Annotated in this window: 52 protein-coding genes (2 of these 52 running past the window's edge); 31 read left to right on the forward strand and 21 right to left on the reverse strand. The window is 38.6% G+C overall.

Going from position 1 to position 57,671, the window contains the following annotated elements; genetic code table 11:
* The 16 genes from uppS to AC27JP_RS13070 form a co-directional block, all read left to right on the forward strand.
* Positions 1 to 296: the 3' end of a polyprenyl diphosphate synthase gene (gene uppS / locus AC27JP_RS12995; protein ID WP_487115974.1), read on the forward strand. 442 nt of this gene lie to the left of the window's left edge; only the last 296 of its 738 coding nucleotides appear in the window; its start codon lies beyond the left edge, outside the window; the stop codon is at positions 294 to 296.
* A 32-nt stretch (positions 297 to 328) separates the two neighbouring features.
* Positions 329 to 1,195, forward strand: coding sequence for a phosphatidate cytidylyltransferase (locus AC27JP_RS13000; protein WP_487115735.1), 867 nt, complete (start codon positions 329 to 331; stop codon positions 1,193 to 1,195).
* Between the two features lie 5 nt (positions 1,196 to 1,200).
* Positions 1,201 to 2,418: a 1-deoxy-D-xylulose-5-phosphate reductoisomerase gene (ispC, locus tag AC27JP_RS13005; protein ID WP_487115737.1), complete on the forward strand. Its 1,218-nt coding sequence runs from the start codon at positions 1,201 to 1,203 to the stop codon at positions 2,416 to 2,418.
* A 9-nt stretch (positions 2,419 to 2,427) separates the two neighbouring features.
* Positions 2,428 to 3,783, forward strand: a complete 1,356-nt coding sequence (rseP, locus tag AC27JP_RS13010) for a sigma E protease regulator RseP (RefSeq protein ID WP_487115739.1) — start codon at positions 2,428 to 2,430, stop codon at positions 3,781 to 3,783.
* A 29-nt stretch (positions 3,784 to 3,812) separates the two neighbouring features.
* Positions 3,813 to 6,287, forward strand: coding sequence for an outer membrane protein assembly factor BamA (gene bamA, locus AC27JP_RS13015; RefSeq protein ID WP_487115741.1), 2,475 nt, complete (start codon positions 3,813 to 3,815; stop codon positions 6,285 to 6,287).
* A 143-nt stretch (positions 6,288 to 6,430) separates the two neighbouring features.
* Positions 6,431 to 6,949 (forward strand): OmpH/Skp family outer membrane protein, encoded by a 519-nt coding sequence (locus AC27JP_RS13020; RefSeq protein ID WP_487115743.1) that lies wholly within the window; start codon positions 6,431 to 6,433, stop codon positions 6,947 to 6,949.
* A gap of 170 nt (positions 6,950 to 7,119) precedes the next feature.
* Positions 7,120 to 8,145 carry a UDP-3-O-(3-hydroxymyristoyl)glucosamine N-acyltransferase gene (gene lpxD / locus AC27JP_RS13025; RefSeq protein WP_487115745.1) on the forward strand — a complete coding sequence of 342 codons (1,026 nt, stop codon included), beginning with the start codon at positions 7,120 to 7,122 and terminating at the stop codon, positions 8,143 to 8,145.
* 38 nt (positions 8,146 to 8,183) lie between these two features.
* Entirely contained in the window at positions 8,184 to 8,636 is a 453-nt protein-coding gene (fabZ, locus tag AC27JP_RS13030) for a 3-hydroxyacyl-ACP dehydratase FabZ (protein ID WP_487115747.1), read from the forward strand.
* A gap of 1 nt (position 8,637) precedes the next feature.
* Entirely contained in the window at positions 8,638 to 9,420 is a 783-nt protein-coding gene (lpxA, locus tag AC27JP_RS13035) for an acyl-ACP--UDP-N-acetylglucosamine O-acyltransferase (RefSeq protein ID WP_487115749.1), read from the forward strand.
* A gap of 4 nt (positions 9,421 to 9,424) precedes the next feature.
* Positions 9,425 to 10,621: a lipid-A-disaccharide synthase gene (gene lpxB, locus AC27JP_RS13040; RefSeq protein WP_487115751.1), complete on the forward strand. Its 1,197-nt coding sequence runs from the start codon at positions 9,425 to 9,427 to the stop codon at positions 10,619 to 10,621.
* Positions 10,622 to 10,639: 18 nt separating this feature from the next.
* Positions 10,640 to 11,290, forward strand: a complete 651-nt coding sequence (gene rnhB, locus AC27JP_RS13045) for a ribonuclease HII (protein ID WP_487115753.1) — start codon at positions 10,640 to 10,642, stop codon at positions 11,288 to 11,290.
* 8 nt (positions 11,291 to 11,298) lie between these two features.
* Entirely contained in the window at positions 11,299 to 14,847 is a 3,549-nt protein-coding gene (gene dnaE / locus AC27JP_RS13050; protein ID WP_487115755.1) for a DNA polymerase III subunit alpha, read from the forward strand.
* A gap of 52 nt (positions 14,848 to 14,899) precedes the next feature.
* Entirely contained in the window at positions 14,900 to 15,856 is a 957-nt protein-coding gene (accA, locus tag AC27JP_RS13055) for an acetyl-CoA carboxylase carboxyl transferase subunit alpha (protein ID WP_487115757.1), read from the forward strand.
* Positions 15,857 to 15,929: 73 nt separating this feature from the next.
* Positions 15,930 to 17,300, forward strand: coding sequence for a tRNA lysidine(34) synthetase TilS (gene tilS, locus AC27JP_RS13060; RefSeq protein ID WP_487115759.1), 1,371 nt, complete (start codon positions 15,930 to 15,932; stop codon positions 17,298 to 17,300).
* Positions 17,301 to 17,373: 73 nt separating this feature from the next.
* Complete coding sequence (locus AC27JP_RS13065) at positions 17,374 to 18,561, forward strand: dicarboxylate/amino acid:cation symporter (RefSeq protein WP_487115761.1); 1,188 nt, start codon at positions 17,374 to 17,376, stop codon at positions 18,559 to 18,561.
* Between the two features lie 166 nt (positions 18,562 to 18,727).
* The gene (locus AC27JP_RS13070) at positions 18,728 to 19,297 is read left to right on the forward strand and encodes a PhnA domain-containing protein (RefSeq protein ID WP_487115763.1); all 570 of its coding nucleotides are present in this window, start codon (positions 18,728 to 18,730) and stop codon (positions 19,295 to 19,297) included.
* Between the two features lie 102 nt (positions 19,298 to 19,399).
* On the opposite strand, the gene AC27JP_RS13075 is transcribed toward AC27JP_RS13070, so the two are convergent.
* Together AC27JP_RS13075 and AC27JP_RS13080 are read right to left on the reverse strand one after the other, a co-directional pair.
* Positions 19,400 to 19,852, reverse strand: coding sequence for a methyltransferase family protein (locus AC27JP_RS13075; protein WP_487115765.1), 453 nt, complete (start codon positions 19,850 to 19,852; stop codon positions 19,400 to 19,402).
* A 204-nt stretch (positions 19,853 to 20,056) separates the two neighbouring features.
* Positions 20,057 to 21,805 (reverse strand): endonuclease, encoded by a 1,749-nt coding sequence (locus AC27JP_RS13080; RefSeq protein ID WP_487115767.1) that lies wholly within the window; start codon positions 21,803 to 21,805, stop codon positions 20,057 to 20,059.
* 580 nt (positions 21,806 to 22,385) lie between these two features.
* On the opposite strand from AC27JP_RS13080, the gene AC27JP_RS13085 reads away from it, so the two are divergent.
* Positions 22,386 to 23,264 carry a DMT family transporter gene (locus tag AC27JP_RS13085; protein WP_487115769.1) on the forward strand — a complete coding sequence of 293 codons (879 nt, stop codon included), beginning with the start codon at positions 22,386 to 22,388 and terminating at the stop codon, positions 23,262 to 23,264.
* A 176-nt stretch (positions 23,265 to 23,440) separates the two neighbouring features.
* On the opposite strand, the gene AC27JP_RS13090 is transcribed toward AC27JP_RS13085, so the two are convergent.
* Positions 23,441 to 25,297 carry a DUF885 domain-containing protein gene (locus tag AC27JP_RS13090; protein WP_487115771.1) on the reverse strand — a complete coding sequence of 619 codons (1,857 nt, stop codon included), beginning with the start codon at positions 25,295 to 25,297 and terminating at the stop codon, positions 23,441 to 23,443.
* A gap of 260 nt (positions 25,298 to 25,557) precedes the next feature.
* Between AC27JP_RS13090 and AC27JP_RS13095 the strand changes: the two genes are divergently transcribed.
* Entirely contained in the window at positions 25,558 to 26,004 is a 447-nt protein-coding gene (locus AC27JP_RS13095; RefSeq protein ID WP_487115773.1) for a GNAT family N-acetyltransferase, read from the forward strand.
* Between the two features lie 94 nt (positions 26,005 to 26,098).
* Here AC27JP_RS13095 and AC27JP_RS13100 read toward each other — a convergent pair whose 3' ends face one another.
* Positions 26,099 to 27,460 (reverse strand): M20/M25/M40 family metallo-hydrolase, encoded by a 1,362-nt coding sequence (locus AC27JP_RS13100; RefSeq protein WP_487115775.1) that lies wholly within the window; start codon positions 27,458 to 27,460, stop codon positions 26,099 to 26,101.
* A 98-nt stretch (positions 27,461 to 27,558) separates the two neighbouring features.
* A complete protein-coding gene (locus AC27JP_RS13105; RefSeq protein WP_487115776.1) occupies positions 27,559 to 28,092 on the reverse strand; it encodes a YaeQ family protein in 534 nt (177 codons plus the stop codon).
* 255 nt (positions 28,093 to 28,347) lie between these two features.
* Here AC27JP_RS13105 and AC27JP_RS13110 point away from each other — a divergent pair, with 255 nt between their 5' ends.
* From AC27JP_RS13110 to AC27JP_RS13120, 3 genes are all read left to right on the forward strand, one after another.
* Positions 28,348 to 29,478 (forward strand): pyridoxal-phosphate-dependent aminotransferase family protein, encoded by a 1,131-nt coding sequence (locus tag AC27JP_RS13110; protein ID WP_487115778.1) that lies wholly within the window; start codon positions 28,348 to 28,350, stop codon positions 29,476 to 29,478.
* A gap of 246 nt (positions 29,479 to 29,724) precedes the next feature.
* Positions 29,725 to 30,492 (forward strand): hypothetical protein, encoded by a 768-nt coding sequence (locus AC27JP_RS13115; RefSeq protein WP_487115780.1) that lies wholly within the window; start codon positions 29,725 to 29,727, stop codon positions 30,490 to 30,492.
* 117 nt (positions 30,493 to 30,609) lie between these two features.
* Positions 30,610 to 32,661 (forward strand): fused MFS/spermidine synthase, encoded by a 2,052-nt coding sequence (locus AC27JP_RS13120; RefSeq protein WP_487115782.1) that lies wholly within the window; start codon positions 30,610 to 30,612, stop codon positions 32,659 to 32,661.
* A gap of 82 nt (positions 32,662 to 32,743) precedes the next feature.
* On the opposite strand, the gene AC27JP_RS13125 is transcribed toward AC27JP_RS13120, so the two are convergent.
* Together AC27JP_RS13125 and AC27JP_RS13130 are read right to left on the reverse strand one after the other, a co-directional pair.
* Positions 32,744 to 33,163: a VOC family protein gene (locus tag AC27JP_RS13125; protein ID WP_487115784.1), complete on the reverse strand. Its 420-nt coding sequence runs from the start codon at positions 33,161 to 33,163 to the stop codon at positions 32,744 to 32,746.
* A 155-nt stretch (positions 33,164 to 33,318) separates the two neighbouring features.
* A complete protein-coding gene (locus tag AC27JP_RS13130; protein ID WP_487115786.1) occupies positions 33,319 to 33,792 on the reverse strand; it encodes a hypothetical protein in 474 nt (157 codons plus the stop codon).
* Positions 33,793 to 34,342: 550 nt separating this feature from the next.
* Here AC27JP_RS13130 and hflK point away from each other — a divergent pair.
* From hflK to AC27JP_RS13150, 4 genes are all read left to right on the forward strand, one after another.
* The gene (hflK, locus tag AC27JP_RS13135) at positions 34,343 to 35,419 is read left to right on the forward strand and encodes an FtsH protease activity modulator HflK (RefSeq protein WP_487115788.1); all 1,077 of its coding nucleotides are present in this window, start codon (positions 34,343 to 34,345) and stop codon (positions 35,417 to 35,419) included.
* Positions 35,416 to 36,402 carry a protease modulator HflC gene (hflC, locus tag AC27JP_RS13140; protein WP_487115790.1) on the forward strand — a complete coding sequence of 329 codons (987 nt, stop codon included), beginning with the start codon at positions 35,416 to 35,418 and terminating at the stop codon, positions 36,400 to 36,402. The genes hflK and hflC overlap by 4 nt, the downstream gene beginning before the upstream one ends.
* Positions 36,403 to 36,460: 58 nt before the next feature.
* A complete protein-coding gene (locus tag AC27JP_RS13145) occupies positions 36,461 to 36,637 on the forward strand; it encodes a hypothetical protein (RefSeq protein ID WP_487115792.1) in 177 nt (58 codons plus the stop codon).
* Between the two features lie 131 nt (positions 36,638 to 36,768).
* Positions 36,769 to 38,166 (forward strand): class II fumarate hydratase, encoded by a 1,398-nt coding sequence (locus AC27JP_RS13150; RefSeq protein ID WP_487115794.1) that lies wholly within the window; start codon positions 36,769 to 36,771, stop codon positions 38,164 to 38,166.
* A gap of 77 nt (positions 38,167 to 38,243) precedes the next feature.
* Here the strand turns inward: AC27JP_RS13150 and AC27JP_RS13155 are convergent, their stop codons facing one another.
* The 6 genes from AC27JP_RS13155 to maoP all read right to left on the reverse strand — a co-directional run bounded on the left by AC27JP_RS13155 (position 38,244) and on the right by maoP (position 42,944).
* Complete coding sequence (locus AC27JP_RS13155) at positions 38,244 to 39,014, reverse strand: phosphocholine cytidylyltransferase family protein (protein ID WP_487115796.1); 771 nt, start codon at positions 39,012 to 39,014, stop codon at positions 38,244 to 38,246.
* A 119-nt stretch (positions 39,015 to 39,133) separates the two neighbouring features.
* On the reverse strand, positions 39,134 to 39,799 hold the full coding sequence (locus AC27JP_RS13160) for a CDP-alcohol phosphatidyltransferase family protein (protein WP_487115798.1): 666 nt from the start codon (positions 39,797 to 39,799) through the stop codon (positions 39,134 to 39,136).
* Positions 39,787 to 40,617 (reverse strand): CDP-alcohol phosphatidyltransferase family protein, encoded by an 831-nt coding sequence (locus tag AC27JP_RS13165; RefSeq protein ID WP_487115800.1) that lies wholly within the window; start codon positions 40,615 to 40,617, stop codon positions 39,787 to 39,789. The genes AC27JP_RS13160 and AC27JP_RS13165 overlap by 13 nt, the downstream gene beginning before the upstream one ends.
* Positions 40,614 to 41,807, reverse strand: coding sequence for a pyridoxal-phosphate-dependent aminotransferase family protein (locus tag AC27JP_RS13170; RefSeq protein WP_487115802.1), 1,194 nt, complete (start codon positions 41,805 to 41,807; stop codon positions 40,614 to 40,616). Before AC27JP_RS13170 ends, AC27JP_RS13165 begins: the two co-directional genes overlap by 4 nt.
* 646 nt (positions 41,808 to 42,453) lie before the next feature.
* Complete coding sequence (locus AC27JP_RS13175; protein WP_487115976.1) at positions 42,454 to 42,648, reverse strand: universal stress protein; 195 nt, start codon at positions 42,646 to 42,648, stop codon at positions 42,454 to 42,456.
* Complete coding sequence (gene maoP, locus AC27JP_RS13180; RefSeq protein ID WP_487115804.1) at positions 42,645 to 42,944, reverse strand: DUF413 domain-containing protein; 300 nt, start codon at positions 42,942 to 42,944, stop codon at positions 42,645 to 42,647. The genes AC27JP_RS13175 and maoP overlap by 4 nt, the downstream gene beginning before the upstream one ends.
* Before the next feature lie 101 nt (positions 42,945 to 43,045).
* Here maoP and AC27JP_RS13185 point away from each other — a divergent pair, with 101 nt between their 5' ends.
* From AC27JP_RS13185 to AC27JP_RS13200, 4 genes are all read left to right on the forward strand, one after another.
* Positions 43,046 to 43,921, forward strand: coding sequence for a LysR family transcriptional regulator (locus tag AC27JP_RS13185; protein WP_487115806.1), 876 nt, complete (start codon positions 43,046 to 43,048; stop codon positions 43,919 to 43,921).
* Between the two features lie 164 nt (positions 43,922 to 44,085).
* Positions 44,086 to 44,328 carry a PA3496 family putative envelope integrity protein gene (locus AC27JP_RS13190; RefSeq protein ID WP_487115808.1) on the forward strand — a complete coding sequence of 81 codons (243 nt, stop codon included), beginning with the start codon at positions 44,086 to 44,088 and terminating at the stop codon, positions 44,326 to 44,328.
* Between the two features lie 141 nt (positions 44,329 to 44,469).
* Positions 44,470 to 45,507 carry a glutathione synthase gene (gene gshB / locus AC27JP_RS13195; protein WP_487115810.1) on the forward strand — a complete coding sequence of 346 codons (1,038 nt, stop codon included), beginning with the start codon at positions 44,470 to 44,472 and terminating at the stop codon, positions 45,505 to 45,507.
* Entirely contained in the window at positions 45,491 to 47,479 is a 1,989-nt protein-coding gene (locus tag AC27JP_RS13200; protein ID WP_487115812.1) for a flavohemoglobin expression-modulating QEGLA motif protein, read from the forward strand. Before gshB ends, AC27JP_RS13200 begins: the two co-directional genes overlap by 17 nt.
* A gap of 650 nt (positions 47,480 to 48,129) precedes the next feature.
* Here AC27JP_RS13200 and AC27JP_RS13205 read toward each other — a convergent pair.
* Positions 48,130 to 49,323 carry an alpha/beta hydrolase-fold protein gene (locus AC27JP_RS13205; RefSeq protein ID WP_487115814.1) on the reverse strand — a complete coding sequence of 398 codons (1,194 nt, stop codon included), beginning with the start codon at positions 49,321 to 49,323 and terminating at the stop codon, positions 48,130 to 48,132.
* A 169-nt stretch (positions 49,324 to 49,492) separates the two neighbouring features.
* Positions 49,493 to 50,209 carry a helix-turn-helix domain-containing protein gene (locus AC27JP_RS13210; protein WP_487115816.1) on the reverse strand — a complete coding sequence of 239 codons (717 nt, stop codon included), beginning with the start codon at positions 50,207 to 50,209 and terminating at the stop codon, positions 49,493 to 49,495.
* Positions 50,210 to 50,840: 631 nt separating this feature from the next.
* Here AC27JP_RS13210 and AC27JP_RS13215 point away from each other — a divergent pair.
* Both AC27JP_RS13215 and AC27JP_RS13220 read left to right on the forward strand, forming a co-directional pair.
* On the forward strand, positions 50,841 to 51,587 hold the full coding sequence (locus AC27JP_RS13215) for a hypothetical protein (protein WP_487115818.1): 747 nt from the start codon (positions 50,841 to 50,843) through the stop codon (positions 51,585 to 51,587).
* Positions 51,588 to 51,801: 214 nt separating this feature from the next.
* Positions 51,802 to 52,191 carry a VOC family protein gene (locus tag AC27JP_RS13220; RefSeq protein ID WP_487115820.1) on the forward strand — a complete coding sequence of 130 codons (390 nt, stop codon included), beginning with the start codon at positions 51,802 to 51,804 and terminating at the stop codon, positions 52,189 to 52,191.
* Here AC27JP_RS13220 and AC27JP_RS13225 read toward each other — a convergent pair.
* The 6 genes in view from AC27JP_RS13225 to rsxC are tightly spaced (at most 39 nt apart) and all read right to left on the reverse strand, a layout consistent with a single transcriptional unit that may run on beyond the window.
* On the reverse strand, positions 52,182 to 52,823 hold the full coding sequence (locus tag AC27JP_RS13225; protein WP_487115822.1) for a helix-turn-helix transcriptional regulator: 642 nt from the start codon (positions 52,821 to 52,823) through the stop codon (positions 52,182 to 52,184). The genes AC27JP_RS13220 and AC27JP_RS13225 overlap by 10 nt on opposite strands.
* Before the next feature lie 19 nt (positions 52,824 to 52,842).
* Positions 52,843 to 53,502 carry an endonuclease III gene (gene nth, locus AC27JP_RS13230; protein WP_487115824.1) on the reverse strand — a complete coding sequence of 220 codons (660 nt, stop codon included), beginning with the start codon at positions 53,500 to 53,502 and terminating at the stop codon, positions 52,843 to 52,845.
* A gap of 39 nt (positions 53,503 to 53,541) precedes the next feature.
* Complete coding sequence (locus AC27JP_RS13235) at positions 53,542 to 54,246, reverse strand: electron transport complex subunit E (protein ID WP_487115826.1); 705 nt, start codon at positions 54,244 to 54,246, stop codon at positions 53,542 to 53,544.
* Positions 54,243 to 54,884: an electron transport complex subunit RsxG gene (gene rsxG / locus AC27JP_RS13240; protein WP_487115828.1), complete on the reverse strand. Its 642-nt coding sequence runs from the start codon at positions 54,882 to 54,884 to the stop codon at positions 54,243 to 54,245. Before rsxG ends, AC27JP_RS13235 begins: the two co-directional genes overlap by 4 nt.
* On the reverse strand, positions 54,884 to 55,948 hold the full coding sequence (gene rsxD, locus AC27JP_RS13245; protein WP_487115830.1) for an electron transport complex subunit RsxD: 1,065 nt from the start codon (positions 55,946 to 55,948) through the stop codon (positions 54,884 to 54,886). Before rsxD ends, rsxG begins: the two co-directional genes overlap by 1 nt.
* Positions 55,949 to 55,957: 9 nt before the next feature.
* Positions 55,958 to 57,671, reverse strand: the 3' portion of a protein-coding gene (gene rsxC, locus AC27JP_RS13250; protein ID WP_487115832.1) for an electron transport complex subunit RsxC. Its footprint extends 596 nt past the window's final position; 1,714 of the gene's 2,310 nt are visible here — the last part of the coding sequence; its start codon lies beyond the right edge, outside the window; the stop codon is at positions 55,958 to 55,960.

Here is a 57,671-nt window from a genome sequence, read left to right on the forward strand (position 1 = left end):
AATTGGCTGAGAAAGTTGCTCAACAAGAAATTAATGTCAGTGATATTACCGAAGAGTCACTTAATCAACAGACAAGTTTGGCTGACTTGCCTGAGCTTGACTTATTAATTCGAACCGGTGGCGATTTTCGCATTAGTAATTTTCTGTTATGGCAAGCTGCCTATGCAGAATTCTATTTTACTGACGTTCTTTGGCCTGATTTTAATGAAGAAGAATTTACTAAAGCTATTACGCATTTTGACCAGCGAGAACGTCGTTTTGGTCAAACTGGTGAACAAGTTACTAATAATAATTAAAATAAATACTAACGTAATGTAAGGATTCCCGTTTGTTAATACAACGTATAATAACTGCTTTATTACTTGCCCCTGCTGCAATTTGGGCAATTTTCTACTTATCGCTGATTAATTTTGCTGCTGTTATTTTAGTGATTATGGCCATAGGTGCTTGGGAGTGGGGGCCATTGATGGGCTTCGTTAATAAGCGACGTCGTTTAGTTTTTGTTGGTGTATCTGTCGCATTAATTGCGGCACTTTGGTACATGTTACCTATTGAGCAATTATGGCAAGCACCAAAGCTGTTGCTTAATCAAGTTAATATAGTTTTATGGCTTGCGGTTGCTTGGTGGTTATTATCTGCTGGATTAACATTTTTGTATCCGCGCTGCAGTGGCTTTTGGGCGAGCCATCGCTCGGTAAGAGGGGTTTTTGGTTGGTTGACTTTGGTTCCGACATGGCTTGCTTTTATGGTACTTAGAAGCAGTGAATACGCAACCGATAGTTATCATGGCGCACAACTGTTAATGGTGTTGTTTTTGATGGTCTGGAGTGCTGATATTGGTGCTTATTTCGTTGGTAAATCTATTGGTAAACGAAAATTAATGCCAAATGTTAGCCCAGGTAAAACATTGGAAGGCTTTCTAGGTGGCGTCATATTCGCTTGTGTAATGGTTTTAATTGCAGGGTATTTTATTGGTTGGAATATGGAACAATTTAAAATTGTTATTCCTGTGACCATTTTAATTACCACAATCTCAGTTCTGGGAGACTTAAATGAAAGTATGTTTAAGCGTCAAGCTGGAGTGAAAGATAGTGGTTCAATTCTGCCTGGCCATGGCGGTGTGCTTGATAGAATCGATAGTTTAACTGCTACTGCACCTATTTACGCCTTATGTTACGCGTATTTTGGTTGGTAATATAAATGCAAAAACAAACTCTGTGTATATTGGGCTCTACTGGTTCAATTGGAAAAAGCACACTCGAAGTCGTAAGGTTACATCCTGAAAAGTTTGATGTCGTTAGCTTGTCAGCAAATGCCAGTGTCGAATTAATGTTGGCACAGTGTTTAGAGTTCAAACCTAAAACTGTGGTGATGGTCTCAGAAAAACACGCTGAAACGCTTCGTATTAAATTGGCTGAGAATCAGCTTAGTAATATTTCAGTTCTGTCAGAAAAATCAGCATTAGAAGATATTGCTAAATCTCCAGCAAGCGACACCGTGATGGCTGCTATTGTTGGCGCCTCAGGCTTGTTACCTACATTGGCAGCTGTAAATGCTGGGAAAAAAGTCTTATTAGCAAATAAAGAAGCATTAGTGACTTCCGGTGCTATTTTTATTGACGCAGTTAAAAAATCTGGCGCTCAATTATTACCCATTGACAGCGAACATAACGCCATATTCCAATGTTTGCCGTTAACAGCACAGCAACAGCCAGGTTTTTGTGATCTTAGTAATAATGGTGTTAGTAAAATCTTACTAACAGGCTCAGGTGGCCCCTTTAGAACCTGGGAACGTGCTGACTTAGACACTGTTACTCCAGCCCAAGCTTGTGCACACCCTAATTGGGACATGGGCAGAAAAATTTCTGTAGATTCCGCTACCATGATGAATAAAGGTTTAGAGTTTATTGAAGCAAAATGGCTCTTCAATGTTGAACCTGAAGATATACAAGTGGTATTACATCCGCAGAGTACCATTCATTCTATGGTGCAATACAAAGATGGCTCAGTTTTAGCGCAGATGGGCAATCCTGATATGCGTACGCCAATCGCTCATGCATTAAGTTTCCCTGAACGTATTGAATCAGGTGTTGAACCATTAGATTTCTTTTCGACTAAATCATTTGAATTTCAAGATGTTGACTTTGCTAAGTACCCTAATTTGAAGTTGGCAATTGACGCATGTAAACAAGGTCAAGGTGCATGTACGGCACTTAATGCTGCCAATGAAATTGCCGTTGATGCTTTTTTGAACGAAAAAATAAAATTCACTGATATTGTGAAAATAAATGAAACTTCTGTGAATAAATTTGTCTCAGAAAAGGTGGTAACAATTGAAGATGTTATTACTTTGGATCAGAAGGTAAGAGTTTTTGCACAGTCTTTGTTAGCTAACAATGAAATAGTAGGGCAGTTATAGCGTGGCAGTATGTTAGAGTTTTTTTGGAATTTAGCTTCTTTTGTCGTTGCTCTTGGCGTATTAATTACGGTTCATGAGTATGGCCACTTTTGGGTTGCCCGCAAAAATGGTGTGCAAGTAGAGCGCTTTTCAGTCGGCTTCGGCAAAGTGCTGTGGCGTAAATATGATAAATACGGCACTGAGTTTGTTATTGCGATGATCCCCTTGGGCGGCTATGTCAAAATGCTTGATAGTCGTGTGGACGAGGTTAGTGACGATCAAGCCGATAAAACATTCAATGGTAAATCGGTTTATCAGCGTATAGCCATAATCGCTGCTGGCCCTTTCGCTAATTTTGCTTTTGCAATTCTTGCCTTTTACTTAATGTTTTTAATCGGTGTGCCGAGTATAAAACCTATTATTGGTGGCGTGACGGTAAACTCAATTGCTGAAAAATCAGCGTTGCCAGTTAATAGTGAAATAATTGCCATTGCAGATAAAGCAACGTTAGATTGGCAGGATGTTAACTTAGCCTTGGTGAGCGCCATAGGCGAGAAGGAAATTAAGCTAACCGTTAAGCCCGAAGGCAGTGTTTCTAGTAAAAGTTATTATTTAGATACTAAGGAATGGTTATTTTCACCTGATAAAGAGTCTGCTATTGCTAGTTTGGGTATTAAACCATTTAGAGCACAAGTACAGGCAAAATTGGCAGTTATTGGTCAAGATAGTCCAGCAGAAAAGGCCGGTTTAAAAGTAGGTGATGAATTACTTGCAATTGCCGATGGAGATATTAACGGCAGTTGGCAAAAATTTTCTCAGCAAATTAAATTGTACCCAGATAAAACCGTTAGTGTAACGGTTTTGCGAGATGGAGAAACATTAACGCTGATGGTTAAACCTGAAGCTAAAAAATATAAAGATAAGGTTATTGGTTTTTTAGGTGTTCAGCCAGTATCTGAACCTTATCCAAAAGCATATTTATTTGAACAAGTATATGGGCCTATTGCGGCTATTGAAAAAAGTGTAGCGAAAACATGGGATTTAGTGGTACTGAGCTTTGATATGATTGGTAAGCTGATTACCGGTGATGTTTCGGTGAAGAACTTAAGTGGTCCTATTTCTATTGCACAAGGGGCGGGAAATAGCGCTGATTATGGTTTTGTCTACTTTTTGGGCTTTTTAGCTTTAATTAGCATTAACCTTGGCATTATTAATCTTTTACCATTACCGGTATTAGACGGAGGTCACTTATTTTATTATTTTATAGAGCTTTTTACAGGGAAACCTGTACCAGAAAAAATACAAGAAATAGGTTTTAAATTTGGTACTATAGCGCTACTAAGCTTGATGAGTATCGCCATATTTAACGATTTATCGCGATTATAACTAGAAGAAGTATATAAAGTTAACATTATATGATTATTAAAAAACTTGCCCTGGCGGTATTATTAGGTAGTTTGGGAACATCGGTACAAGCGGCTGACGATTTTCAAGTAGAAGATATTGAAGTTAAAGGTTTACAACGTGTGGCACTAGGAGCCGCGTTAACACATATACCATTTAATGTTGGTGATAATTTAAACGAATTTCGTATATCACAATCGATTAAAGCACTTTATAAATCTGGTCATTTCAGTGATGTCGCAGTTTCACGTGATGGTAATACCGTTATCTACCGCGTTCGTGAAAGAGCAACGATAAGTGCGATTACTTTTGACGGCAATAAAGATTTAAAAGAAGAGCAACTCACAGAAAGTCTAGATGGTAGTGATATTCGTGTTGGTGAAACACTGGATATGACGGTTATCTCTGGTATCGAAACAGGCCTTGAAGACTTCTATCACAGTGTCGGTAAGTACAACGCTGATGTCAAAGCAGATGTTGTTCATTTACCGCGTAACAGGGTAAATATTAATTTTACTTTTAACGAAGGTGATGCGGCAGCAATTGAACAAATCAATATTGTTGGTAATGAGAAGTTTTCTGATGCGGAATTACTTGAGCGTATAGAGCTAACCTATGATTCGCCTTGGTGGGACTTTATGGCGCAGGATCGTTACCAAAAGCAGACCCTGCAAGGGGATATGGAAACGATAAAGAGTTATTATCTCGATCGAGGCTACTTGCAGTACAAAGTAGATTCCACACAAGTTTCAATGACACCAGATAAAAAAGCCGTTTATATCTCGTTAAATGTCACTGAAGGGGAAGTTTATACGGTTAGTGAAGTTGACTTCATTGGTGATATGGCGGGGTTTGAAGAAACTATCCGCGCTATTACGCCGATTAAAACGGAAGAACTTTATAACGGTGCACTAGTCACCTATTCTGAAGAATTAATCAGCAAGTTTTTAGGTCGTTATGGTTACGCTTATCCGAAAGTGGTCACGATCCCAGAAATTAACGAAGAAGATAAAACGGTAAAGCTCGTCTTATCGGTTGATCCTGGTAAACGTGTTTATGTAAATCGCATTAATTTTAAAGGCAACCATGTTACCGCTGAACACGTTTTACGTCGTGAAATGCGGCAAATGGAAGGTGCCTGGTTATCAAATAATTTAGTCGAAGGGTCAAAAGCTTGGCTACAACGACTTCCATATATGGAAACGGTGGAATTTGAAACCAACCAGTTACCGGGTGAAGATGATCTGGTTGATATTGACTTTGAAGTTAAAGAACAGCCATCTGGTTCATTTACAGCCGGCATAGGTTATGGCTCAACCACACAATTAAGTTTGAACGCTGGTGTTCAACAGAACAACTTTTTGGGCACAGGTAACCGCCTAGGATTTAGTATCAATACCTCTAGCTATTCGAAAAGTGCAAATATATCGTATACCGATCCTTATTTTACTGTTGATGGCGTCTCATTAGGCGGCAATATCTTTTATCAAGAGTTTGATGCCGGCAATGCTAATTTGGTTGAATATAATAACAAAACCTATGGTGTTGGCATGACATTGGGTTTTCCTATTAACGAATATGTGCGTTTAAATTTTGGTATCGGCTATAAAAGTAACGGCATCACTCGCTTGCAAACCTATGAACAAATTCAAAAATTCTATGAATTGTATTCTGATCCGAACGACCCTGACGGTGGTTTAGAGTTTGAAAACTTTGATATCAGCGCTGCAATATCGCGCTCGACATTAAACCGCGGTACCTTCCCAACCGATGGCTCTCAGCAAAGCTTATCGTACAAAATGACAACACCAAATTCTGACGTTAATTATTTCAAAATTAATTTAGATACTAAGTGGTATTTTCCGTTAACACGCGATCAACGCTGGACTGTGCTTGCTAAGTTTCAACTTGGTTACGGCAATGGTTATGGCTCGGTTGAAGGCAATGACCAAATCTTACCGTTTTGGGAGAATTTTAGAGCCGGTGGTTCGGGCACCTTGAGAGGCTTTGAATCAAATATTGTCGGCCCAAGAGCTATCTATCGCTTCCCAACACAAATACCAGGAACGCCTGATTCTGTTGGCAGTGGCAATGGTTGTTGTTTAGGGCCAGATCATGACTTTATACAAACATCGACCCGTTCTGTTGGCGGCAATGCGATAGCTTTAGCAGGACTGGAACTCATTGTTCCAACACCTTTCTTGGATGAAGGTTATAGCAACAGTGTTCGTTCTAGTATTTTTGTTGATGCTGGTAATGTCTGGGATACTGAGTTCCGTATGAGTGATTATCAAGATTTGGCTGAGGTTGAGTTTGAGAAAATTGCTGATTATTCTGACGTTGGTCGTTATCGCGCCTCCGCTGGTTTATCTGTGCAGTGGCTATCGCCAATGGGACCCATGATTTTCAGCTTTGCGAAAACCTTAAAAGAAGAAGAGGGTGATGATACAGAATTCTTCAGCTTTAATATTGGTCAAACATTCTAAGTGTAATTAATTATTAGCACCCAATAGTTAAGGAAAATGACGGCCTTTTTCGTTTTGGGCTTGAACCAAACAACGTGAGGCGGTATAACTACCGCATAACAAAATAAAAGTAAAAATATTAGAAGATATTTTAGGAGTAAAAATTGAAAAAATTGATTAAATCTATCGCAATGACAACGGCAGCGTCAGGCTTATTTTTAGCGAGCTCTGCCATGGCGGCAGATCAAAAAATTGCAGTAGTGAACTTTCAAGAAGTGATGGGGAAAATTCCTCAAACTGCTGCGGTAATGAAAAGCTTAGAAGAAGAGTTTAAAGACGCTAAAGCAGTACTTGCGCAGCTAGAGCAAGACATCAAGTACAATCAAGAAAAGAAAAAGCGAGATGGTTCTTTGATGAGTGCTAAAGAAATTGAAGACTTAGATGCAAAAATAGCTGTACTTTTTCAAGATTATCAAACCAAAGGTAAAGCATTTCAGCAACAAACAGGTAATCGTAAGAACGAAGAAACTAATAAAATTATCGCTTTGGTTCGTCAAGCCATTGATAACATTGCGGCAAAAGGCGATTATGATTTAGTGCTTGAACAAAGTGCGGTAGTTTATTCAAAACCGGATAGCACAATAACAGCTAAAGTAGTTGAGCAAGTTAGTAAACTTAACTAATTTTTTCTTCTTTATATAGGTAATGGTAACCTTTCAAGTTGCTATATTATTGCCTGTTATCTTAATATTCCGAATCATCTTGATTCGGAATATTGCGTTTAGCCCTAAGGTGGTAAACGCTTGTCTTTCAATCTATGCTTTAGATTAAATCTTAAAAGAAGTCAGGACTTATGAGTTATAGCCTCGCAGAAATCGCAAATAAAATAGGTGCGACTGTTCATGGTGATGAGCAATGTGAAATTGGCAGTATTGCGACGTTAAATACGGCGCAAGTTGGCCAAATTGCCTTTCTGGCGAATAGTAAATACAGTGCTCAACTAGCCACGACTAACGCCAGTGCGGTTATTATTTCAAATAAAGAACTAGAAAATTGTCGAAGCAATGCCTTGGTGATGGACAACCCTTATATGGGCTATGCACTTGTTGCGCAACTGCTTGATACCACGCCAAAACCAGCAAATTCTATTCATCCTTCTGCCATCGTCGACGAAAGTGCGGTGTTAGGCGACAATGTAACTATAGGTGCCAATGCTGTGATAGAGGCCGATGTTAGTATTGCCAATAATGTTAGTATTGGTGCGGGGTGTTTTATCGGTATTGCCGCTCGAATTGGTGCTCACTCAACTATTTGGCCTAATGTTAGTATTTATCATCGAGTTGAGGTTGGTGAAAATTGTGCTATACACGCCAATACCGTTGTTGGCTCTGATGGTTTTGGCTATGCAAATGATAAAGGTAAATGGCTGAAAATCCCTCAGTTAGGCACTGTCGTTATTGGTAATAATGTCGAAATTGGTGCCAGTACCACGATTGACCGTGGTGCATTAGAAAATACCATTATCAAAGATGGCGTCATTTTGGATAACCAAATTCAGATTGCGCACAACGTAGAAGTTGGGGAAAATACTGCAATTGCTGCTTGTAGTGTTATTGCCGGTAGCACAAAGGTTGGAAAGAATTGTGTTATTGCTGGCCTGGTTGGTATTAATGGCCATATAGAAGTTGGTGATGGTTGTGTCTTTACCGGAATGACCATGGTGACGAAAAGTATAGATAAACCAGGCGTATATTCATCTGGAATGCCGAGTCAGCCGAACAAGGAATGGCATAAAAACAATGCTAGAATTAGAAAGCTTGAAGCATTAACTAAACGTGTTGCTAATGTTGAAAAAGAAATAGCAGTTAATAAGAGCTAAATAGCTGGCTTTTATCGTAGAAAATTGAGGAAAAAATCTTGGAAGCGCAAAAAAATATTATTGATGTTGAAGAAATCAAAGCACTTATCCCACACCGTTACCCTTTTTTATTAGTGGATCGCGTACTTGATTACACACCTGGTAAATCTATTCATGCCATAAAAAATGTCACGGTTAATGAGCCGGCATTTATGGGGCATTTTCCGGGCTATTCTATTTTTCCTGGTGTCTTGATTCTTGAAGCATTAGCGCAAGCAAGTGGTATTTTAGGTTTTAAATCGGTGGAAGATAAAAATGACGGTGAGCTATTTTTATTCGCCTCGATTGACAATGCCAAATTTAAAAAGCCTGTACACCCAGGCGATACGATGCATCTGCATCTAGAGTTTGTTAAAGAACGTCGCGGTATGTGGAAATTCTATGGTGAGGCACTAGTTGATGGCAAGGTCGTATGCTCTGCTGATCTAATGTGTGCAAGACGAGCATTATAATATGGCTAATTCATTAATTCATGCTCAAGCGATTATCGAAGACGGCGCCGTCATTGGTAAAAACGTAAAAATTGGCCCTTGGACGTATGTTGCTGCTAATGTGGTTATTGGTGATGACTGTGAAATAAGTTCTCATGTGGTTATTAACGGTCCGACAACAATAGGTAAAGGCAATCGAATTTTTCAATTTGCGTCTATTGGTGAAGATTGCCAAGATCTTAAATACGCCGGTGAGCCAACGGAATTGGTGATCGGAGATAATAATACCTTTCGCGAATATTGCACCGTACATCGCGGCACCATTCAAGACAATAGCTTAACGCAAATTGGTAGCAATAATTTATTTATGGCCTATACCCATATTGCTCATGATTGCATGGTTGGCAGTAACTGTATTATGGCGAACGGCGCATCAATTGCTGGTCATGTGCATGTCGGGAACCATGCCATTATTGGTGGTATGACAGGCGTTCATCAATTTTGTCATATTGGCGATCACTGCTTTGTTGGTGCAAACTCACTGATTTTAAAAGATATTCCCCCTTATGTTATGGCTTCTGGCCAACCGGCTAAACCATTCGGTTTAAATAGCGAAGGTTTGAAACGTCGCGGTTTTGACAAAGAGGTTATTTTACATATTAAACGTGCTTACAAAGCGGTATATCGCCAAGGTTTAACGGTTGATGAAGCCATCGCTAAAGTTGATGACACAAAGCACAATATGCCGGAATTGACGATATTTACTGATTTTATTAAAAACTCTAGTCGCGGCATTATTCGCTAATATTATGCAGTCAAATGAAAACGTTAATCTGACCAAGAAAAAAGCGCTATTAGCCAGTCAAGATAGTATTAATAGCGAGCCTGTTTTTGCTATTGTTGTTGGTGAACATTCAGGCGATACCTTAGGTGCCGGCCTAATGCAGCAATTGCTTATTACGTATCCGCAGGCCAAGTTTATTGGTATCGGTGGTCCTAAAATGCAAGCGTTAGGTTTTGATAGTTTATTCGACATGGATGAATTATCTGTGATGGGCGTGTTTGAAGTGTTAGGGCGCCTGCGTCGCCTGTTACATATTCGTAAATATCTTACCGAGTACTTTTCAACGCATAAACCCAATGTTTTTATTGGTATCGATGCACCTGACTTTAACATCACATTGGAACAACGTTTAAAAGCACAAGCAATTAAAACCGTGCATTATGTTAGTCCATCGGTATGGGCATGGCGTGAGAAGCGAGTCTTTAAAATTGCCAAAGCCACTAATATGGTATTGTCATTATTGCCATTTGAAAAAGCATTTTATGATAAGCATCAAGTACCATGTACATTTGTTGGCCACTCATTGGCGGATGATATTCCTATGGTTTCCGATAAGCTTGCTGCCCGAAAAAAGCTTAGCTTACCTGAGTCAGAAAAAATTCTGGCACTTATGCCCGGTAGTCGGGGTGGTGAATTATCTCGATTAGTCGAGCCATTTTTACAGACCGCAAAAATATTGCTTAAGAGTCACTCAGAATTAAGCTTTGTTGTGCCGATGATCTGTGAAAAAAGGGCAGAACAATTTAAAGAATTACACGATAAAATTGCCCCTGAGCTGCCAGTCAATATTATTATCGGTAAAACACAGCAAGTAATGGCGGCTAGCGATTGTTTATTAACGGCGTCTGGTACGGTTACGCTCGAAGCGGCACTTGTCAAACGTCCAATGGTTATTTGTTATAAATTTAACCCGCTGACATATCATATGTTCAAAGGCTTTGTTAAATTGAAGTGGTTTTCTTTACCTAATTTACTCGCCAATAAATCATTAGTACCAGAATTGCTGCAAGGGCAGGTAACGGTTGAAAATATTCTACCATTAGTTGAAGAGCGTTTATACCAAGATCAATCAGCTTTAGACCAAGCCTTTACAACTATTCATCAAACACTTAAGCAAGATGCGAGTAAACAAGCGGCAAATGCCGTGATCGACTTATTATGATATTAGTGACAAAAAGTTATGCCTGCTGCTAAGAAAATATTTGCGCCCTTTGAGTATCCGGTTGCCTACTGCATTGCTGGTGTAGATGAAGTTGGCCGTGGGCCTTTAGTCGGCGATGTTGTTACCGCTGCGGTGATTTTAGACCCTGAAAACCCCATTGAAGGGCTGATGGACTCTAAAAAACTTTCGGAAAAGAAAAGACAATTATTGTCGCTTGAGATTAAGCAGCATGCCATTGCTTGGTCGGTTGGTCGGGCAAGTCCTGAAGAAATTGATACCTTAAATATCCTGCACGCCACTATGCTGGCAATGCAGCGTGCTGTGCTTGGTTTAAATGTGGTACCAGACTATGTGCTTGTTGATGGTAATCGTTGTCCAACTTTTGTTGGTGAAAACGGTAATATAGCCAGTCAAAGCGTGGTAAAAGGTGATGCGCGGGTTGCTGAAATTAGTGCCGCGTCTATTTTAGCTAAAGTGGCTCGTGACGATGAAATGATTGCCTTAGATAAATTGCACCCAGAATATGGTTTTGCAAAACATAAAGGCTATCCAACCAAAGCACACTTAGAAAAAATCATTGAGCATGGCGTATTAGATAATTACCGTCGTAGCTTTAAACCGGTCGCAAATGTTATTGCAAATTCAGCCGGCAATTATAAAAATAACTAGAGCCATTAATGTCTGAAACTGATTTATCACCTACTGAATCTAATGATGAAATAACGTCATGCGATCCTAAATTTATTCATCTTAGGATCCACAGTGACTTTTCAATGTGTGATGGCTTAAAAAAAGTTAAGCCTATTGTTGCAAAAGCTGCTGATCTTAATATGCCTGCGATGGCGCTTACCGATCAAACCAATCTATGTGGCCTAGTTAAATATTATCACGCTGCCCACGGTGCTGGTATAAAGCCGCTTATTGGTTGTGACTTTTGGGTGAAAAGTGATGAGCTAGAAGATGAGCTGTTTCGGTTAGTCGTGATAGCAAGTGACAATGTTGGCTATAAAAACTTAACTGAACTGATTTCGAAAGCCTATTTACGCGGCCATATTCAAGGCCGAGCGGTGATAGACAAAACTTGGCTTATCGAATATGCCAAAGGTCTTATTTTACTTTCCGGCGCTCGAGAAGGTGATGTTGGTAAAGCGCTATTAAAAGGCAATACAGAATTTGTTGAGCAAATGCTTAGCTTCTACCAGCAATATTTCCCTAATTGTTACTATTTAGAACTGATCAGAACCGGTCGAAATGACGAAGAAAACTACCTACATTTAGCCGTTGACATTGCCGCTCGTTACGAACTCCCCGTGGTTGCGACTAATGAGGTGATGTTTTTAAGTCCAGATGACTTTGACGCCCATGAAATTCGGGTGGCAATTCACGACGGCTTTACCTTAGATGATAAACGCCGCCCCAAAAAATATAGCAAAGAACAATACCTGCGTAGTGAAGAAGAAATGCTGGAACTCTTTGCTGATATACCTGAAGCATTAGAGAACTCAGTTGAAATAGCCAAACGCTGTAACGTTACTGTGACCTTAGGTGAATATGTATTACCTGACTTTCCCACTGAAGGTTTAACGATTGAAGATTATTTGGTTAAAGTGTCGGAAGAAGGCTTGCAAGAACGCTTAGAGTTTTTGTTTGATAAAGACGCGCCAGACTTCGCCGAAAAGCGCAAACCCTATGACGAACGTTTAGCCATTGAACTAGAAGTTATCAATAATATGGGCTTCCCAGGGTACTTCTTGATCGTGATGGAGTTTATTCAGTGGAGTAAAGACAATAACATTCCGGTTGGACCTGGGCGTGGCTCTGGTGCCGGTTCATTAGTGGCCTATGCACAAAAAATTACCGACCTAGATCCACTTGAATATGACTTGCTTTTCGAACGTTTCTTAAATCCTGAGCGTGTGTCAATGCCTGATTTCGATGTCGATTTCTGTATGGATAGACGCGATGAGGTTATTGATCATACCGCAGAATTGTATGGACGTGATGCGGTATCACAAATTATTACTTTTGGTACTATGGCGGCGAAAGCGGTTATTCGAGATGTAGGTCGAGTATTGGGTCATCCTTATGGCTTTGTTGATCGTATTTCAAAATTAATTCCGCCAACACCAGGCATGACCTTAGCGAAAGCTTTTGAGGAAGAGCCGAAATTACCAGAAGTTTACGCGCAAGACAGCGATGTAAAAGATCTTATCGATATGTGCCGGATATTGGAAGGCACCACACGTAATGCCGGTAAACATGCCGGTGGTGTCGTTATTTCACCGACTACTATTACTGATTTTGCACCACTATATTGTGATGAAGAAGGCAAAAATCCAGTTACGCAATTTGACAAAAATGACGTTGAAGACGCGGGTTTAGTTAAATTTGACTTCCTTGGCTTACGTACTTTGACCATTTTGCAGTGGGCCATCGAAATGGCTGACGCTAAGTTGTTAAAAGAAGGCAAAGAGCCAATCAATATTGCCGCGATTGATTTGGAAGATAAAGCCAGTTTTAAAGTTTTATTGAAATCTGAAACTACGGCGGTATTTCAACTGGAATCAAGTGGCATGAAGTCGTTGATTGCTAAATTAAAACCAGATTGCTTTGAAGATATTATCGCATTAGTGGCACTGTTTAGGCCTGGGCCATTGCAATCAGGCATGGTTGATAACTTCATTGAGCGTAAGCATGGCCGTGAAGCGATTAGTTATCCCGATGAAACATGGCAGCATATTGATTTAAAACCTATTCTTGAGCCTACCTACGGCATTATTTTGTATCAAGAGCAAGTCATGCAAATCGCGCAAGTATTAGCGGGGTATTCGCTCGGTGGCGCTGATATGCTGCGTCGTGCTATGGGTAAGAAAAAGCCAGAAGAAATGGCCAAGCAGCGTGCTGGTTTTGAAGCCGGTGCCGTTAAACGAGGTGTTGACGGCGAACTGGCGATGAAAATTTTTGACTTGGTAGAGAAGTTTGCCGGTTATGGTTTTAACAAATCGCATTCTGCTGCCTATGCCTTAGTTTCTTATCAAACCTTATGGATGAAAACTCATTTTCCAGCGCCATTTATGGCGGCGGTTATGTCTGCCGATATGGACAATACTGAAAAGATTGTTACTTTGGTTGATGAGTGCGAAAACATGGGCTTAGATTTATTGCCGCCGGATGTGAATAGTGGCCAATATAAATTTACCGTTAATGACGATAATCAAATTATATATGGTATTGGCGCTGTTAAAGGCGTGGGTGAAGGGCCGATTGAAGCCATTATTGCCGCACGTGAAAGTGGTGGTGAATTTGCCGACTTATTTGATTTTTGTGCTCGTGTTGATTTAAAGAAAACCAACAAACGTATTCTAGAGAAGCTAGTTAAATCTGGTGCCATGGACGCACTTGGCCCAAGAGATGATTCAGGTCCGCATCGCGCAGCATTGTTTGAGTCGTTACCTGAAGCTATCAAAGCCGCTGAACAACACGCTAAAGCAGAAGCATTAGGCCAAGATGACTTGTTTGGTTTAATTAATGAAGAGCCAGAAGATAATCGTCAAGCCTTTAAAGAAGTCGCTAAATGGCCGGAAGAACAATGGCTAGATGGCGAAAAAGAAACCTTAGGTTTATATCTAACAGGGCATCCAATAAATCGCTATTTAAGTGAGATAAAACGCTACGCCACAGGTCGTTTAGTCAGTTTACAGCCGACAAATAAAGACAAAACTACGGTAGCCGTTGGCTTAGTGCTCGGTGTTCGAGTGTTGGTAAATAAACGTGGTCGTCGTTGGGCATTGGTTACTTTAGATGATAAAAGTGCCCGTATGGATATTCGTTTATTTCCAGATGATTACGATAGATTTGCAGAATTACTTGTTTCTGATGCAATTTTAGTTTGTAGTGGACAGGTCAGCTTTGATGATTACTCTGGGGGTATTACAATGACCGCCCGGGATATCATGACAATTGCCGATGCACGAGAAAATTATGTCGCTTCTCTTGATTTGCAGATTGACAAAAATAAACTATCAGATAATTTTATTGAGCAGTTTAGCCAAGTATTAACCCCGTACAAAGAAGGTATTTGCCCAGTTCGCGTGTTTTATCAAAGAGATGAAGCACAAGGTATGTTAGAATTGGGCGTACAATGGCGAGTATCGCCAAGCGACATGCTATTATACGATTTGAAAACCCTGTTGGGTGATGAGCAAGTCGAATTAAAGTTTAAATAAGTAGTGCTCACAAAGAGCGGTACTCAGAGACAACATAGGTAAGAATAATCATATGTCATTAAATTTTTTAGATTTTGAGCTGCCAATTGCGGAACTTGAAGCAAAAATTGAAGAATTACAGTTGGTCAATAATGGTCAAGAGCTTGATCTTGATTTAGAAGAACAAATCACCCAACTACGTGAAAAAAACACTGAGCTAACGAAGAAGATATTCTCTGGTTTAGATCCATGGCAGACTGCACGTGTGGCTCGTCATCCACAGCGTCCATATACGTTAGATTACTTACCACGTATATTTACTGAATTTGATGAACTAGCAGGGGATCGTGCCTATGCTGATGATAGCGCTATTGTTGGCGGAACTGCGCGTTTAGACGGTCGTCCTGTCATGGTTATTGGCCATCAAAAAGGTCGTTCAACCACAGAGAAAGTGAAACGCAATTTTGGTATGCCACGTCCAGAAGGTTACCGTAAAGCACTACGTTTAATGAAAATGGCTGAACGCTTTAACATGCCTATTATTACCTTTATTGATACACCGGGTGCTTATCCAGGTATTGGTGCAGAAGAACGTGGCCAAAGTGAAGCAATTGCGACTAACTTAAAAGTGATGGCGCGTTTGAATGTACCAATTATTTGTACGGTTATTGGTGAAGGTGGCTCTGGTGGCGCACTAGCCATTGGTGTTGGTGATAAAGTGAATATGTTGGAATATTCAACTTATTCTGTTATTTCTCCAGAAGGTTGTGCATCAATTTTGTGGAAAACGGCAGAAAAAGCGCCAACAGCTGCTGAAGCTATGGGCATTACCGCAAAGCGCATTAAAGAATTAGAGCTGATTGATAATGTTGTTGAAGAGCCATTAGGCGGTGCGCATCGCGATATGGATCAGATGGCGGCACTGTTAAAACAAGCGCTGAAAACCGACTTAGCTAAGCTTGATGAATTATCTAAAGAAGAGTTAATTGATAAACGTTACGACAAACTGATGTCGTTCGGTTATTGTTAAGCTAATAAAAAAGCGACCAAATTATTGGTCGCTTTTTGTTTCAACTGACCAATATACCTACTGAACTTAATTCGTGAATATTATCGAAACAAGGCTATTAGCGTTTTTTAGTAAGCTCGCTAACCAGACTATCATTGTTGCTTATAGCGGTGGCGTTGACTCACAGGTTTTACTTGCGGCTTTATCGAAACTAAAACAGCAGAAAAAACTAAGCAATACCATTAAGGTTTGCCATGTTAATCACGGTTTAAGTGCTAATGCTCAAAATTGGCAGGACTTTGCAACGCAGCAATGTCAGCAATTCTCATTACCGCTAACCATTCATCAACTAGCATTAAAAAAGCTGCCACAACAAAGTTTAGAAGCAACTGCGCGCGATGCTCGATATCTATGTTTGGTTGAATCTAGCCCTGAGCCTGCTTTTATTGTCACCGGTCATCATCTTAATGATCAAGCGGAAACTTTCTTGTTAGCGTTGAAACGTGGTGCTGGTTTAAAGGGCCTTTCGGCAATGTCTGCCCAAACTCAATTAGCCCAGCATACATTGCTGCGTCCGCTACTTAATATTTCTCGAGAAGATATTGTCGACTACGCAGAGCAACACGCATTATCTTGGATAGAAGATGAGTCTAATCAAGATCAAGTCTTTGATCGTAACTTTCTTCGCCATACTGTTATTCCTGAATTGACCGCACGCTGGCCAAGCTTTAATAACACGTTAAGTCGCAGTGTTAGCCACTGCCAAGACGCTCAATTGTTACTAAACGAAGTGGCAGAAGAAGACTTTAGCAAAGTCATATTAGCCGATAAAGTGTTGTCGATTCCGGCACTATTAAACTTAACTGCGTTACGATTTAACAATGTGATACGTTATTTTTTAGCAATGCATGATAAATTGATGCCAAGTAGCGCTCAATTAGCACAAATTTCTCAGCAAATATCTGCCGAGAATGATAAAAATCCCTGTGTGAAAATTAACGATTATTGTCTTCGTCGCTATCAACAACAGCTGTATTTGACCGAGGACTTTGTCAATATCAGTGCTTGGCAGCAACAAGTAGTGATTGCGCCAGAGGGCACTCATATAGAACTACCGGATGGTTTAGGCAAAATTCAATTTGATGTTATCGATAGCGCTAACAAGATGGGCAGTAATGATATTGGCCGCACAGAAGCCGGAATAGTTGCACCAAAAGCTGGGCAAATCGTGACTGTTCGATTTAGTCATAACAACCCGAAATGTTTACCGCATTTTCGCGATAAATCGCGTGCGCTTAAAAAAGTGTTACAAGAGGCAAAAATACCAACATGGCAACGCCAACGTATTCCTTTTATTTATTATGATGAAACCTTAGTTGCGGCACTTGGGCTATTTGTTTGTAAAAGTCATTTACCACAACAAGATAGCAGCAAATTAAAGCTTGTCTGGCTTGAAAATAAATAATTAGGTTAGAATAGAATTATTATCGCTATTACAGCGAATAAATCTCAATATTATTATAACAATCGGAGTTTTTATGAATTTAGTGCTAAAGCTTATTGCTGGCATCGTTTCGGGTATACTCATTGGTCTATTTGCCCCTGATTTCCTGGTGCAACTGACCTTTACTGTGCAATCATTTGTTGGACAACTGATCAAGTTTACTATTCCACTGATTATTTTATTTTATATTGCTAGTGGCATTGCTTCTTTGCCGCAGGGCTCAGGGGCATTGTTGGGAAAAACGGTTGGTTTAGCGTACGGTTCAACTATCGTTGCTGGTGCACTGGCCTTTATTGTTGCCAGTAACATCTTACCTGGCTTAATTTCAGGTAATGCATTAGAAGCAGCGACTGAAGGCGAGAAGTTAAAAGGCTTTTTGGATATCAGTATTCCGCCATTGTTTGATGTGATGACGGCATTGGCGTTAGCGTTTATTTTTGGTATTGGCATTAGTGCAATTAATGCTAATTCATTGCGAGCTAATTTAAATGAAGCTCGTGATGTTATTGAAATGCTGTTAAGCAAAGTCATTATTCCTGCATTACCTTTTTATATTGCTGGTGTATTTGCTGAAATGACGGTTGACGGCACTGTGTTTTCAACCTTACAAACCTTTGGTTTAGTCTTGGTGCTTGCCTTAATCATGCATTGGCTTTGGATCACTATTTTATATGTTGCAACTGCAATGGCGATGAAAAAATCTCCTGCTTCTTTATTGAAAAATATGCTACCAGCCTACTTTACCGCCTTAGGGACTATGTCGAGCGCCGCAACTATTCCGGTATCTTTACGTGCCACTAAGGCCAATGATGTTAGTGATGGCGTTGCTAATTTCACTGTACCGCTATGTGCGTCTATTCATTTAAGTGGTTCAACAATTACCATAGTTACTTGTGCGACGGCCGTTATGTTATTAACACCTGAGCTTGCGCTACCCGGTTTAGGCGGCATGATGGGCTTTATTTTGATGCTTGGCGTTGTCATGATTGCAGCACCTGGCGCGCCAGGCGGTGCGGTAATGTCGGCATTAGGATTACTAGCCAGTATGCTTGGCTTTACCGATGCCGCGCTAGCCTTAATGATTGCGCTTTACTTAGCACAAGACAGCTTCGGCACAGCGTGTAATGTTACCGGTGATGGCGCTATTGCCATTTGGGTAGACAAATTTGCTGGTGAAGGTAGTGCTTTAATAGCGGAAAGTGAAGCCAGCAAAGAAACCTAATTTTTATTATTTGATGAAATTAAAAGGTGGCGATGCCACCTTTTTTGATCTACCTGTCAACTAGGTTTGATTTTAAATCAATAAGCCTTATTTAAATGCTAAATCTTCTACCATAGCTTGGGCAACATTGGCATAATAGCGACAAATTTTTTGTGGGTATATTATTATGGTAACAGAACAAGCAGTAAAGCAACGCAGTAATTCAAGCTGTGAATTTTGTGCATCAACCGATGGCTTAAGCGTTTATCCGGTGCCACCAACAAGCGACTTAAGTGCACAGCAAAGCATTTATTTATGCAGTAATTGCTTAGGGCAAGTGGAAGGTAGCATTGAGCTTGACCTTAACCATTTACGTTGCTTAACAGATGCAATGTGGAACCAAGAACCCGCAGTACAAGTAATGGCTTATCGTATGCTTCATAAAGTATCAACGGAAAGCTGGGCACAAGATGCACTTGATATGATTTATTTGGAAGATGACGTTAAAACGTGGGCGGAGCAGGGCATTGCTGCAGCAGAGCGAGAAGGGCCGACACGTGATAGTAATGGTGCTGAATTACAAGACGGCGATAATGTGACTTTGATTAAAGATTTGAAAGTTAAAGGGGCAAATTTTACCGCTAAGCAAGGAACTATGGTACGTGGTATCAGCTTAACCGATAACCCTGAGCATATTGAAGGTAAAGTTAATGGTACGCGTATTGTATTAGTTTCAGCGTACTTGAAGAAAGCATAATATTAACTAGCCCGAATTCAGGTTAACTAGAACAATGGCGAAAAGCACTGATGATAGCTAGTTTATTATCAGTGCTTTTTATTATTTGCAGTTAGCGAATGATTAAATCCAGCGGCGAACTTGTTGTTGGTAATCGAGATATTCTTGGCCAAAGTGCTTTGTTAGCATGCGCTCTTCAGGAATGATTTGGTATTTTGTTATGTACCAAATAAAAACGCCACAAATGGCAAAGGTCATAATATTTTCTAGGTGCAGGGCGTAGGCGATAAGTGCCAGTAACATCGCCAGATACATTGGATTTCGTGAATAAGCATAGATACCACTATTAACCACTTTAGATGATGTTTCGGGTTTACTTGGATTGACCGTCGTTTGATGTTTTCTAAAGCTATAAATTGCCAGAAAGCCAATAATAATGCCTATTAAGGTTAAAACCGCGACGGGATAAATACTCAATTGCATTGTATACGCGAAAGTTGGCATTGTCGTTTCTATAATAGTCATGAGAATCAAGGCAATAATCACCTGAACAACAGGAATAACTTTTAACTCCATTGAGTGTCCTTAAATTAAGTTTTTGATGATAGTAATTAATGTTAATTTATCAGGGAATTGCTAACAATTACATGTTTGATGGTTAGGGTTGGAATTTTAATTTTACGTTAATGTAAAAAAGGCTAGCTGACCATGAAGAAAGCTAGCCTCAATAACTTATGAGTAAAACACTCATAACACTAAGATACTCTAATATATAAACTTTTAGAAAGTAATATTCCACTGGTTTAAGTTGCCAGTATCTTGTTGGTAATTATCACTGACAGATAACTGCCATTGACCTTGTGCAAGTCCTGAAGTATTTACCGTGTAGGTTTCAATTACATTATCTGCACTATCACTTCCTGACAAGGTTTTCAGCGTGTAGGAACTACCATCAGGTGCAATTAAATTTAAGCTTATGTCACCACGATATGTGTGAGTTATATTGACCGAAACGGTAATCGTACCGGCATTACCAGAACGCTGAACATCAATATTACTTACAACGTTGGCGTTATCGGGGATGGCAGTAACTGTGCTATTTTCAAATACGTTTTGCTCAACACCAGAACTAAAAGTTTGATTATTATTTTTGTTTCCTGTGGTGCTTATTGCAGCTGACTGCCAATTGAAATCACTGTATTTACTACCTGTACCTGACAATTGCAATGAGAAACCAGCTTGCGTATTAGAGGTTTCCGAAACGCCTATATCAGTAGAGGTTACGCCATTTGCTAAGCCATCTGTGGCGGTAAGTTGTCCTTCATAACTTAAAAACTGGCGCACTTGATTATTACTATCAATCAACGCGGCACCGTCAGCACTGCCATTTTGTAAACCTGAAAATGCAAAATTTAGCGTACCAAAGCCGTTTGACTGATTGGGAATAACACCTTGAAGAGCTACTGTTTTATAAGCTGCGCCATTGGTTCCATTATACGCTACCAGTTGCCAGCCGCTAAGGTTAACACCTGCAGCACCTGCTAATTCAACGGCTTCATTTATATCGCTGCTGTTGTTGTCATAGTGAATTTCATTTATCCATATATCGCTATTGTTGCCCGTTGGTGGCGTTACACCTGTGCCACTGCAAACGTCTTCGAAAATGCAGGCAGCATATTCAGGACGATCGACAAACGGATTACGGTTTCCTTGCTGCGCATGTACCGCATCGTTATGTCTTCTTTCATAATCGTCTACAGGATCATCTTTATGCCATTGAATGAGTACTGATTTTAGTCCCATATAAGCAATACTAACATTTTCCCCGGTTTTTGAGCTGGCAATTAAATTGCGATCATCTGTTAAAATTAAATCTGGCTCACTTACGCCTGTTACGCCATGTACACCGCCTTCATATCTAACGGCCAAATACATTAGGGCACGAGCAACATCACCTTTACGACCGATCCAAGTTTGCCAAGTTCCAGTATGACCTGAACCTTTGGTCAGGTTATGTTCACCTGCGCCACCACCACGAGTATTAGTAAAATCAGTTACTTTTTCTGTGCAGTCACTGGCACAATTTGCATAGGGTTTATTGCTTCGGCTTGAGTTATAGCTGCTGTCGGCAATAAATAGGTGATGGGCATCAGTATAAGGATAATTACTAGCGCCATCCTTTGGAAAACCATAAGATTTCGGCCAGCTGTGCTCTCGATTATAATTGTTATTGCCACCACCAACTTTTGCGTATGAGATATTTTTATAGATGCTAATAACGTTGTTGTTATTGTTTGGATCTTGATCTGCAGCTTCCAATATATCCCATGTATCGGTTGCTGAAGAGGTGTAGGGGAAGCGTTGATGATCATCAATAATGTCATGTAAGCTTTGCTTCAATACTGATGCATTAGCCGTATTAACTGAGTCATAGTAGTTTTGAGGTTCAGCTGCATGAGCTATGTTAGTAAGGCAGACAGACAAACCAATAGCGTATTGGCATGCCCGAGTTAAAATTGCAGATTTCATTCTATTTCTCTCTTTTTATTGTTTTTGTTTTATTAGCCAATTAGCAGACAAAAAAATAGGCACGAATTTTCATTCTGCCTATTCCTTGAGCAAGTACTGTCTAATTGGTCAACAAAATACTAGCAAAGTTCTGTTACACTTTCATTAAAATAAGTTAATAAAATGTTAATTGATTGGTTGGTGGTGTATAGCGCATGGAGCTTATCGCCAATTAAGAGAATAAAACTTCAATATGTGTCGTTTAATAATGTTATAGATATTGACATTCATTTTAATTCTCGGCATTGTGAAAATGAATTTAATAAACACTTATAACAGAGTAATTTAATGCTTCCACTAATCCGAAATATGATGAATAGACTAACCAATCAGCAGATTAATAATGTCAATCGCTGGCTGCTAGTTTTCATTCTGTCGGGTAATAAGTAAGGTTTATATTCTACTTCAAACCGCAGATACTCAGACTGCGGTTTTAATATTGTCATTTCAAAGCTTCAGTCTCTTTTCTCGGTAATTTTCAACCATATTAATGTGTGCATTCAAAAGTACTTGTGCACGAGTTATTCAAAGGAGAAAGGTAATGCCAGTTTCAGTGGCGTATTTAGCAGTGGTAATTATTTGGTCAACGACACCGCTTGGTATTGTTTGGAGCAGTGAATCTGTTAGTCCAACATTAGCGGTATTTATGCGTATGTTGATTGCGATAATTCCTGGGGTGGTCATTTTGAAACTCGCTAATATAAATTTACCTTGGTCGAATCAAGCGCGAAAAATATATGCTTATTCAAGTATCGGAATTTTTGGTGGTATGCTTTTTTCTTATTTTGCCGCTCGATATTTATCGTCAGGTTTAATGTCATTGGTTTTTGGATTATCACCAATACTTTCTGGCTTACTAGCGCAGAAAATTCTTGCTGAGCCTAAGTTTACCCGAGCTAAACTATTGGCATTGACGGTGGCCTTACTAGGCTTATTGGTCGTGTGTTATGATAGTATTTCATTGAATGAAAACAGTATTCTTGGCATTGCCTCTATTTTACTCGGTGTGTTCTTTTTTAGTATTAGTGGCGTGATGGTGAAAAGTGTTGCTATTGAAATTCACCCCTTAGCAACAACGGTGGGAGCATTAACTTTTAGTGTGCCTTTATTTGCACTAGTATGGTTTTTGACCGATGGAACTTTGCCGTATCAAGACTGGCAAGCGCGCTCTATTTGGGCAATTTTATATTTAGGCATATTTGGCTCTTTGGTTGGCTTTTTAGCATATTTCTTTATTTTGCAGAAACTACGAGCCAGTACTGTTGCCTTAATCACTATGATGACACCAATTTTTGCCTTGTACTTAGGCGCAGTCTTAAATGATGAAGTTGTGAGTTTAAATTTAGTGTTTGGTGCGCTGTTAGTGATGTGCGGTTTAGCCATTTATCAATGGAGTGGCAAAGTTAAACGGGTAAAATAACGCCAGTTCAGCTAGGGATAAAACATAGCATTAACGGAGTGCATTGATAGTTAAAATTTAGTGCTAAATAGATAACGGAATAGATAAGGTAATAGATAGTCGAGTAGAGAGCTGAATAAAAAGGCCAAATGACTAGTCATTTGGCCTTTTGTTATTATTTTTTATCGGGTTTTTATTTAGCGGTTTATGGCTATATAGTCGTTAACCATAGCTTCAAGTACGTTAAGCGGCACGGCGCCATTAGTTAACACAACATCATGAAATTGGCGAATATCAAACTTATCACCTAACTGTTGCTTTGCCATTTCTCGTAGCTGAACAATTTTCAACATGCCAATTTTATAAGCTGTCGCTTGAGAAGGCATCACCACATGGCGTTCAACCATTTTAACGGCGTCAGACTTAGCATTTGGCGTATTGGCAACATAGTATTCAATACCTTGTGCTCGAGTCCACTTTTTATTATGAATGCCGGTATCAACAACTAAACGACAAGCACGCCATAATTCCATGGCTAAGCGACCAAAGTCAGAATAAGGGTCTTGGTAAAAGCCAATCTCTTTTGGGATCATTTCTGAATATAAACCCCAGCCTTCACTGTAAGCGGTATAACCACCAAACTTTCTAAATTTAGGAATGCCTTCAAGTTCTTGTTTAAGCGCAATTTGCATATGATGACCAGGAATACCTTCGTGGTAGGCTAATGCTTCCATTTGATACGTTGGCATCGCCTCCATATCGTAAAGGTTAGCGTAGTATATGCCAGGTCTTGAGCCGTCAGGTGCTGGTTGTTGATAAAATGCCTTACCTGCAGACTTTTCTCTAAATGCTTCAACTCTTTTAACTTTTAGGTCAGCTTTTGGTTTAGTGATGAATAACTGATCTAATTCGCCTTTCATGGTATTAATTAAGGCGGTTGCCTCCGTTAAATAACGCTGACGGCCGGCATCGTCGCCTGAATAATAAAACTGCTTGTCGTGGCGCATAAATTGGAAAAACTCAGTTAATGAGCCTTTAAAGCCAACTTTAGTCATTATTACCCGCATTTCATCGTGAATACGCTTTACTTCATTTAAGCCAATTTTATGGATTTCATCTGAGCTTAAATCTGTTGTCGTTGTGCGGCTTAAGGCATTGTTATAAAAGTCGTTACCTTGAGGAAATTTCCATGCGCCGCCGTTATTGTCTGCTTTTTTCTCAAGTGCAGTTAAATAAGTTACCAGTTGTTGATAACCCGCTTTAAATTCAGTCGTAAGTGCTGAGCTAAGTTCGGCAGTTAACGATTTTTTTGCGGCCGGAGAAATATCTAATTTTGCCACTTTACTGGTGAAGTCAGCATACAAAGTACTATCGGCTTTTTTATCAAATGGTGCACCGACAAGTAAGTTATTTGAATCTCGGATAACGTGTTCAAAAACAAATTTTGGCGCAATAATGCCTTTATCTTCTCTGATTTTAAGCTGTTGTATTAATTGCTCTAGTAATAGCTTTGAATTTTTTACACGGGCAATGTAATCGCGGGCTTGTTTTTCATCTTTGATGCTATGTTGGTTTATCAATAATGATGGTATTTGCGAATGGACACCAAACATCTGGTTGACCGGATAGTTATGATGACGCCATTGATAATCCGCTATTTGTTGCTCAAGTTTTTGTGACAATAGCTGGTAGCTTAATTTTGTTTGCTTATCTAACAAGTTGGTATCAATGACTTGAATACGTTTTAGCGCTTGTTTGGCGAAAGTAAGCTCTTTAGCGCTGTTTTCCTCTGACAGGTTTTGCCATTTATCGTAGTCAGTTTTGATGCCTAAATAAGTTTGGCGTACTGGGTTACGGTTTACACCTTCCATAAAAATTTTATCGAATAATTCATTGGCGGCTTTTGATGCTGTGAAGGTATTTTCGCTGAGCATGCTTGTGCTATTTTCCGCGGTAGCCGTACTGCCTGTGGATGTTAGCTTAGTATTTTGAGCGCAACCAATTGAGATAGCAGCTGATATTGCGATAACTAATAAAGATTTATTAAAGGTCATAAAGGATTCCTAATTTGAACAATAAACTATTTTGCCGTTATTCTGATCACATGATCAAGCAAAGCACGCTCAGCGGTTTAATTATTGCGATAGTTAACCGCAATAATTAAACCGTTAACGATAATATTTACCGTGAGTTCTTTTGATAGGAGCTTTATTTAATTACTGCTACTCGGTAGACTCTAACAGAAATCAGTTTTAGCAAACGCTAACTATTAATTAGTGAATTTGGCGAGGTAATAACGAGTGCAATTTCCACAATGATTTCTTTTCGCTTAGCAAATGACGCGGATAAAGCCTTTTTATTGTCTCTGCGAAAGGCGTCGATGAATGAGCATTTGCATGCTGCCGGTTTAGTGTTGAATGATCAAGAGCATATGGAAAGAATTGAAGAATTTTATGCTGATTCTCACCTGATTTTATATCAACAGCAGGCTATTGGTTTACTTAAACTTGGCATGTTCTCTGATCGTATACATATTCGTCAATTTCAAATATTACCTGAATTTCATGGTAAAGGTATAGGTGGTCGAATATTACTTATGCTCAAGCGTAAAGCCATTGAAAAGCAGGTGAGTATTACCTTGAATGTCTTGTTAAAAAATCCAGCTATAACACTTTATTTAAGGCATGAGTTTGCTGTTGTCGGTAATAATGCTTTGGAATATAACATGCGTTGGCAAAGGCCAGTGACAACTTTAGACTGAGTTTTGACTGTTTGAGCACTGCCATTTTATGTACAAAAGCCAAAGTAAATACTTTGGCTTTTGTATGTTTGATAACACGGTTTGTGGCAGAGGCTTAGTAAATTTTACCGGAAGCACGCACCTGCTCTTTATCAACCCGAGTTGGCGTTACCTCACCATTAACCAGTGATAGTGTTGCGGTTGCTAAAGACTCTATGACTTTATGCATCGAGGTTAAATCTAAGCTACTAATATCATCAGATGTTTGGTGGTAATGTTGATCTTTATCGAGCTGAGTGCTACTAAAACTATGGGCAGGTACACCTAATCGAGCCAACGTGGCATTGTCTGAACGATAAAACAAACCTTGTTCTGGATATGGGTCGGCAAATATTTCAGTGTTAGTAGCGGCAAGTTTTTCATTTAAAAGCGTACCCAAATTTGAACGCTCCATACCTGTCATCCAAACCGTGCCTGCGCCAAATTTTGACGGTTTACCTATCATTTCAATATTGATCATGGCTACAACGTCGTCAGGGTTAAGCTGCTGTGAAAAATACTTAGAGCCAAAGCCGCCAATTTCTTCTGCAGTAAAGGCGCTAAACATTAAGGTTCGTTTGTTATTGTCTTTTTCTGCGTAATATTGCGCCAAGTTTAATACTGCTGTGGTACCCGATGCGTCATCATCGGCACCATTATATATTTGCTTACCGTCAGGCGTGGTGCCTAAGTGATCATAATGCGAAGAATAAAGGATTATTTCATCGGCTTGTTTATTATCATTGCCGGTAGCGGGTAATACGCCAACTACATTAGTTAACGTTTGTTTGGTAATTTCTGCACTAGCGCTGACACTATATCTTTCAATGTTTGTTTCGTCACTTAATACCATGACAATAGCACCACGGTGTTCAAGTGACAGTTTAGTTAAACCACGCTTGAAATAGCCTTGGTAACCTTTAAACAACTTTGTGTGAGCGGTGTTAATAATGACTAAATGCTGACCACCACTTTGATTCAGTTTGCTTAGGGTTGCACGCATATCATCATCTTTACCGATAATATGCGTTTGAGCACTACCTTGCTGCCAACTAAGCTTTGCCATTGTTGATGCTATGGCTAAATTTTCATCACTAATGTCGTTATTGTTTAATGAAACAGCTAGCGCTTGCGGCTTAATTTGATGTACCGTAAAGCTTTGTAAAAAACTCCCGTTTTTATTTGAAGCTAAGGGCTTTAAGCCAATGTCGGCAAAACGTTTAGCAATGTAATTTGCCGCTTTGTCAATTTCAGGGCTAAAGCTGGCTCGCCCTTTTAAGTCGTCGCCCGCTAGATAGGTAATATCCTTGATCACTTGCTCTGACGGAATCATTTCGGCAATACTGGAAAATGTACTTGTCATGGCGACTGCTGCCACTAAAGCTTTTAATTGAAAATGACTAGGTGTTGTCTTTTTGGTATTAAAAATGTTCATCATATTTATTATCATCGTTATTAATGAGTTAATACTATTGAGGATTTGAATTAAGAAATCAACACCTTAGTACATTGGATTAACGTGTAATTTCGCGGTGGCTATTTCAGCTTAGTTAATTCTACTAATAGCGTTTCTTCGCCACTGCTTAACCACAGTTGACCGTCTTGAATGCTGACTTGAAATTCCATAGAACGATCAGCTAATTCAGCTAATGCTTGTGAGGTTTCTTCACTAAAACTTTCTATACTCAGCTTATTGAATTGATTTAACTTACTTTGAGATTGTTGCCACCAAGTATCAACACTAGTGCCGTAACAATATAGCTTTACTTGTTTAGAGCGGTTGCAGGCTTTTTTCAAGCGTTTTTCATCTAGCTGACCTAATTCAATCCAAAGCTCAATTTCTTCACTGTAGTTTATTTGCCAAATCGCCGCTTCATCTTCATCACTAACACCTTTACCAAACTGTAGGTCTTCATGGGCATTAAGTACATAAGCCATCAGTCTGATCATCATGCGACGGTCAGTTTCAGATGGATGTTGCGCTACGGTTAGCTGAAGAGTGTCGTAATAGTTACGATCCATATCAGATAAATGGATTGTTGCTTTATTAATCGTTGATTTTAAGGCCATAGCGTCTTTTAAGAGGTTCGAAAATTAATTGAGCATATTAACGCGTATTTTCTTTATGTGATAGTAACTTATATGCTGTTAATAAATTAATTGCCATATCTTAAGTGAATAGCTAGCATAATGTGGATTAATTTAAGTGATGTAAGTATTGGTGTTAGACTGAGTTTGGTTTATTTTTCAGTTTAAAGCCTAGTGTGCATTTAAAATGAAAATCACTTGAGCTCAAAATACTCTTTTTATACGGAAGCAACAACTATGACCATTCAATCGTTTATTCCACCACAACGTACGTTAATGGGACCCGGCCCATCAGATGTTAGTCAACGGGTATTATCAGCACTGGCAAGGCCAACCGTCGGTCATTTAGACCCTAGCTTTATAAATATGATGGATGAGCTAAAGCAGCTATTGCAATATGCTTTTAAAACCGAGAACGGCAATACTATGGCAATTTCGGCGCCAGGCTCTGCTGGTATGGAAGCTTGTTTTGTTAATCTGGTGACACCTGATGATACGGTTGTTGTTTGTCGAAATGGTGTTTTTGGCGCTCGCATGATTGAAAACGTTAAACGAATTGGAGCTAATTTAGTTGTTGTTGATTCACCATGGGGCAGAGCGGTAGAGCCTCAACAGCTTGAAGATGCATTGAAAAACACCCCTCAAGCTAACTTTGTTGCTTTTGTTCACGCAGAAACCTCAACAGGCGCGTGTTCAGACGCTAAAACTTTATGTGAAATTGCCAAACGACATCAGTGCTTAACCATAGTCGATGCGGTAACTTCGTTGGGTGGTATCGAGTTGCGAGTTGATGACTGGGGCATTGATGCCATTTATTCAGGTAGTCAAAAATGTTTATCATGCGTACCGGGTATTTCACCGGTAAGTTTTAGCGAACATGCTAGTGATATCATTGCCAATAGAACCTTGCCCGTGCCTAGCTGGTTTTTAGATCAATCGTTAGTAATGGGCTATTGGTCAGGTGAAGGTAAACGCGCGTACCATCATACGGCGCCAGTGAACTCATTATACGCTTTGCATGAGTCGTTAGTGATGCTGCAACAAGAAGGTATCGAAAATTCTTGGGCACGGCATCAATTACAGCATGATAAGTTGGCACAAGGATTAACCGATTTAGGTTTAGACTTTATCGTGCCTGAGCATGAAAGGTTACCACAATTAAACTCAGTCTATATTCCAAGTGGAGTTGATGATGCCAAAGTGCGTCAGTATCTCTTACAAGAGTATAACCTCGAAATTGGTGCTGGCCTTGGACAATTTGCTGGGCAGGCATGGCGCATTGGCTTAATGGGCTATGCTGCTAAGAGTGAAAATGTTGCTTTATGTTTAGCTGCACTTAAAGATGCGTTAGATAAGTTTCGTCATTGATACAAGCAAACTAGCGGATTTTCAATTGTGTAGTTAATAGAGTTGATTTTTTGATTAACAGATAAAACGGCTAGCTTGCAAACCGATTAATCTTTGCTAGGCTTTAGCCGTTCTTATGCGAATTACACAGGCGTATTTTTTACACAGTAGAAAGCCATAAGCTTCCGGTGTTAGGGAACTGGAGTGCTAGTTTATGCGTTATTTCAGGTGCAATTCTCTGCATAGTCTTCACATTGAGGAGTCATAATGCAAAAAATCAATCTTGTAAAATTATTCAATAGTTTCATTATTTCTATCATTCTTACTTTCAGCACTTTATCTCAAGGTGCTGAAAATAAGGCTAACTTAGCTGATGTTTGGATCATGGTGCCACATGAAGGTAAGTCGGCTAAATTTGAATCAGCGTTTAAAGCACATTTGAAATTTCGTAAAAAACAGCAAGACCCGCGTATTTGGAAAACCTATACGCCGGTTGTTGGTCGTGACATTAGTTTTTATGTTGTTCGTAGTTGCTGTTTAAACTGGGCAGATTTAGATAGTTATCAGCAATGGTCTGATAAAGCAAAAGTACTTGCTCATTGGAATAAAAATGTTGCGCCTTTTGTTAGCCATTACGAACATTATTTTAATGAACTCGATTTTGCTAATAGTCATTGGCCCGAATCGAATGATGGCATGAAATACTTTGCCGTTACACAGTATCGCGTAAAAATGGGCAAGCGAGGAAGTATCGCGGAAGGCAAGAAAACCTTGAGTGATTATGCAAAAGCGATGAAATGGCCATATCATTGGTCGTGGAGCGATCAAATTGGTGGTAAGGAAGGTCTAAGCTTAGTCATTCCATACAATAATTATGCTGATATGGCGCCACCTGAAGAAAGTTTTTACCAAGCGATTGTTAAACATCTTAAAGATGAAGATAAAGCTAAGGCTATTTTTAAGCAGTGGAGTGGTAATTTTAAGTCGACAGATTATACCATTTATCGCGTTCGTCCTGATTTATCAATGAAATAGAATAACTCTAATCGTTGATCTGTTTTGATAATTTATCTATAAAACTATCATTATATTAGTTAACATTGCCTATTCTTGATTAATAGGCAATGTACTCGCCGCTTTAACTTCCCATTTATGAATTTTCTATTTATTACTTTTTTAAGTGCTTTTTTACTATTCCAAGTTCAACCATTAATCGCTAAACAAATATTGCCACATTTTGGCGGTGGTGCAGCGGTGTGGACAGCTTGTATGTTGTTTTTTCAAGCATTATTGTTCGTTGGCTATTTATATGCGCACATACTTACTAAACTACATTCAGTAAAAGCCCAAGCTTATATTCATATGGCTATTATAATTTTTTGCTGGCTATTTTTACCTGTTACATTAGCAAATGTTACGGTTTCTCAAGCAAACTCGCCGTTAGCAGGAATTATGGTGTTATTGGGCTCTTCTGTTGGCCTGCCTTATTTTTTACTCGCTACGACAGGGCCATTATTGCAACGTTGGTTGAGTGTCATTGAACTAGAAAAACTACCCTATAAACTTTACTCCTTATCAAATGCTGGCTCATTGCTGGCGTTGCTTAGTTTTCCTTTTATATTTGAACCTTTGTTAACGGTTAAACAGCAGGCAAGTTATTGGTCGATATTGTTTGTTTTGCTAAGCGTATTTTTACTTATGCTGTGTTTTAAGATTGCTAAAGAAAATTTAACCATGGCAACGACGGCGCAGAAATCAACAAACGAACGAAGCATTAACCTTAAGTCGTTTACTTTTAGCCCGATACTATGGCTGTTATTGGCTGCGGTTGGTGTTGTACTGTTAATCTCGACAACGAATGCCATGACCCAAAACCTTCCGCCTGTGCCATTTTTATGGGTAATGCCGTTATGTCTTTACTTGCTAAGCTTTATTATCTGTTTTCATAGTCCTCACTGGTATGTGCGTTGGTATTGTTTCTTATTTTTTGCAATTGCGGGCGTCGTCGGCTTGTTGATGTACTTTATCGGCTCACAGTTTGGCATTGTTTGGCAAATTTTCATCTATGCCGCGATTATGTTTAGTGGTTGTATGATTTGTCATGGCGAACTTGCCAAATTGCAACCGAAAGTAGAACAATTAACATTTTATTATTTAATGATCGCGTTAGGTGGCTTTATCGGTAGTGCGTTTGTTACCTTTGTTGCACAACAGTTTTTTCAACAATTTAGTGAGTATCCGTTAGGCATTATTGCCGTTTTTATCTTAATGGCCGGTAGTGTGCGATTAGTAGGTAAAACTAGTACTGTATTAGTGATAGCTAATCTTAGTGTTGCTGTGTTGTTAGCCGCTAGCTATGCTTATCTTAATCAGGCGTTTGTTAAAACTAATGTCTATAGCGAAAGAAACTTTTACGGCATTATTAGCGTAAAAGATGTCAAAATTGACGGTAAAATGGAACGACGCTTGATTGATGGCACCACTTCTCATGGCACGCAAAGTTTAGAAACTGACGAAGCATTAATCCCATTAAGTTACTACCGAAAAAATACAGGCGTAGGTGTTGCTATTTCGGTATTACAAAAGCAAGCCTCATTAACTGGCATAAAGGCAGGTGTTGTTGGCTTAGGTGCAGGTACGCTTGCCGCTTATGGTAAGGCAAACGACGAATTTCACTTTTATGAGCTTAATCCCGCAGTAATTAAGGCTGCAAATAACTATTTTAGTTACCTTTCAGGATCGAAAGCTAAGCTGAGGATAAGTCAAGGCGATGCTAGGGTAACACTCAGCGAACAGCTAAAAACACAAGGTAGTCAGCAATTTGATTTGTTGGTTATTGATGCTTTTGCAGGTGATGCTGTGCCTCAACATTTATTAACACAGGAGGCATTTGAATTATATTTTCAGCATTTAACGCCTGAAGGTGTTTTAGCCATACATGTCTCAAATAGTCATTTAAATTTAGCGCGTTTGGTTAATGATACGGCTGCAGAACTAAATAAAGTATCACGCTATTTTTTAACAAAAGCCATGCAAGCTCAGCAAAATGATGCGCAATGGATCTTATTGTCAAATGATATAGCGGCTTTTGATAATAGTTTATTGAAGGCTTATTCAAGTGAACGTTTAAAAGAAAACTTAAGCGGCAAGGAACGTATTGTTTGGACTGATGATCACAGTAATTTGTTATCGATATTAAAATAAGACGGGAATTTTTTACTGGATAGTTAATAAAACTAAGAACTTTAGCTGAGTTGCCAGAGTTCTTAGTTTTAAATGGCAATTTTTACCAACTGCCCGTGTTTTCCATGCTCAGCCAAGGTTCTTGTGGCGTTAAACGTTCGCCTTTTTGTAGTAGCTCTATAGAGACATTGTCAGGCGATTTAACAAAAGCCATATGACCACAACGTGGAGGACGATTAATAATTACTCCAGCGTCCATAAGCTTTTGACAAGTTTGATATATGTCATCAACTTCAAAGGCTAAGTGGCCAAAATTTCGGCCAACACTATATTCTTCTTCGGAGTCCCAATTGTGAGTTAATTCAATTTCAGCTGCGCCAGGCTCAGTGGCTAAAAAAATTAAGGTAAATTTCCCAGCAGGTACGTCTACACGTTTTGTTTCAACTAAGCCTAACTTAGTAATGTAAAAGTCTAATGATTGTTCAACGTTTTTTACGCGAACCATAGTATGTAAAAATTTCATTAATTATTTATCCATTTTATCTTTAAATTCACAACAAACTTAGATTGTTTGGCCGCAATCTATCCTGCAATAGTAAAATATTTAAAAACTTTGCCGAGAAACTCTTTTAGTTATTGATAGAAAACTATAATTTACAAATCAATAGCCTAATTTAACTACAAATTAATTGTTCTAATTAGAAAATAACTTGGCCAAATCTCACGTACGTCGCTTTCCCAGTTTGGGTCAATATTTCCTGCAGAATCTTGTAACAGCCAAACCTTTGCCCATTTTTGAACGTTCTTACCAGACTTGCTAAGTTTTAACGGTAAAAAACGACGTTGATAGTTTCTTTTTTGATATTCAACCACACTACGATTTTTTGCTCTACTGTGCAAAGCGCTTAGCGCTGTGCTGATCAGCTCAACTTGAGATAAAGGTAGTAATTTTTGATTTTTTAAGCAAACTAATATTTCAGCTTTTTTAATACATATCTGCATGTAGTCATCTAGATACGGAGTATAAACCATTCCCGTTAGCCCACGAATAGAAACAAGCTCTCTATCTGCTAATTCCTTTAATGGGATAAGTTTCTGATTAATTTCATACAGCTCACTAATTACATGAGGTTTATCTTTTAATTTCGCCAATAGCTCTTTCTCTTATAATTTAACATTGTGCCATGAGTACGCTTTGCCGATAACCTTTTTGTGAAAGCTCTTCACTTAAAAATAACCATAGAAATAGGCGCTTATTTAACAATGCTTGCAATGAATTTGCTCAATTTATCCATGCACAACTTACTTCGTGGTTATTTGTTATCCAACAAGCTTTATCAGTACGAATAATATAATAAATAGTATCAACTTTGGTTCGAGCGATACCGTCTCGGTTAAGCTATTCTTCTGGCAATTCGGTAATATGCTGTACTAACAGGGAGATTAAAATTTTGTGTCATGCATAAAGGCTATTGCTGTAGCCCTGATCTACAAGGTCATTTGAAATGAATTCAAACAAGGATGTGTCACAATGAGAATAACTCAAATGAGATAAACTTAACTACATCCTGTCTTACGAATGAAAGTTAACATTAAGCTGTTAATTATACAACATTAGGCCTACACCTTGATTGTTTGATTTTTGACCATATATATAAATAGTAGGCGATCAATTCAGGTCATTTACTTAGAGGGCATCACTATGCCTACCAATGTTGACCCACCTCCTCGAAATCCATGGAGTGATAAATCACCAATCCCACCAGATATAGACAAACTCTTTAACGAAGGAATGTCTAAATTTCAGCGTTTTCTGCCCGGCGGAAAGCCATTGAATTTTTTATTGCTGCTGCTTTTCATTCTCTTTGGATTTACTGTTTGGACGTCGGTATACACTATACCAAGTGATTCAGTTGCTATTGTTAAACAATTTGGCAAGTATGCAAGAGAAGTGTCGCCAGGGCTGCACTTTAAATTACCCTTTGGTATTGAATCAGCGACAATTGTTCCTGTTAAGCGTCAATTAAAACAAGAATTTGGCTTTACAACGTCAGGCGCGCAAGACCCTTATCAAAATAGTCTAAACCATGATGAGCAGCGTGAAACACAAATGGTCACAGGCGATCTTAACGCCGCGCTTGTAGAATGGGTTGTACAATATCGCATTTTGGATCCGGTTAAGTTTTTATTTGAAGTTAGGGAGCCCAGTGAAACGCTGAGGTATGTCTCAGAGTCGGTGATGCGTGAAGTGGTAGGTGACAGAACGGTTGACGAAGTGATTACCATCGGTCGACAAGAAATCGAGTCACAAGCATTGATGAAAATGCAAACCCTTTCAACCAAATACACTATGGGCATTAGTATCGATCAAGTACAGTTAAAAAATATTAACCCACCTAAACCAGTACAGGAATCTTTTAATGAGGTGAATCAAGCGCAGCAAGAAAAAGAAAAGCTGATCAATGAAGCTAGAAGAGACTACAACAAAGTTATTCCGTTAGCGTTAGGTGAAAAAGACCAACGAATTCGTGAAGCCGATGGTTATCGATTAAAGCGTATTAATGAAGCTGAGGGTGATATTGCCAGGTTTGATGCTTTACTTGCCCAATACATTAAATCACCAGAGGTGACACTTCGCCGTATTTATATTGAAACCATGCAGCAAGTTTTACCTCAGGTTCATGCGAAAATTGTCATCGACAAAACCACCAATAATATATTGCCACTGCTAAACCTTGATCAACCAAACAACACGTTAAAAGTAGGAGAAAAACGATGATCTCCAAAAAAATTGCTATTTTCTTAATATTACTGGTGGGCGTTGTTATTGTGCTACAGCAAACATTATACACAGTGGATGAAGTAGAGCAGGTGATTATTACTCAGTTTGGTAAACCTATTGGAGAACCGGTAACTAATGCAGGGCTAAACGCTAAAATGCCTTTTATTCAATCGGTTAATGCCATTGATAAACGTATATTGGAATGGGATGGTGCCCCCTCAGATATGCCAACCAAGGATAAGTTATACATCTCAGTAGATCTTTTTGCTCGTTGGCGAATTACCGATCCTCTCCAGTACTTTTTAAGATTACGAGATGAACGCAGTGCGCAATCTCGGCTGGACGATATTTTGGGCAGCGAAACTCGTAATGCCGTGGCAAAACATGAATTAATTGAAATTATTCGTACCACTAATGATCGTCAACCACTGCGCGATGCCATGTTAACTGAGGCCGAAAGAGACTTAAAAATGGGTAATTTAGTCCCGATTAAAAAAGGCAGGAAATGGGTCGAAGAAGAGATATTTAGTGCCGCTGCTGAAAAAGTCAAAGTGTTCGGTATTGAGCTGCTTGATATTCGCTTTAAACGCATTAATTATAATGAAAGTGTTCGGCCGAAAATTTATGATCGAATGATCAGTGAACGTCGACAAATTGCGGAGCGCTTTTTATCTGAAGGGAATGGCGAAGCGGCAAGAATACGAGGTAATCGAGTTAGAGATCTCAATAAAATACAATCTGAGGCTTATAAAGAAGTTGAAATAATTAGGGGGTTAGCGGATGCACAGGCTGCTGATATTTATGCTTCCTCATACAGCCAAAGTGCTGAGGCAATACACCTTTACCAGTTTACTCGTACGATGCGAGCATATCCGGACATTATTTCTGACAATACCACTCTTGTTATGTCAACTGACAGTGATTTATTTAAGTTTATCAACGGCATTAATCACTCAGGCAATATAACACAAGTGAAGTAGCTTGCTAAATTTGCGGGTTTTGTGGCGCTTTTCCCGTATAAAGTTTATTGGAGAAACCATGATAACCACAGTTAATGACCAAAGAGTACTGATGGAAAAGTATGGCATTTTTTGCCAGCAGAAGACGATTTATTGCTATAAACAATTGCGCTTCAATAACTTTCAAGATGCGTTGAATGTTGCGGCTTTAGAACAGGATGTTCCAAAGGAACGATACCATGCGACCGATAAATAAAGCAGCGTAACAGGACAGCGACCTAATTGTATAATCGATAATAGCCAATATGACGAAAATATGATTGCGGGCTATTGGCTATTAACTAAGTAAACACGTGATATTTTGTCTTATTTGGAAAATCCATCATTATGAAAAAGTACACTACAGCTCATAATCCAGAACCAGATGTTGCCCCTAAAGTACTTTGGGGCGAGCAAACCCGATTATCGTTAAAATTTTTTAATATTGGTAAGCATTGCTTCTCGATTGAATTTATCGATGCTCTCGTCAATATCAAGCGAGCTTGCGCTCAAGTTAATTATGACGAGGGGTTATTAAGTGATGGTTATTTGCAGGCTATTTTAAACGCATGTGACGAGCTTTTAATAAAGGATTACCCCGAACAATTCCCTTTGCGCATTTGGCAAACAGGCTCGGGCACACAAACTAATATGAACGTTAATGAGGTGATTTGCTCATTAGCTAATGAGTTTAGGGAACAAAAGTGCTTTGAGAATCATCAACTTGACTATATCAACAATCCAATTCACCCTAATGATCATGTCAATATGTCTCAATCATCTAATGATGTCTTTCCCTGTGCAATGCATGTGGTGGTTGCCACCTTAACACAAAGCCACTTACTTAAGTCTTTGACGCATTTATATGAAAAGCTTAGAAATAAACAATGGGAATTTAAAGGTGTAACTACCGTTGGACGAACACATTTGATGGACGCCGTTCCTTTACCAGCAAGTGCGGTTTTCTCAGGATATTGCGAACAATTAACCCACGCTCAATTAGCGATCAGCGAAAGTTTACGCGATATTTATCAACTGGCAATTGGTGGTACTGCGGTTGGTGGAGGAGATAATGCGCCAGCGAATTTTGGTAGTAAGGTCGCATTAAAGCTAGCAGAGCACTATCAGCTAACATTTGAAGCTAAAAGTAATCGTTATGCTGCTGTATCAGGAGAAGATGCACTCCTACGCTACAGTGGCGCATTAAAACAACTCGCCAATGTGCTGTTTAAAATAGCTAATGACTTTAAATTGTTAGGTAGTGGGCCTCGTTGTGGTTTTAATGAATGGCAGCTACCTGCGAATGAACCTGGCAGCTCAATTATGCCGGGAAAAGTAAATCCTACCCAATGTGAGGCATTGAGTATGGTTTGTTTACAGGTATTCGGTAATGATTTAACCGTTTCGTTAGCTGCCATGAATGGCCAACTGCAACTTAATACCTATCGGCCCGTGATCATTCATAATGTAATGGAAAGTATTGAATTATTAAGCGATGCAATGACATCTTTTGCCGATAACTGTGTTGCTGGACTGCAACTAAACGAAGCACAAATTGACAGTAATATGAGTCAAAATTTGTCAGTGATCACCATACTTGCACCGACACTGGGCTACGATGTTGCAACAAAAATTGTCCATGAAGCAAATAATAAAAATATTTCATTGGCACATGCTGCACAGCTGCTTGGTTTATATACTTCTGCGGAGTTTGAAGCTTTATTAGAAGAAAAAGTTCAACGTTAATCTTCTCTCTAAGAATGAAAGTTAACAAGCAAGATCTAACAACATGACCTCGCTTTATTCTACAAATTGTTTTTATGTCAAAAAATACTTTTTGCCAAATCAAAGTCAGCTAGCGTATCAATTTCTGTCCATTTATCGCCGGTAATATCTAGGGTATTAAAAGTCGTATTTTTTTCAATTAGTCGTTCATAAGCGGCTTCATAATAAGCTTGATGATTGTTTTTATCTTTCATCATCAACCTTAGCTCACTAAATAATAGCTCTGCGCTTTCATGACTAATTTTCTCTATACCTATGGACTCTCCTATCGCCTCTTGAGGGGCGACTTCCTTGCTTGCTTTGAGCACTTTTCCTTGTACATCTATAATCACTTTAATTTCTTCTGCATCAAGATTGATATCTTTATCAATACATAACACATTGCGGTATTTGCTCGCGATAAGCTTGTTAAGAATGGTGAGTTCAAAAACGACATCAGCATCAAATTTTATAAAGTCACAGTTTTTAACAAACGGTTCAGTCAGCATTAACGAGTAACCAGTATTGGTCGTTTCATAATATTCATTCACAACAAATTGAATATTAATATCAGGAAAATTAGCCGCTATGTAGTCTTTAATTTGCTGCTGTAAATACCCCAAAACAATGACGACATCATTAATGCCACAGGATTGCAAGTGTGACAGCATCATTTGCAAAATTGTATAGTTACCAATTTTTAATAAACTTTTTGGGCAATTATCTGTTAGTGGCCTAATTCTAGAGCCTACTCCGGCCGCTAAAATAATAGCTTTTAGCGTACTTTTTGTTGTTTGTGACTGTGCTTGTGCTTCGATAATTGAATTCATACTCAAACCTTATTTGTTGTTGATAAAAAGACTAAATGTTACGAGGGGTTAATCTTTTATTATTAGTGGATTTATACTCGTGCTTTGATTGTTGGCTAGAACGAATGTGCCCTGGAGATTTAGGACATGAGTTTCCAGCCATAAAATAGCGAGATAAAAATGGCATAAGCAATAAGGCCATAAAACCAAGCACCACTAAGTTTTGGAGTGCGAATAGGGGCAACATTAAGTAAGGCTATGGATAATATGCTGCCATACAATAAGTAAGTGAATTGGGCGGGTGCTAATAGGCCGTCAAAAAGGAAAATAAAAACGAGAATAATTGCATTGTTGTCGCATGCCATACCTTGATAAGTAGACTTTCCTCGTTCCTTTTCATCTACGCCATAAACATTGAAATAACTTAAGCGCAATGCGCAAGCGGCAACAATAAGAAATGCGCCAAGAAAATACCAAGGAGCAAAATCACCATAACTTAATAATATGACCGCAGGACAAACGCCAAAGCTGATAATATCAATGAGTGAATCGAGTTGTGCGCCGTACTGCCCTTGTTGTTTTGTTCTTCCGGTCATTTTTCTAGCAATGATGCCATCGCACCAATCGAAAAAAACTGCCCATATTAGTGCAATCATCGCTGCAGAAAAAAGCGATAAAAAAGAAAAGTACAACGCCAGTAAGGCCGAAAAAAGTCCAGCTAAAGAGCATAAATTGGGTAAATCTTTAGCAAAAGACAATATGCTGGGGGGGGATTGCACATAGCTAGTTTCATTTAACGATGACATGTTTCATTCTCTCTTGGTTGTTGCGCTGATGTATCGATGATACTTGGCTGATCAAGTGCTGAAATTTCATGGCATTTATGCCATGTTCTTCCTATCGCAAGTACAACTTGGCTTATAGCAAACACCCACAACATGATTGTGAAGCTGTCAGGAACAAAGCTATTTATAACTAGCGCACAAGATAACAAAAAGATAAAAACGCCTTCATTAACGTAAATGATTTTTTTTTGTTCATTAATAAACCAACGTAAATTTGCTTTGAAACTAAAACCCAACCCTGCGATATCAATTTCATGAGACGATTCTTTATCTTCGAGCTCTTTAAGGTAGTTATTATTGTGGCTCATTTGGGTATGAAAACTGACATACTTTACATAACCCCTAAATGCATAGGCCACTACACCAACAAAAGCCAATATAATAGGCAGTAATTGCTGATTTTGGTTAAAGGCCGTATAGCCTATTGCACCAAACCAAAGTGCCACCTGTATTTCATCGGTGAGTTTGTCATAGTAACCACCTGCGATAGAGGTCATGCACCTATAACGTGCCATTTGCCCATCCATGCAATCAAATACATGGCTTAAATTAATTAACACGGCAGCAATTATAAAATTTTGTGAGCCAGCTAGGACTATAAAAATAGTTGCAACGATCGCGGTGATAAAAGAAATCAAGGTTATTTTATTGGGGGTTAACCATTTTATATCGACAACTAAATAATTTAATGCGATAGCCAAAGGCGAGGTAACAAATGATGACCACCATTCATCTTCTTTAGTTTTTGTTGCCCATAACTGGGCTAGGCGAGTATTCATAGCGGTTTAGCATTAACAGGAAAAAAAGAATACATCTTTTCTGTTGATAAGTTATAACCTTGAAACACTGGGGGAGCGATAGCGGGGAGCTTAGCCTTGATGAGTGGAAAACTTGATAAAACATCACTCAAAGATAATAAGAAAAATTGAATATCCGCTTCTGATAATTCACCAATATTACCCACTTGGAATACTTTATTTGCAAAGCAACCTTTACCTTCATAAATGATAATTGATTTTTCACGTAACCTTTGGCGTAAAAGGCCAGCATTAATGTGCTTAGGTAAATGAATCGTTGTTAACACTGAACACATGTTGTTTTCACCAATTAAGAACTTTAGGCCTAAATCCTGTAGTCCTTTTCTTAAATACTTAGCTCGGCTTTTTAATAACGCATAATGCTGCTCAACACCATCGTATAGCATATTGGCCAAAGTTTGTTCTAAGGCATAAAATAAATGCACTGCAGGGGTATTTGGCGTTTGCGAAACATTGGTGAGAAAATGATAAAACTTATATAAATTTAGATACATAGTTTTGGCAGGTAGTACTTTTAGCTTTTCAAATGCAGAGGTTTTACCTAAGACAAATGATAGCCCGGCATACGAACCTATTGCTTTCGAGCTTGAACTTGAAAAAAAGTCGATATGGCCTTTCTTCATATCAATTTGCTCAGCTCCCGCTGAACTAACGGCATCAACAACAAAAACAGCATTATGCTCGTGAACTAATTTACCAATTTTGTCGATAGGGTTAAGCATGCCAGAGCTAGTTTCATGGTGAACCATCGCGACTACATCGATTTTGTTACGTTTAAGGTAAAGTTCAATTTTGTTGAGATCTAATTCTTCGCCCCAGGGGAAATCTAGTCTATAAGTATTTTGATTATGGATAGTTGATATTTCGACTAAGCGCTCACCGAACTCACCATTGGTGATAATTAGAATATTTTTGTCACCAACGACGGAAGAAAGCATAGATTCATTCGCTGCAGTACCCGAACCAGTAATAACAACCGCTCGGTACTCTTTGGCATGAACATCAAACACCTTCAATAGCTTATCTTCTATGCTTTGCAATAGCAGATCAAAATCAACCTCTCTATGGCAAATATCCTTTTGACCAATCGCCAACCTGACATTATCGGCCACATTGACAGGACCTGGGGTAAATAAAAGAAATTTGTTCATTTGCTTTTCTCCACTACCTGTGAATAACAAGTAGCTAAAATATGTCATGAAATATTAAGTAATAGATCGATGATTGAATGGTGAAGGCAAAGCGTCATCGCTCGCTGAAATATAATTGACGAGTAAAAGGCTAGTACTTCTTGTCAGCACATGGGCTGTAAAGCTTAAAAATATAGAGATGTAAAAATATAGAGATGTAAAAATATAGAGATGTAAAAATATAGAGTAAGGTTTTATGTCATCAGTAAACGATTAATTAATATTGCCTTGGGCGAATGCCAAATTATATTAATTAAAAAAAGTCAGTGGTTAATGAATATCCTGCGGCGTATTGTAACAGATTTCCTTGCCAAGCATGACAACTTTGACAATTAAATAAAATGAGCTGTTACTCGGCAGAGAAAAACTTGCTCAATATCCATGCGATAATATGCAGAACATGCATTATATTTGTACTTTTTAAAGTGATAAAACAGCATCTGTTTTATAAAGCAAACACTTTAAAGAACAAGGTGTAATCCTATGAATAAACTTATCTTGTTGATTTTAAAGGATGTTAAAGTTTGGTGACTAAATTTCCCTTTGATTTAAATGTCTTAAAGTGTGATGAATGAAAATCACAAATATGACACTAAGCATTGAAAGTTTATTTTTCAATTACGGGACTTATAAAGCCATCAGGCTTAACCACTAAAACAGAACATTTTACCTGTCCTAAAATTGATTCAGCGGTATTACCAATTATGAAGCCTGGAATTCCTGTTCGTGCCACTGACCCCATAACGATTAAGTCGACATTGTAGGTGCTAGCTAATAATTGAAGTTTAAAGTCGACAACTATGTTTGGCCACTTAACGCATGGAAAGGTTTATATTTAGTCAATGCTTTATATTTCAGCCAAAGTATTTCAACTTTTGTTTGTCCTGGCGTTTTTGATTGACACATTTCTACAAACTGTTCTTCAACCTGATTTTCAGGCTTACGGTGACCTTGCTCTAGTGAAAACAAGCGCCTTCCTACATTTGTCAGTAGTTCGGATTCGGCAATACTGAAGTCGCCAGATTTTCTAAACCCATGTGGAAAATGAGCATCGTCATAAAATAACTCTTCCTGAATAAAACCCTGTATTAAAGTCATATTTACCTCTATTGACAGTGTGTATAATTTGGCGGATTATGCGGCTAAGTTGACAAGCTGTACAACAAATAATAATTATCGTATCGATAAGAGATAACAATGTGGATATTGAATTAATTAAAACCTTTTTGGAAGTTAAAGATTGCCGACATTTTGGTAAAGCAGCAGAAAATCTGTATCTGACTCAAGCAGCTGTAAGCACCAGAATTAGACAATTAGAACGATATTTTGGCGTTACCTTGTTTCAAAGAGCAAGGAATAATATTCAGCTAACGTTAGCTGGAGAGAGATTGGTTCCTCACGCAGAAAGCATGCTAAATACGTTAAGAATGGCGAAGCAGGATGTGGCACTAACTTCAGAGCAAGTGACACAAATATCTATTGCAGGTACCCCCAATACTTGGGATGTTTACATTCACGATGCGATTTCAAAAATATATATTGATCAACCTCATATTAGTTTGATCGCAGAAATATTGTCACGAGAGCAATTAACTCGACAGCTATTAGAGCGCACGCTCGATGTTGCTATTTTATTCGACCCGCCTAAAGTTGAAGAATTAAAGCTTGAATCATTACACATGTTCAAATTGATACCTGTGACAACATTTCAAAATAAAATAACAACTCCGTCAGAAGTTAAGCGTTATATTATGATTGATTGGGGAACAAGCTTTATTAATTGGCATGCGAAAGAAGTCAAAGGCATTGCTATTCCGGCAATCAGAACCAGCACCGCTCGAATTGCATTAGATCTTATGTTGCAATGCGGTGGTAGCACATATTTACCAGATATGTTGGCAAAGCCTTTTATTGAAGAAGGCACACTTTTTGAAATGAATGCTCTACCGTCATTTGAGCGAGAGCTATTTAGTGCTTTTCACAAGGAAAACGAAAACGAAGAACGCATTATTGAAATTAAAAACTTGCTGAGAAAAGATAAGCCTGAAGCGCCCGCTATCATGATCCCAAGATAGTTTAGATGTCTGCAGTTATTTAACGCTAACGAGTATCTAGAATAAATACCTCTCTATTAAAGTAAAATATTTTTTATCGTTAACTTAAAAATATTTTACTTTTCTTCATCACCAAAAACATAGATTATCCGCAATAACATGATTTGTCTTTTGGTGGCGTCAATATGACCATTGATTCTGATTACGAATTACCGTCATCCGGTGATTCAGATATTAATAGTGATGATTCTTCTAGCGAATTTGATAATAGCGTAGCTGATTTTGATTTAAATACCTCGTCTGCTGATGGAAGTACAACTAAACAAAACAACAAACGTAATTATCTTGCTAAGAAGAAAATAGAGCAATTAAAAGAAGAGCGCCAGCTACGAAAGCTTTTCGATGATGACTATGATGATTGGGACTAGTTAGAAAAGTCCATCAATTTGATATAGCAATGTGTTCGCTAGTTTACACGGAGCAAACTAGCGTTTTAGTATTTTCAACATAATATTCGAGACTTCACTCGCTCCACCGTGATTTGAATCATACACCTTTAAGGCAACGCCATGAATATTCTTTTTTTAATGTATCCTTGGGATAAGATTGATCCTGAAACAGATTCAACTTTGCGACTCATTCATGAGTGTGTTTCAAGAAACCATACAGTCGCTATTGCAACCCCGCACAATTTAACCATGCGAGATTCTGTTTCGAGTGCTTTTTGTCAGGTTTTTAAAAAAGAGGTGACGATACCTGCAAGTATTATCTCTTTTTATAAAAAGGCTGAGTTTAAAAAATCACAGTTACCACTTGCTGGTTTTGATTCTATTATCATGCGAGCCAATCCGCCGCTAGATCCTATCACCCTGAATTTCCTTGATTCTGTGCGTGAAGATGTTTTTATCATGAATGATATTGATGGCTTACGCATCGCGAATACAAAACTTTATACAGCGTCATTTGATGATCCAACCAATCATTTTATCCCTGTTACTCATGTATCAAAAACCCCCGAATACTTAGTTGATGTATTACGAGAATCCGAAACAGGCAAAATGATCATGAAACCTTTGGATGGTTATGGTGGCCAAGGTGTTATTTTAGTTGAAAAAAGTGCTCAAAAAAGTTTTCACTCATTGCTAGAGTTTTACATCAACAGCGGTAAAGGCGGTAATTACGTTATTTTACAGGAATATGTTGAAGGCGCAGATGCTGGCGATGTTCGTATTTTGATGCTAAACGGTGAGCCTATAGGGGCAATGAAACGAGTTCCAGCAACAAACGAAGTGCGTTCAAATGTTCATGCTGGTGGCACAGTTATAAAACATACGCTGACAAAAAATGAAAAAGCGCTCTGTAAGCACATTGGTCCTAAACTAGTGCGAGATGGTCTGTATTTTGTTGGCATTGATGTTATTAACGAAAAATTAATTGAAGTCAATGTACAAAGCCCCGGTGGCATTATGCGTATAAACAAACTAAACAATGTAAAGTTGCAAAAGAAGGTTGTCGACTTTGTAGAGAGTGTCATCAACGCCAAAGAAGCACTTGCTCAGCGTAAAAATGAATTTAGAAAGGCGATAGACGATGCTCACGTTATCTGAAAAAGAGTGTATTGCACTCATCAAAAAAGGCGAGTGCTTTCATGCTGAAGTTGAGTCTGGCGCTTTTATTGTCAAAATAGATGAATATGCACCTATTGTCTGTGCGGCAATTCACAATGGCCATAAACTCCGTCCTGAGCTAGCAAAGTCATTTCTTTTATCTGACCAAGAACGTTTTTATGAAGAAGACCCATATACCGATGAACTCATATCGTCGTTTCCTATACAACTCATAGGTAACGATTCACGGTTTGAGTATGACTTAAACCGAGCGAAAACCTTATCAACCTATTTTAAAACAGCATGGGATAAGCAGGTTTGGGAAAAACCATTAAGCCAAAAGCAACGAGCAAAAAGCCATGGTAAACACCAATATTTTTACAATGTTTTAGAAACGATAATTGAAGTTATTGAGAAACAATTTAAGAACGCCATTGTTTTTGATATCCATTCCTACAATTACAAGCGAATTGAGGAGGATACACCAACATTTAACATCGGCTCTAGCCAAATAGATGTTGAACGGTGGGGAAATATTGTTAGTCAAATGGAGAAGCAACTCAACTTTATTACTTTACCGAATCTAGATGTAAGAGCAGCCACTGATGAAGTATTTCATGGTAGAGGTTATTTGATCACCCATGTCAATGCTCATTTTGACAATACTTTGGTACTACCGATCGAAGTTAAGAAAATTTTTATGGATGAATTATCTGGTGATGTTTATCCATTAGTTTTGGAAGAACTCAAAGCGGGCTTTAAAAGCGCAATCAGTGAAACGGCGGCATTTTTTGTCCGACGTTATGGAAAAAAGAAAAAAACTCAAAAAGCAGACATGCTTTCATCAACAATCAGTGCGGAAGTTATCAGCCTTGATAAAAAGCTTTATTCACTTTGTAAGACGGTTGAAACATTAAATTTCATTAATCCTATAAATTTAGCTGCGCAAAGAAATACTTTTTTTAAAAATAGCTACATTTGCCCTAACTTCAATTACAAACAACTTGATATTAATCCTTATAAATTTAGGGAACAGCTATACAAATTACCTGTTGACGATATTAATGATGCCGATATTCAGCAGCTATATCGTCATGTGATTGACAATTTAGCGAGTAAGATTGATTTATTAACCACCATAGGAACAGATGATTTTGTTTACAATTCTCTGAAATATTATGGTGAACCTAGCCATGTTGATATCGCTAATGCACGTTTTTTGCTGCATCTAAACATGGATCATAACGGAAATGAGGGTAACGCATTAAATGCTGATGAAGCCATTCGTTATTTCAAAGAGCAAGCTCAAGTTTGGGGATTGAATTGCAGAATTGAAAAATCCTCGAAAGTGGTTGCTAAAGCCATGGTGAATAATGAAAAAGCACTATTACTTATCAACAAAAGTGCATTGTTTACCGAAAAAGAATTACATGCATTTGCTTATCATGAGCTGGGTATTCATATGTTAACAACCATTAACGGGAAAAAGCATCCGCTTAAAGTGTTTAGTCTTGGTTTGACTGGCAATACCCATACCCAAGAAGGGTTGGCACTTTATAGTGAATATTGTTCTGGTAGTTTAACTATCCAACGTTTAAAAACCATTGCCTTGCGCGTGATTGCCGTTAAATACATGTTAGAGCATGGCGATTTTGTTAAAACCTATCATGCACTAATGAGTGAGTTTATGCTTGAAAAAGACTTTGCATTTACGCTCACCACACGGGTCTATCGAGGTGGTGGATTCACTAAAGACTATCTTTATTTAAAAGGCTTTCGTGATGTTCTTAATTTAGCCAAGGGTCAATCAATAGATAATTTATTAGTGGGTAAAATAGGTACTTTAGATTTTGAAATAACCAATGAAATAGTTGAACGAGGCATGATAGCTAAGCCACAAGCTTTATTTGATTTAAGCTATAAGTCATCGGGGAACGCGGTATTAGATTTCGTTATTGATTCAATTAAATAAGTTAAAGCTAATGTAAACTAGACGTTATTGAAAGTTAATTGCGAAGATGTGAAATGTGTACAACGTAATATAATAATTGTCGCATGGTCTTCCACTGAAAGATGCACAGGCAGAAGTAGAAACTTCTTTTAGTTTTAATTCATGCATGCCATCCCATTTTGTTCCTGTAAAAAGTTCAACAGGAATAAATCTTTCCTTTATTGAGCTACTATTGCCTTTGTCTTGAGGACTTTTTTTTCTGCAGCAAAGCTGGTGCTACAAAAAACTAATAAATATAAAAAAACTACAAAGAAAATATTTAAATATTATTTCATAATAGAGGGCCCTTATACATAAAGCTTTATAGTTGCCTAGCTAAGATTAGCGACGAAAAAGCGTAAGTTCAGTGTTTACGTTCTTTTAAGTGTCATTTCGCTGCACTTTTTGTCTAGTTTTTAAACCAGCTCTTAAAAGCATGAATATCACCAACGCTTTCAAATTCCTTGATAGAAGGCGCATCGTCATAAAAATATCTGGTAAGTCGTTGATTCAAATATTAAATGGGGTTGTTTAGTGAGCATCACTTTATGATATGTGTAATACTCACTCAGCCTTTGGTCTACCACTAGGTATTTTAAACTCCTATTTAGGCTTCACATATGCATTCGTTATCAAATGCCAGTTAGCTTCTTAAGTTCTCTTTCAAAATGATTTTGAGCGGGTGAAGATTGACTTTTAGCTAATGCCAATGCTTTGTTATACACCTCTATCGCTTTTTTGTTTTGCTGTAACTCTTGATAAGCAGTACCAAGTGCATTTAACGCGCGTAGAGAGCTTGGATTTTTAGCGGCATTTGTTTCTAGTAATGTAACGGCTTCTTTGGAGTGACCTTCATCAAGAATAGTAAATCCAATCTGCCGTAAAGTACGCTCAGGTATAACATTACTCACACCATATTTCTCTGCTCTCAATTTGTAATGTTTTTTCAAACCGGCCATCCCTCCAAAGGCTTTATAGTGCCGAAAACTTGCTATTTTAGGCGCTTGATAATCAGAAAAAACAAATGCGAGTCCTTCATATAAAGTAATATAAGGTGTCGTCATATGTACTTGGTTGGGAATAAAGTCGTATTGCCAATTTAGTCTCTTTGGCTCGGAAGATGTTAAGTTTTCTACAAACCTTTTCATAGCATCGTCAGCCGCTTTTCCTTCAACAACAGCGTCTGTTAACGTGAAATAAAGTGTTCTGTCTGCAATGTTCGGAATTTTTAACTGCTGATATGTTTTTACAATATGCTCATCGTTCACCTGTAATACTGGACTTGCGGCTATATAGTTATCGAACATGCTTGGGGTGTCCGCCAGAATATTAGTCGCAAAATAACCAGCCATAGAATGTCCAAACAAGGTTCTAATTGAAGATGTTCTATAACGAAGTTGAATAACTGGAAATAGTTCTTCTTGAATGAATTTGGTAAATGCTGTGTTATTAGTAGATAAATCTCTGGTTCTTGTACCTCTATTATTCGTGATTGCGACAATAATCATTTCAGGAATTAAACTTTCTTGCTGCAAAATTTGAGATGACAAAATGGCATGCGGTAAGTGCCGGTTGCCATCTAAAACATACAATACAGGATATTTCTTATTAGATTCTTTATACCCCTCAGGTAAATGAACGACTACTTTGCGTTCTTCGGATAATATTTTTGATTTAATAGTCAAAGTTGTAGATATTTTTTTCTTTTCTATTTGAGCACTTTTTACTTCCAAGCGATCAACTTCATTTGATGCAACGGCAACTGATTGCACTAACATTAAAAGGGACGTGTAAATAACACTTCGTACAATGGTAAATTTATTCATATAGTTAACTCTTAGGGTTTATGACCTTAGGTCATTTAAATGATAACGATAAGTTTCAACTACGAAATGTACAGATTGCGATAAACAAAGCGTCAATATCTATCGGATTTACCCAAATATATTGAAATAAATGGATAATAGGACGAAAGTTATCAATTATTTAACTGGGTTAAAGCCTTGTTGCTCGAAATTGAGAAGGAGTTTGTTGGGTATATTTTTTAAACGAGTTATTAAACGAGGTTTTATTATTAAAGCCAACTTGGTAAGCAATATTGATGATTGGTAATTTTTTAAAGTCAGGCGTAGCTAACATTTCTTTCGCTCGTTCTATTCGAGCTGAGTTTATAAAGTCATAAAAGTTTTGTTGAAGAGTCTCATTAATAACTTGTGATAAATGATGTGGTGTAATTTGTAGCTTTTCTGCCAAGGCTACCAAAGATATGTCACTATCTAAGTAGGGTTCTTCGCTTTTCATTAATACATTAAGTCTGTCAACCACTTTACTGGCTTTAATATCAGTCAAAGCTGAATTTGAGTATTTTTCTTTGGTTCTTACAACTAGATCTCTGAAGTGAATGTCTGACTTATTTAGCCCCCACAAACCAATGGCAAATATAAAAATAGCTTCGGATACGCTCGCGACCGTTTTATATACTCCTAATGCATTCACGCCCATTGATTTTGCAATAGTTTGAGGTAGAGCGATAAACAGAATTACGATATAAAACAAAAATACCAGTTTTAGCCAGTCGGTTTTGGCTTGATCAATATTTGATAAGTTTTGTTTAATCTCGTGTTCAAACTCGGTTATTCGAAGCCAAGATGCAAAAATACAGCCGCCAATTTGAGCGTAAACGATAAAATACCAAAGTAACCAAACATTCATTGATAAGCCATTTGGTGATATATAAAAATGCGTGGTTTTTAGCGCAGAACCAATAATGGGTGCAAGCAGCAATACTACAAAAACAAAATTTGAAGGTTTCGGCGCTCGAGTATAAGACAACGTATACAAATAAAGTAAAGGTCCGTAAAAGGCTGGTAAATATAACCAATTAAAATCAAGCTTTAAGAGCCCAACTTCTGTCGGTATATTCATCGAATAATCGTTCCAAAGAGGGATGATGGTTAATATAAGGAAAAGCGCTAATAAAAAGTTAGCTTTAGTTTCACCTTTCTTTTTGAAAATAAGGAGTATGGAAAACGTTAGTCCCTGACCAATGCTAAGTATCAGTAATATTTTTAAAAACTCGTCGGTCATTCTTTACAGCAACTTACAATAATAAAAATCAAAAAGTGGTTAGCGTCCAGCTTATAACAGGAAAGCCATTTCTAACTATAATTTACAGTAATTGTAGACCAACTAAAAGAAAATTTGGATAGATAGCATAAGGCAGAAATCTTGTATTGCAGGTCGTTATTAAATAGCTTGAATTGAGTTTTAGTATCATGTGTAAAGCTAATTGAATTGAATATTTCCTGCTATTATTTAGCTACATAGTTTAAAAGGATTGAACATGTTTTTTCGTAAACTTTCTAATAATTTGAGAGCACAAAATTGGTTTGCGGCGGGGTTAGATTTTATTATTGTAGTGATCGGCATATTTGTTGGTCTACAAGTAAATAATTTAAATCAGGAATATAAAGACCGCATTGATGAAAAGGAATATATGCACCGTTTGCTAGATGATGCTATCTACAATGAGCAACAGATAAAAGACGTTATAGCGGCGCATAAAAAACGGGCAAGAAATGCCAAAAAAGCACTGGATGTGCTAATGGAGCCAGGGGCTGTGGTTCAAGACCAAAGTAACCTAGTTTTTCAAATGCAGTTAGCGATAGATATTGCGAGTGTGAAGCTATCTCACGGCACATACAATGAACTCATTGCAACGGGTAAGTTAGCTATTTTACGTGAGGATAAGCTCAAAAAATTGCTGCAAGAAGAAGTAGCAACTAATCGATTCGTAATGGGCTCTTTAGATAATTTCAGAAGATTGGCAACGGATACAATCAAACCCGCTTTTAAACATGAAAAATATTCTGCCGGTGATAACGGATTTAGCCAACTACCTACGACATATAACTTTGATACGATGCGTCAAGACAGTGAGTTTGTCGGCGCCGTACAAGGCTCGATAGGTGCGGTATTATCTTTTGTTGAATACCGAAAAATACAGTTGAAAAGTGTGCAAAATCTGAGAATGTTTTTGTCTTGTCGGTTAAAAAATTTGGATTGTGAAAAAGTAGGTAAATTAGATTGATTTATTTCATAGCGCCAATTGATGGTATTTATCAATAATATCAACGGCACTTGATAGCATAGTATTCAAACTTGGTGTGGTTAGATACGTGATTGTTTTGCATACCTAAGACAATTGCTGGCCAGTTTATTAAAATATTGTCGTAATTATTCAAGACGAATCGGTTTTTAGCCTATAACCTAATTAAGACTTTAATCAATGAGAGAACAATACCTTGAAATTTAAATACACAATACTTTATGTTGATGATGTTAGTAAAACTTTTCGTTTCTATGAACAAGCATTTGGACTTAAAAAGAAAATGCTACATGAAAGTGGAGAGTATGGAGAATTAGATACAGGTAGCACAACACTTTCTTTTTCTTCTCTGAAGCTGATGAAAGAACTAGGAAAAAATCCGGCTAAACCTAACTTTAAAGCGCCCACATTTGAGATAGCTTTTGAAACTGATAATGTAAAGACGGCACTGTCTAAAGCACTAAAGGCAGGCGCTTCACTCGTGCAAGATGCTACGGATATGCCTTGGGGTCAAACGATAGCTTATGTAACAGAGAACAATGGCTTCTTAGTGGAGATCTGTACGCCTGTCGCTTATCAGGCATAGCCTTTATCATGTAGCTGCTTGATAATAGCTGGAGAGTTTAATACCTGCACTGGTGTTAAGCCAAACCAGCGCTGAAATTCTCTATTCATATGAGACTGATCAGAAAAGCCGTAGTTTTCTGCGACATCAACTAGGCAGGCACTTTGGCTTAAACTTCTGGCAGCTTTTCTAATTCTGGCTAATTGCAACCAATAGCTAGGTGTTCTTTGGGTTTTACTTAAAACCAGCCGCTGCAAAGTTCTGGTGCTGACGCCAAGTTGAGTAGAAATTTGTTTTACCGAGCCCATCTCACTGGCAAAACACCTTAGTGCTTCCTCAATCGAACTTTTGGTCGAAATAAAGTCACCTATAAAGTCTTTCACATCGTCAGCGTGAAGTTGTTTTGTTTCAATGTAGGCTAATAACTCACGTTCTTTAATTTCTACTCCGGGGCTTAAGCGAAACCCAATATAATTGCAGCTTGCTTCTATTTGAACATGTTCGGTGCGATCGTATAGGGGGGACACTAACCAATTTGGTTTTTCATTTTCCAAGGTTTTGACTATCAAGTCGCGACAACCATCTGGAATGACAACAGTCGACGTTGCGGCACTAAAGTTTGCATGCCAAGTAGAAATTAGGTAGCTAGTCATATTCCAAAACTGAGACGAGCTATTCAGTTTTATCCTTAAAATCACACAAGTCTTCGATAATGCAAGAGCCACATCTTGGTTTTCTGGCGACGCAGGTATAACGACCATGTAAGATAAACCAATGATGTAAGTTGAACATAAACTCGGTTTTATTCGGTGTGTTCTTGATGATGGCCTGCTCTGTTTGTTCAACTGTTTTGCCCTTAGCGTAGCCGGTACGATTAGCAAGGCGTTGAATATGGGTGTCGACAGCTAAAAAATATTTACCGTCATTATCTTTAAGTTGGCCAAAGGCAGTGTTCAGTACAACATTGGCTGTTTTTCTGCCAACGCCGGGTAGGGCTTCTAAAGCCGCTCGGTCTTTGGGTACTTCGCCGCCATGTAAGTCGATCAACATTTGGCAGGTTTTAAGCGTATTGACCGCTTTGGTATTAAATAAGCCAATGGTTTTAATATAAGACTTTAAACCGTCCAAACCTAAATCTAAAATGGCTTGTGGAGTATTGGCAACAGGGTAAAGCTTATCAGTGGCTTTATTGACGCCGACATCAGTTGCTTGCGCTGACAACAAAACCGCAATTAATAACTCAAATGGGCTTGAAAAATTAAGCTCAGTGGTTGGGTTTGGATTATCGTCCCGTAAGCGGGTGAGCATTTCTATTCGTTTATTTTTATTCATTTATTTTATTTAGATTATTATTTTTTAATTAAAACGGCATTAATTTTCAAAATTTACCCGCACACGCTCTATTGCTTGCTCTAATTTTTTCGGCTTTGCTTGGGCAATTCTATTGTCGATAAAGTTTTTACCGGCAATTAAAAAGCCCATAGCAATAAAAGCGCCCGGCGGTAAAATAGCTAATAAAAATTGACTATCAAGCTGATACACTTCAATTCTTAATGAGCTCGCCCAACTCCCTAATAATAAATTGGCACCGTCAAATAGCGTTCCTTGTCCTAATACTTCTCTGATACCACCTAAAACAATTAAAACGGCTAAAAAGCCCAGTCCCATCATTAGACCATCGAAACTGGCTTGTTTCATAGGGTTTTTAGATGCGTAAGCTTCAGCACGGCCAATAATGGCGCAATTGGTTACGATCAAGGGCAGGAAAATGCCTAAAGATTGATATAAATCGTAGGTAAAAGCATTCATTAGTAGCTGTACACAAGTGACAAATGCGGCAATGATCAAGACAAAGATCGGGATACGAATTTCTTTTGGTACCCATTGGCGAATCCCTGAAACCGTGGCATTAGAGCAAATCAATACGAACATAGTGGCGATACCTAAACCTAAGGCATTCACGACCGTAGATGTTACGGCTAATAGCGGACAGAGTCCCAGTAGCTGCACTAACCCTGGATTATTCTTCCAGAGTCCTTGCCAAGCTAATTCTTTATATTCAGCATTTATCTTCATTGCTTAGCCTCGCAATTACTTTCTGTGGTAAAAATAACATTTTGATTGGCAGTAAAAAAATCAACGGTTTTTCTAACGGTTTTTACCACAGCTCTTGGGGTAATGGTTGCGCCGGTAAATTGATCGAAAATACCGCCATCTTTAATTACCGCCCAGCGATTATCGCTTTCGCCGAGTACTTTATTGCCAGAGAACTTAGTGATCCAATCACTTTTTCTTAATTCTATTTTATCACCTAAGCCCGGGGTTTCTTTATGCAATAAGGTACGAACGCCACTAACACTGCCATCTTTATTCACTGCAATAAGCAGTTCTATATTACCATTGTAACCATCGGGTGCCACTGTTTTAATGGCCGCTGCGACAGGTTGATCATTTTTTCTTGCTCGATAAATAACATCTATGGCTAAGTCATTTTTACTTACATTAGGAGCGCTAATACAGTCACGAAACATTTCATTGTCGTGATTATTTTCATCAATAATTTCATTCAATTGTTTGATTAGTTGTTGTTGAGCTTGTAGCTCAATTCGATCTTTGGTTAGTAAATGCACTATGCCAACCGCAGCAGTACATGCGACAGCAAATAGCGCCAGTATTTTTGCATTTTTATTAATAGCGGGGGCTAACGCGGACATTATTTCTTTGCTCCCAAATTATGGCCATAAGTACGCGGACGAGTATATTGGTCGATTAACGGTGCCGCCATGTTGCACAATAAAACGGCAAATGCGACAGCATCTGGGTAGCCACCAAACTTTCGAATTAAGTAGACTAATAATCCGGCGAGTGCGCCGAAAATGAGTCGTCCTTTAACACTGGTAGCCCCTGATACCGGATCAGTTAAAATGAAAAATGCTCCAAGCATAGTGGCACCAGTAAACCAATGAAACATGGTAGAGGCACTGCTATCAGGACTGATAATGAAAGCAATAAAGCTACAGATAAATAAGCTTGCTAAAAAGCTTAATGGTGTGGTCCAGTGGATGGCTTTTTTAGCTAATAAAAATAGCCCTCCAAGTAAGAAGCCAGCGTTTATCCACTCCCAACCAATACCAAAGTGTTGGCCTATAATAGGAGACTGCATGCTTTCGACAACGGTTAACCCTAAGGTAATATTTGTTTTTACCGTATCGAGCGGGGTTGCCATGGTAAAACCATCAACATGGGTACGAAGTTGCTCAACAGAATAACCTTCAGGGGTATAGCCTGAGAAAATTAATGACAGGGTATCACTAAATTGTAAATCAATTGCCAGTAGCGGCAAAGGCGGCTGCCATTGGGTCATTTGTACAGGAAAAGAAATGAGCAACATAACGTAGGCGGCCATTGCCGGGTTAAATGGGTTATGACCTAAGCCGCCATAAAGCTGTTTAACCACTATGATGGCAAATAGACTGCCGATTATCGTGATCCACCACGGGGCTAGGGCAGGTAAACTTATACCCAGCAATACTGCCGTTAATATGGCACTGCCATCAAATAATTGTGGGCGAATTTTTTTTTCTCGAATGGATAGAATGGCAAATTCAGCGACTAAAGCGGTGACAACAGCCATAGAAATATGAATTAAATTTCCCCAACCAAAAAAATACCATTGCGCAAATATGCCCGGAATGGTGGCGTAAATAACCAATCTCATCAGGCCTGATGTTTCACTTTGTTGGTGATTATGTGGGGAACTTGCTATCCAAAATGCCATGGTGATCAATTACTCTGAAGGTTTTAATTTATTGGAATCAGCCGCCAGCTTTTTAGCTTTCGCCTTTGCGACAGCAGCGGCAATACGAGCTTTTTTCAGCTCTTTTTCTGTTGACTCAGCGACAGGAACGTCATCCGTTGTTGGCGCATCAATACTTTGTCTGTTATTTGTTACCGGTGATTTTTCTTGCGGTTTATTCACTTTTGCTTTCGTTTTTGCTTTTGCCACCGCGCTAGATATTTTTGCCTTTTTCAGCTCTTGTTTGTTTTGCTCAGATGACGCTGATTGCGTATTGGTCTTAGGTTCAACGATATCTTTGTTTGGCCCAAGTTCTTCAGGTTCCACTGAGTCTGTTGCTTTTTTGGCTTTTGCCTTAGCTTTTGCTTTGGCGACAGCCGCGGCTACTTTGGCCTTTTTACTGTCTTCTGGCTTAGCGGGCTTTTCGTCAAGATCAGCTTTAGTGGTGATGCTTTCCATTTTCGAATTGTCGACAGCAGTTGCTTGTTTTAATTTTTTTGCTTTCGCCTTTGCAATTGTTGCTGCTACTTTGGCTTTTTTATCATCAAGGCTAACATTCTCTTGCTGTGCATTTATTGATTTTTTTTCTTCATCAGCTGCAAGGGAACTTTTTTCGCTTGTTGTTTGTTGAGCAAGTTTTTTCGCTTTGGCTCTGGCAATAGCATTGGCAACTTGGCTTTTTTGCGCGCTAACTTGCTCAATAACTTCATCTTGTGGCTCAACATTTTTATTGATATTGCTTTGTGCTTTTTTAGCCTTAACTCGTGCTAGCGCCGCTGCAACCGCTGACTTTTCAGTTTTTGCTTCAGAGGTGCCCGAGTTCATTCTGGCTTTACGAGCTTCTGCGGCCTTTTTATGTTTTTCGGCACGGGCTATTTTTTCACGCTCAAGTCGTTCTTTTCGCGCTTCAAATCGAACTTTGGCTTTTTCTGCTTTAATATCAAGTAACTTTTGTTGACGAATTTCTGCTTTAGCAACTCGATAATAATGCACTAACGGGATCTGACTTGGACAAACATATGCACAAGCACCACATTCAATGCAGTCAAAAAGATTTAGCTTAGTGAGTTGTGGCTGGTCTTTGGCCTTCGCACTCCATTGTAGCTCTTGAGGTAACAATTGAGCAGGGCAGACGTCGGCACATTGGCCACAACGAATGCATTCTACTTCTTTTGTTCCGGTTGAATAGGGGGAAACTATTTCTTCTTCACTTGGTGCTAAAATACAGTTAGTCGACTTAATTACCGGTATTTGGTCACTGGGTAGGCTAAAGCCCATCATAGGACCGCCCATGATCAAATGTTTGTGCTGCTGATTACGATAACCACTTTTATTGGTCAAAAAGCCAACCGGAGTGCCAATTAGTGCCCAAGTGTTTTGTGGTTTCTTTAACGCTTGTCCACTTACCGTAACAACACGTTTGATCAACGGCGTGTCATTAATTATCGCATCTGCGATAGCGAAGCAAGTGGCAACATTTTGCATGACAATGCCCAATGAACTTGGCAAAACGCCACTGGGAACTTCTTGGTTGGTTAGTATTTTTATTAGCTGTTTTTCACCGCCACTTGGGTACTTGGTTGGAATAACACAAACATGAATATGAGCTATATCGGCGGTGGCTTTCTTTAATGTGTCTATTGCCCTGGTTTTATTATCTTCAATGCCAATTAAGATGTTTTTCGGCGCTAATAAATGGTCGAGT

It is taken from the genome of Colwellia sp. SU-HH01172 (assembly GCF_057553355.1).

What these genes read in the sequence shown, in the direction of transcription:
- ispC (WP_487115737.1), top strand. Translation starts at nt 1,201, where the DNA reads ATGCAAAAACAAACTCTGTGTATATTGGGCTCTACTGGTTCAATTGGA.
- rseP (WP_487115739.1), top strand. Translation starts at nt 2,428, where the DNA reads ATGTTAGAGTTTTTTTGGAATTTAGCTTCTTTTGTCGTTGCTCTTGGC.
- bamA (WP_487115741.1), top strand. Translation starts at nt 3,813, where the DNA reads ATGATTATTAAAAAACTTGCCCTGGCGGTATTATTAGGTAGTTTGGGA.
- lpxD (WP_487115745.1), top strand. Translation starts at nt 7,120, where the DNA reads ATGAGTTATAGCCTCGCAGAAATCGCAAATAAAATAGGTGCGACTGTT.
- lpxA (WP_487115749.1), top strand. Translation starts at nt 8,638, where the DNA reads ATGGCTAATTCATTAATTCATGCTCAAGCGATTATCGAAGACGGCGCC.
- lpxB (WP_487115751.1), top strand. Translation starts at nt 9,425, where the DNA reads ATGCAGTCAAATGAAAACGTTAATCTGACCAAGAAAAAAGCGCTATTA.
- rnhB (WP_487115753.1), top strand. Translation starts at nt 10,640, where the DNA reads ATGCCTGCTGCTAAGAAAATATTTGCGCCCTTTGAGTATCCGGTTGCC.
- dnaE (WP_487115755.1), top strand. Translation starts at nt 11,299, where the DNA reads ATGTCTGAAACTGATTTATCACCTACTGAATCTAATGATGAAATAACG.
- accA (WP_487115757.1), top strand. Translation starts at nt 14,900, where the DNA reads ATGTCATTAAATTTTTTAGATTTTGAGCTGCCAATTGCGGAACTTGAA.
- AC27JP_RS13065 (WP_487115761.1), top strand. Translation starts at nt 17,374, where the DNA reads ATGAATTTAGTGCTAAAGCTTATTGCTGGCATCGTTTCGGGTATACTC.
- AC27JP_RS13070 (WP_487115763.1), top strand. Translation starts at nt 18,728, where the DNA reads ATGGTAACAGAACAAGCAGTAAAGCAACGCAGTAATTCAAGCTGTGAA.
- AC27JP_RS13075 (WP_487115765.1), bottom strand. Translation starts at nt 19,852, where the DNA reads ATGGAGTTAAAAGTTATTCCTGTTGTTCAGGTGATTATTGCCTTGATT.
- AC27JP_RS13080 (WP_487115767.1), bottom strand. Translation starts at nt 21,805, where the DNA reads ATGAAATCTGCAATTTTAACTCGGGCATGCCAATACGCTATTGGTTTG.
- AC27JP_RS13085 (WP_487115769.1), top strand. Translation starts at nt 22,386, where the DNA reads ATGCCAGTTTCAGTGGCGTATTTAGCAGTGGTAATTATTTGGTCAACG.
- AC27JP_RS13090 (WP_487115771.1), bottom strand. Translation starts at nt 25,297, where the DNA reads ATGACCTTTAATAAATCTTTATTAGTTATCGCAATATCAGCTGCTATC.
- AC27JP_RS13095 (WP_487115773.1), top strand. Translation starts at nt 25,558, where the DNA reads ATGATTTCTTTTCGCTTAGCAAATGACGCGGATAAAGCCTTTTTATTG.
- AC27JP_RS13100 (WP_487115775.1), bottom strand. Translation starts at nt 27,460, where the DNA reads ATGATGAACATTTTTAATACCAAAAAGACAACACCTAGTCATTTTCAA.
- AC27JP_RS13105 (WP_487115776.1), bottom strand. Translation starts at nt 28,092, where the DNA reads ATGGCCTTAAAATCAACGATTAATAAAGCAACAATCCATTTATCTGAT.
- AC27JP_RS13110 (WP_487115778.1), top strand. Translation starts at nt 28,348, where the DNA reads ATGACCATTCAATCGTTTATTCCACCACAACGTACGTTAATGGGACCC.
- AC27JP_RS13115 (WP_487115780.1), top strand. Translation starts at nt 29,725, where the DNA reads ATGCAAAAAATCAATCTTGTAAAATTATTCAATAGTTTCATTATTTCT.
- AC27JP_RS13120 (WP_487115782.1), top strand. Translation starts at nt 30,610, where the DNA reads ATGAATTTTCTATTTATTACTTTTTTAAGTGCTTTTTTACTATTCCAA.
- AC27JP_RS13125 (WP_487115784.1), bottom strand. Translation starts at nt 33,163, where the DNA reads ATGAAATTTTTACATACTATGGTTCGCGTAAAAAACGTTGAACAATCA.
- hflK (WP_487115788.1), top strand. Translation starts at nt 34,343, where the DNA reads ATGCCTACCAATGTTGACCCACCTCCTCGAAATCCATGGAGTGATAAA.
- hflC (WP_487115790.1), top strand. Translation starts at nt 35,416, where the DNA reads ATGATCTCCAAAAAAATTGCTATTTTCTTAATATTACTGGTGGGCGTT.
- AC27JP_RS13145 (WP_487115792.1), top strand. Translation starts at nt 36,461, where the DNA reads ATGATAACCACAGTTAATGACCAAAGAGTACTGATGGAAAAGTATGGC.
- AC27JP_RS13150 (WP_487115794.1), top strand. Translation starts at nt 36,769, where the DNA reads ATGAAAAAGTACACTACAGCTCATAATCCAGAACCAGATGTTGCCCCT.
- AC27JP_RS13155 (WP_487115796.1), bottom strand. Translation starts at nt 39,014, where the DNA reads ATGAATTCAATTATCGAAGCACAAGCACAGTCACAAACAACAAAAAGT.
- AC27JP_RS13160 (WP_487115798.1), bottom strand. Translation starts at nt 39,799, where the DNA reads ATGTCATCGTTAAATGAAACTAGCTATGTGCAATCCCCCCCCAGCATA.
- AC27JP_RS13165 (WP_487115800.1), bottom strand. Translation starts at nt 40,617, where the DNA reads ATGAATACTCGCCTAGCCCAGTTATGGGCAACAAAAACTAAAGAAGAT.
- AC27JP_RS13170 (WP_487115802.1), bottom strand. Translation starts at nt 41,807, where the DNA reads ATGAACAAATTTCTTTTATTTACCCCAGGTCCTGTCAATGTGGCCGAT.
- maoP (WP_487115804.1), bottom strand. Translation starts at nt 42,944, where the DNA reads ATGACTTTAATACAGGGTTTTATTCAGGAAGAGTTATTTTATGACGAT.
- AC27JP_RS13190 (WP_487115808.1), top strand. Translation starts at nt 44,086, where the DNA reads ATGACCATTGATTCTGATTACGAATTACCGTCATCCGGTGATTCAGAT.
- gshB (WP_487115810.1), top strand. Translation starts at nt 44,470, where the DNA reads ATGAATATTCTTTTTTTAATGTATCCTTGGGATAAGATTGATCCTGAA.
- AC27JP_RS13200 (WP_487115812.1), top strand. Translation starts at nt 45,491, where the DNA reads ATGCTCACGTTATCTGAAAAAGAGTGTATTGCACTCATCAAAAAAGGC.
- AC27JP_RS13205 (WP_487115814.1), bottom strand. Translation starts at nt 49,323, where the DNA reads ATGAATAAATTTACCATTGTACGAAGTGTTATTTACACGTCCCTTTTA.
- AC27JP_RS13210 (WP_487115816.1), bottom strand. Translation starts at nt 50,209, where the DNA reads ATGAATGTTTGGTTACTTTGGTATTTTATCGTTTACGCTCAAATTGGC.
- AC27JP_RS13215 (WP_487115818.1), top strand. Translation starts at nt 50,841, where the DNA reads ATGTTTTTTCGTAAACTTTCTAATAATTTGAGAGCACAAAATTGGTTT.
- AC27JP_RS13225 (WP_487115822.1), bottom strand. Translation starts at nt 52,823, where the DNA reads ATGACTAGCTACCTAATTTCTACTTGGCATGCAAACTTTAGTGCCGCA.
- nth (WP_487115824.1), bottom strand. Translation starts at nt 53,502, where the DNA reads ATGAATAAAAATAAACGAATAGAAATGCTCACCCGCTTACGGGACGAT.
- AC27JP_RS13235 (WP_487115826.1), bottom strand. Translation starts at nt 54,246, where the DNA reads ATGAAGATAAATGCTGAATATAAAGAATTAGCTTGGCAAGGACTCTGG.
- rsxG (WP_487115828.1), bottom strand. Translation starts at nt 54,884, where the DNA reads ATGTCCGCGTTAGCCCCCGCTATTAATAAAAATGCAAAAATACTGGCG.
- rsxD (WP_487115830.1), bottom strand. Translation starts at nt 55,948, where the DNA reads ATGGCATTTTGGATAGCAAGTTCCCCACATAATCACCAACAAAGTGAA.